Source organism: Caballeronia sp. GAFFF2 (assembly GCF_023631485.1).
GTDB lineage: Bacteria > Pseudomonadota > Gammaproteobacteria > Burkholderiales > Burkholderiaceae > Caballeronia.
On sequence record NZ_JALQDA010000032.1, the window covers coordinates 1 to 50977 of the forward strand.

The 50977-nt window shown below is 62.2% G+C and carries 43 protein-coding genes and 2 pseudogenes; 24 read left to right on the top strand and 21 right to left on the bottom strand.

Going from position 1 to position 50977, the window contains the following annotated elements; all coding sequences use genetic code 11:
• Nucleotides 1–74: 74 nt before the first annotated feature.
• The 12 genes and pseudogenes from NCT04_RS24395 to NCT04_RS24450 form a co-directional block, all read left to right on the top strand.
• Nucleotides 75–374, top strand: a pseudogene (locus tag NCT04_RS24395) (integrase core domain-containing protein); the annotation flags it as partial.
• A gap of 554 nt (nt 375–928) precedes the next feature.
• On the top strand, nt 929–1867 hold the full coding sequence (locus NCT04_RS24400; RefSeq protein WP_250468078.1) for a tyrosine-type recombinase/integrase: 939 nt from the start codon (nt 929–931) through the stop codon (nt 1865–1867).
• 167 nt (nt 1868–2034) lie between these two features.
• Entirely contained in the window at nt 2035–2436 is a 402-nt protein-coding gene (locus NCT04_RS24405) for a TMEM175 family protein (protein WP_250468079.1), read from the top strand.
• Nucleotides 2437–2489: 53 nt separating this feature from the next.
• The gene (locus tag NCT04_RS24410) at nt 2490–2729 is read left to right on the top strand and encodes a hypothetical protein (RefSeq protein ID WP_250468080.1); all 240 of its coding nucleotides are present in this window, start codon (nt 2490–2492) and stop codon (nt 2727–2729) included.
• 306 nt (nt 2730–3035) lie between these two features.
• Nucleotides 3036–4628: an ABC transporter substrate-binding protein gene (locus NCT04_RS24415; RefSeq protein WP_250468081.1), complete on the top strand. Its 1593-nt coding sequence runs from the start codon at nt 3036–3038 to the stop codon at nt 4626–4628.
• The gene (locus tag NCT04_RS24420) at nt 4625–5635 is read left to right on the top strand and encodes an ABC transporter permease (RefSeq protein ID WP_250468082.1); all 1011 of its coding nucleotides are present in this window, start codon (nt 4625–4627) and stop codon (nt 5633–5635) included. Before NCT04_RS24415 ends, NCT04_RS24420 begins: the two co-directional genes overlap by 4 nt.
• On the top strand, nt 5632–6507 hold the full coding sequence (locus tag NCT04_RS24425; RefSeq protein ID WP_250468083.1) for an ABC transporter permease: 876 nt from the start codon (nt 5632–5634) through the stop codon (nt 6505–6507). Before NCT04_RS24420 ends, NCT04_RS24425 begins: the two co-directional genes overlap by 4 nt.
• On the top strand, nt 6504–7544 hold the full coding sequence (locus tag NCT04_RS24430; protein WP_250468084.1) for an ABC transporter ATP-binding protein: 1041 nt from the start codon (nt 6504–6506) through the stop codon (nt 7542–7544). Before NCT04_RS24425 ends, NCT04_RS24430 begins: the two co-directional genes overlap by 4 nt.
• Nucleotides 7534–8526, top strand: coding sequence for an ABC transporter ATP-binding protein (locus NCT04_RS24435; RefSeq protein ID WP_250468085.1), 993 nt, complete (start codon nt 7534–7536; stop codon nt 8524–8526). Before NCT04_RS24430 ends, NCT04_RS24435 begins: the two co-directional genes overlap by 11 nt.
• Before the next feature lie 19 nt (nt 8527–8545).
• The gene (locus NCT04_RS24440) at nt 8546–10147 is read left to right on the top strand and encodes an ABC transporter substrate-binding protein (RefSeq protein WP_250468086.1); all 1602 of its coding nucleotides are present in this window, start codon (nt 8546–8548) and stop codon (nt 10145–10147) included.
• A gap of 31 nt (nt 10148–10178) precedes the next feature.
• Nucleotides 10179–11327, top strand: a complete 1149-nt coding sequence (locus NCT04_RS24445) for an LLM class flavin-dependent oxidoreductase (RefSeq protein WP_250468087.1) — start codon at nt 10179–10181, stop codon at nt 11325–11327.
• Nucleotides 11328–11346: 19 nt separating this feature from the next.
• Nucleotides 11347–12561 (top strand): acyl-CoA dehydrogenase family protein, encoded by a 1215-nt coding sequence (locus NCT04_RS24450; RefSeq protein WP_250468088.1) that lies wholly within the window; start codon nt 11347–11349, stop codon nt 12559–12561.
• A 194-nt stretch (nt 12562–12755) separates the two neighbouring features.
• On the opposite strand, the gene NCT04_RS24455 is transcribed toward NCT04_RS24450, so the two are convergent.
• From NCT04_RS24455 to NCT04_RS24475, 4 genes are all read right to left on the bottom strand, one after another.
• A complete protein-coding gene (locus tag NCT04_RS24455) occupies nt 12756–12905 on the bottom strand; it encodes a hypothetical protein (RefSeq protein WP_250468089.1) in 150 nt (49 codons plus the stop codon).
• A gap of 1135 nt (nt 12906–14040) precedes the next feature.
• Complete coding sequence (locus NCT04_RS24465) at nt 14041–14319, bottom strand: hypothetical protein (protein ID WP_250468090.1); 279 nt, start codon at nt 14317–14319, stop codon at nt 14041–14043.
• Nucleotides 14320–14689: 370 nt separating this feature from the next.
• A complete protein-coding gene (locus tag NCT04_RS24470) occupies nt 14690–15649 on the bottom strand; it encodes an SOS response-associated peptidase family protein (RefSeq protein WP_250468091.1) in 960 nt (319 codons plus the stop codon).
• Nucleotides 15650–15698: 49 nt separating this feature from the next.
• Entirely contained in the window at nt 15699–16055 is a 357-nt protein-coding gene (locus NCT04_RS24475; protein WP_250468092.1) for a hypothetical protein, read from the bottom strand.
• Between the two features lie 469 nt (nt 16056–16524).
• On the opposite strand from NCT04_RS24475, the gene imuA reads away from it, so the two are divergent.
• From imuA to NCT04_RS24490, 3 genes are read left to right on the top strand one after another with little or no spacing between them, the layout of a single operon-like run.
• Nucleotides 16525–17238 carry a translesion DNA synthesis-associated protein ImuA gene (imuA, locus tag NCT04_RS24480; RefSeq protein WP_250468093.1) on the top strand — a complete coding sequence of 238 codons (714 nt, stop codon included), beginning with the start codon at nt 16525–16527 and terminating at the stop codon, nt 17236–17238.
• A 13-nt stretch (nt 17239–17251) separates the two neighbouring features.
• A complete protein-coding gene (locus NCT04_RS24485) occupies nt 17252–18625 on the top strand; it encodes a Y-family DNA polymerase (protein ID WP_350030037.1) in 1374 nt (457 codons plus the stop codon).
• 11 nt (nt 18626–18636) lie between these two features.
• On the top strand, nt 18637–21786 hold the full coding sequence (locus NCT04_RS24490) for an error-prone DNA polymerase (RefSeq protein WP_250468094.1): 3150 nt from the start codon (nt 18637–18639) through the stop codon (nt 21784–21786).
• A 29-nt stretch (nt 21787–21815) separates the two neighbouring features.
• Here NCT04_RS24490 and NCT04_RS24495 read toward each other — a convergent pair whose 3' ends face one another.
• Nucleotides 21816–22307, bottom strand: coding sequence for a DUF2934 domain-containing protein (locus tag NCT04_RS24495; RefSeq protein ID WP_250468095.1), 492 nt, complete (start codon nt 22305–22307; stop codon nt 21816–21818).
• A 615-nt stretch (nt 22308–22922) separates the two neighbouring features.
• Between NCT04_RS24495 and NCT04_RS24500 the strand changes: the two genes are divergently transcribed.
• Together NCT04_RS24500 and NCT04_RS24505 are read left to right on the top strand one after the other, a co-directional pair.
• Entirely contained in the window at nt 22923–23402 is a 480-nt protein-coding gene (locus NCT04_RS24500) for a hypothetical protein (RefSeq protein ID WP_250468096.1), read from the top strand.
• A gap of 59 nt (nt 23403–23461) precedes the next feature.
• Complete coding sequence (locus NCT04_RS24505) at nt 23462–24532, top strand: AAA family ATPase (RefSeq protein ID WP_250468097.1); 1071 nt, start codon at nt 23462–23464, stop codon at nt 24530–24532.
• A gap of 666 nt (nt 24533–25198) precedes the next feature.
• Here the strand turns inward: NCT04_RS24505 and NCT04_RS24510 are convergent.
• Complete coding sequence (locus tag NCT04_RS24510) at nt 25199–27169, bottom strand: site-specific integrase (RefSeq protein ID WP_250468098.1); 1971 nt, start codon at nt 27167–27169, stop codon at nt 25199–25201.
• Nucleotides 27162–27668 carry a hypothetical protein gene (locus tag NCT04_RS24515; RefSeq protein ID WP_250468099.1) on the bottom strand — a complete coding sequence of 169 codons (507 nt, stop codon included), beginning with the start codon at nt 27666–27668 and terminating at the stop codon, nt 27162–27164. Before NCT04_RS24515 ends, NCT04_RS24510 begins: the two co-directional genes overlap by 8 nt.
• 399 nt (nt 27669–28067) lie before the next feature.
• Here NCT04_RS24515 and NCT04_RS24520 point away from each other — a divergent pair, with 399 nt between their 5' ends.
• On the top strand, nt 28068–28469 hold the full coding sequence (locus NCT04_RS24520) for a response regulator transcription factor (RefSeq protein ID WP_250468100.1): 402 nt from the start codon (nt 28068–28070) through the stop codon (nt 28467–28469).
• Between the two features lie 209 nt (nt 28470–28678).
• The gene (locus tag NCT04_RS24525; RefSeq protein WP_250468101.1) at nt 28679–28900 is read left to right on the top strand and encodes a hypothetical protein; all 222 of its coding nucleotides are present in this window, start codon (nt 28679–28681) and stop codon (nt 28898–28900) included.
• A 510-nt stretch (nt 28901–29410) separates the two neighbouring features.
• Here NCT04_RS24525 and NCT04_RS24530 read toward each other — a convergent pair.
• Nucleotides 29411–29605, bottom strand: coding sequence for a CsbD family protein (locus NCT04_RS24530; RefSeq protein ID WP_250468102.1), 195 nt, complete (start codon nt 29603–29605; stop codon nt 29411–29413).
• A gap of 610 nt (nt 29606–30215) precedes the next feature.
• Here NCT04_RS24530 and NCT04_RS24535 point away from each other — a divergent pair.
• Nucleotides 30216–30704: a hypothetical protein gene (locus tag NCT04_RS24535; protein WP_250468103.1), complete on the top strand. Its 489-nt coding sequence runs from the start codon at nt 30216–30218 to the stop codon at nt 30702–30704.
• Nucleotides 30705–31666: 962 nt separating this feature from the next.
• Here the strand turns inward: NCT04_RS24535 and NCT04_RS24540 are convergent.
• Nucleotides 31667–31771, bottom strand: a pseudogene (locus NCT04_RS24540) (electron transfer flavoprotein subunit alpha/FixB family protein); the annotation flags it as partial.
• 40 nt (nt 31772–31811) lie between these two features.
• Here NCT04_RS24540 and NCT04_RS24545 point away from each other — a divergent pair.
• Both NCT04_RS24545 and NCT04_RS24550 read left to right on the top strand, forming a co-directional pair.
• Nucleotides 31812–31982, top strand: coding sequence for an NAD(P)-dependent oxidoreductase (locus NCT04_RS24545; RefSeq protein WP_250468104.1), 171 nt, complete (start codon nt 31812–31814; stop codon nt 31980–31982).
• Between the two features lie 440 nt (nt 31983–32422).
• Nucleotides 32423–33340 (top strand): LysR family transcriptional regulator, encoded by a 918-nt coding sequence (locus tag NCT04_RS24550; protein ID WP_250468119.1) that lies wholly within the window; start codon nt 32423–32425, stop codon nt 33338–33340.
• A 14-nt stretch (nt 33341–33354) separates the two neighbouring features.
• Here NCT04_RS24550 and NCT04_RS24555 read toward each other — a convergent pair whose 3' ends face one another.
• From NCT04_RS24555 to NCT04_RS24600, 10 genes are all read right to left on the bottom strand, one after another.
• Nucleotides 33355–34059: a sterol desaturase family protein gene (locus NCT04_RS24555; protein ID WP_250468105.1), complete on the bottom strand. Its 705-nt coding sequence runs from the start codon at nt 34057–34059 to the stop codon at nt 33355–33357.
• Nucleotides 34060–34132: 73 nt separating this feature from the next.
• Nucleotides 34133–35518 carry an MFS transporter gene (locus tag NCT04_RS24560; protein WP_250468106.1) on the bottom strand — a complete coding sequence of 462 codons (1386 nt, stop codon included), beginning with the start codon at nt 35516–35518 and terminating at the stop codon, nt 34133–34135.
• A 97-nt stretch (nt 35519–35615) separates the two neighbouring features.
• Nucleotides 35616–37355, bottom strand: a complete 1740-nt coding sequence (locus tag NCT04_RS24565; protein WP_250468107.1) for a GMC family oxidoreductase — start codon at nt 37353–37355, stop codon at nt 35616–35618.
• Nucleotides 37356–37379: 24 nt separating this feature from the next.
• Complete coding sequence (locus tag NCT04_RS24570) at nt 37380–38186, bottom strand: enoyl-CoA hydratase/isomerase family protein (RefSeq protein ID WP_250468108.1); 807 nt, start codon at nt 38184–38186, stop codon at nt 37380–37382.
• A gap of 6 nt (nt 38187–38192) precedes the next feature.
• Nucleotides 38193–39764, bottom strand: coding sequence for an AMP-binding protein (locus NCT04_RS24575; RefSeq protein ID WP_250468109.1), 1572 nt, complete (start codon nt 39762–39764; stop codon nt 38193–38195).
• Nucleotides 39757–40293 (bottom strand): (2Fe-2S)-binding protein, encoded by a 537-nt coding sequence (locus tag NCT04_RS24580; protein WP_250468110.1) that lies wholly within the window; start codon nt 40291–40293, stop codon nt 39757–39759. Before NCT04_RS24580 ends, NCT04_RS24575 begins: the two co-directional genes overlap by 8 nt.
• Nucleotides 40290–41111 carry an FAD binding domain-containing protein gene (locus NCT04_RS24585; protein WP_250468111.1) on the bottom strand — a complete coding sequence of 274 codons (822 nt, stop codon included), beginning with the start codon at nt 41109–41111 and terminating at the stop codon, nt 40290–40292. Before NCT04_RS24585 ends, NCT04_RS24580 begins: the two co-directional genes overlap by 4 nt.
• A complete protein-coding gene (locus NCT04_RS24590) occupies nt 41108–44137 on the bottom strand; it encodes a xanthine dehydrogenase family protein molybdopterin-binding subunit (RefSeq protein ID WP_250468112.1) in 3030 nt (1009 codons plus the stop codon). Before NCT04_RS24590 ends, NCT04_RS24585 begins: the two co-directional genes overlap by 4 nt.
• Complete coding sequence (locus NCT04_RS24595) at nt 44134–44772, bottom strand: UbiX family flavin prenyltransferase (RefSeq protein WP_250468120.1); 639 nt, start codon at nt 44770–44772, stop codon at nt 44134–44136. Before NCT04_RS24595 ends, NCT04_RS24590 begins: the two co-directional genes overlap by 4 nt.
• On the bottom strand, nt 44765–46258 hold the full coding sequence (locus tag NCT04_RS24600; protein WP_250468113.1) for a UbiD family decarboxylase: 1494 nt from the start codon (nt 46256–46258) through the stop codon (nt 44765–44767). Before NCT04_RS24600 ends, NCT04_RS24595 begins: the two co-directional genes overlap by 8 nt.
• A gap of 301 nt (nt 46259–46559) precedes the next feature.
• Between NCT04_RS24600 and NCT04_RS24605 the strand changes: the two genes are divergently transcribed.
• A complete protein-coding gene (locus NCT04_RS24605) occupies nt 46560–47501 on the top strand; it encodes a LysR family transcriptional regulator (protein ID WP_250468114.1) in 942 nt (313 codons plus the stop codon).
• Nucleotides 47498–48937: an aldehyde dehydrogenase family protein gene (locus NCT04_RS24610; RefSeq protein ID WP_250468115.1), complete on the top strand. Its 1440-nt coding sequence runs from the start codon at nt 47498–47500 to the stop codon at nt 48935–48937. The genes NCT04_RS24605 and NCT04_RS24610 overlap by 4 nt, the downstream gene beginning before the upstream one ends.
• A 1296-nt stretch (nt 48938–50233) precedes the next feature.
• Here NCT04_RS24610 and NCT04_RS24615 read toward each other — a convergent pair.
• Entirely contained in the window at nt 50234–50725 is a 492-nt protein-coding gene (locus NCT04_RS24615; protein WP_250468116.1) for an NUDIX hydrolase, read from the bottom strand.
• Between the two features lie 144 nt (nt 50726–50869).
• On the bottom strand, nt 50870–50977 hold a 108-nt coding region (locus NCT04_RS24620), incomplete at its 5' end, for an IS3 family transposase (RefSeq protein WP_250468121.1).

The window sequence follows — 50977 nt, forward strand, 5'->3', positions numbered from 1 at the left end:
GACGCCTGCAGAAGCTCTGGACGAATACCTAAAATCTGTTCAACAATCCAGTGTTGCGACGACCGGTTGAATCCGCCCAATACCTCAGCATTCGGTACACCGAACGTTTGGTGGACGTGGGCGTTGAGCCATCTGTCGGAACTGTCGGCGACTCCTAAGACAATGCTCTGGCCGAAACGATCAACGGCTTGTATAAGGCCGAAGTTGTACATCGGCGTTCATGGCGCACACTCCAAGACGTCGAGCTCGCCACGCTCGAATGGGTTCACTGGTATAACCACCATCGGCTGCTCGGCCCACTCGGGTACGTATCGCCTGCGCAAGCAGGGGAAGTCTACAATCGGAATCTGGTGCGATCCGCTCGCGCGGCGTAGCGCCCAACTCGGCGGTCTCCGACAAAGTCGGGGCGGTTCAAACAGTCTCGGCAATAGCCCCTTGGCTGTTGAAAAACAGCTGCACCGGATTAATTACCAGCCCCGTGAAGGAGGGCCGATAACTTTCCTCTGCCGATCGAGCGCGCCGTGCATCCATTTCGCCGGTTTTGATGTATTTCGCCGCGACGCCAAGGAACCCGGCGACCACCTCAAGCAGCTCTGCCGCAATCGCTACTTCGTTGGGCTCTATCCGCTCGACGGCAATGTCTCCTCTTCCCTCCAGCCGCAGACACCGAGCGCTGCATTTCTAAAGCTAACGTGCAGTTGACTTGTTCAGTCGATATCGCAGCGAACTTCGATGACCTTCGGCGGGCGAGCCGGACTGCGGCAAGCTTTTCCCAAGTCCAGCTGAGCGCCGCTGGCTTAGCGAGTTGAGCCAACGGTGCTTCGACGCGGCCCGTGTTTTTGGCCGGTGCTTGGTGGCTTGGGGGGTTGGCGAAGCGTTAGCTTCGCGGTAGGGTTGCGGTTTGGCCAAATTCAGTATAACGATTTTCATGACCGACGATCTTTGGCTTACCGCACCGGAAGACGCTTATGCGCAGTGGCAGCGGGAAGGAGCTACCGGCGCCGATCGCCGCGCGTTCGCCGACCAGTCGATCGTCCAGCACCGTTCGATGTTCTCGCGCTTCAACGACTATCTGATCGCTCACCGTGCGACCGTGGCCAGCTATGGAATGGACCACCTCGACGGCTTCTTCACCGACCTTGCACAGGATTGCGCGCCCGGCACGACCACCCGCCTTCGCTATCTCAAGCTGATCGACCGGTTCACGCGGCACCTTGTCAACATCGAATTGCGTACGGACAATCCGGCCGCGCTGATGCTAATCAATGAAAGCTGGCCAGATGACGAACCGACGCCGATCTATCTTTCGCTGAAAGACGATGTGCGCCTACAGGCTGTCTGCGTCGCCACGCAAGGCGCTGCGTTCAAAGAACTGCGGAACACGGCGATCGTGGCGCTATTTCTCGCCTCGGGTTTGACGGCGGCCGAGTTGAGGCAACTGAGGGTCGATGATCTCGATGTCGCCTACGATCGCCCTACTGTCTTCGTCGACAAACACGGGCCTCGCATCGCGCGACGGGTGCCCATCGATGCTTTTGCCGCAGACGTTGTGCGCGCCTACTGTGAGGCGCGTCGAAGCATCCAGTGCGTGACGCAATGGTTGTTCATTGCCACCGCAGCAGGAAAACCGATGCAGCCGGACACGATGCTCAAATGCGTGCGTGTCGCTCTTAAGCGGGCCGGCTTGACTGCGGCCGACGAGAGCCCGCGCTTGCTCCGGAACACTTACGGCCGCCGGCACGTCGCAGCAGGCAGGACCAATGAACAGGTGAGCAACCTCATGGGCTTATCCAGCCACCGCACCGCCACTCGCCTTCGTCAAACTCTTGATCCTAATGAGATGTCGGAAGCACAGGCACAGGCTTAGAAGCCTTCCGACCGGCCTCGGCCGAAAGCGCTCATACTTAGTCGTCAATGCTCGGTCGTGTTCTCACAACTTGTCTCGATCAGCAAGTAAGCCTGCGTGTACAACATAGATTGTGCGTGCTGTGGCGCGAGCAGAGCGGCCCCGGCGTATGCGAAAGGACTCACACGATGCTACGCAAACGACCTGTCGACGCGGAAACGCATGGTGCCGAGCGCGGACTTGAGCGCTTCGAGGGATTCAGTGACGCGGTTTTCGCGATCGCACTGACCCTGCTCATTGTCGAGATCAAGGTGCCCGGATCTCCGGACGGCACGCATGGGTACAGCGACCTCGCAAGCGCCATGGCGGGACAGTGGCGCGAATTTCTTGCGCTCGTTCTTTGCTATGTCGTGATCGGGGCCTACTGGCTGCAACACCATTATTCGGGTCGCATTTATGAGAAGAGCGATCACTGGTTTGGCGTGATCAACCTCCTGTTCCTGCTGGCGATCGTCGTCATGCTTATCCCATTCGCGTCTGGTGCTTCCACCTCGGCACAGGCTTCGAGCCGGTCGCCTCAGTCACCCTAGTGGCCGGTCTTGCGCTAACCGCCTGCACCTGGATGGCGAAGTGGTTCTAAGCAATGACGGGCCGCCGGCTGATGGACGAACGGCTGGCGCCCGATTTCCTCCAGCAGATGACCCGCCGCTATGGCGTCGCGACGCTAGTCCAGATCGCTGCAGTATTCGTCGCGATCGCGGCGCCCCGGATCGGGGTGGCCATTGTACTGCTATGCGACGCCTTCTTTTTGCTGCCACCGCCCAAGCCGCGTTATAACCCCGGAGAGGAGCCGAGCGAGGCCGAGAAAACTAGCGACAACTAGCTATTGCGCGAGGTTGATCGGGAACATCAGGCGAAGACAACGAGAATGCCCGGTGCACAGTAATCGTCGCTGACATCGTTCGCATTAACGGTTAAAGAGGTTATCCGCAATCGGTTGCATTGCTCGCCACGCCCGAAACGATTCAAACAATGAATAGTGCTTAACCTAACTATGTGCGCTCTGAAAAGCTATCCACGCCTCGCGTGAAGCGGATATCACTTTTTCTACGTTGTGGGCGCCATCCCGCGCGCCCTAGCATTGCACTTTCCCCTTCCCGCCTCAACGCAGTCGCGTCTTCCATCGCCCATGCCCAGCCGCAGAGAATTTCTCATCAAAAGCAGCGCGCTCGCGAGCGCCGGTCTGGTCGATCTTCCCGTTGCCGCCCGCGCCGCCAGTCCGACCGTGCTCGTCGCCAATACGCTGCCCGAACCTGCGGGACTGGCATCCGGTTCAACGCCCGCGAATCCGACCAACGTCGTATCGAGCAACCTGTTCGATGGGCTCATCACCTACGACGAAAACTTTCATCCGGTGCCTCAGCTCGCGCGTTCCTGGACGGAGTCGGACGATCGCCGCACCATCACATTCAAGCTGCGCGACGATGTGCGCTGGCACGACGGCAAGCCGTTCACCTCGGCCGACGTGCAGTATTCGATCATGGAAGTATCGAAGAAGGTGCATCCCATCGCGCGGCCGACTTTCGCGCAGATCACCGCCGTCGATACGCCCGATGCGCACACCGCCGTGTTCCGTCTCGCGCAGCCTTCGCCGGTCATCTGGGCGTATCTCGATACGTCGTCCGCGTTCATTTTCCCCAAGCATCTTTATGCAGGCACCGATCCGCTGACCAATCCGTACAACGCTAAACCGGTCGGCACGGGCGCGTTCGTGTTCAAAGAATGGAGTCGCGGCAACTACATCCGCCTCACAAAAAATCCAGACTACTGGGACAAGAACAAGCCGCGCGTGGACGAGCTCGTGTTCCGCATCATTCCGGATGCCAGCGCGCGCAGCGTCGCGCTGCAAAGCGGCACCGTGCAGTACGCGCCGCTCACCCCGGTCTCGCTGATCGAGGCGCGCAGGCTGGAGCAGGACCCGAATCTCGTGATCGATTCGAAGGGCTGGCGTTCGAATGCGCCGATGTTCTTCATGGACTTCAACCTGCGTCAGCAGCGCTTTCAGGATGTGCGCGTGCGCCGCGCCATCGCGCATGCCATCAACACGAAGCAGCTCGCGCAGGCCGTGTTCTACGGCTTCGCCACGCCCGCGACCGGCCCGGTGCCGAGTTATCAAAAGAGCTTCTACACCGCCGACACGCCGCAATATCCGTACGATCCGGCGCATGCCGAAGCGCTGCTCGACGAAGCGGGCTTCAAACGCGGCGCGGATGGCGTGCGTCTGCGTTTCAATCATCTGAACCATACCTACGGCGAGGACTATCAGCGCGCGGGCATGTTCATCCAGCAGCAACTGAAGCGGATCGGCGTGGAAGTGACGCTCGTCAATTACGACCTGCCGACGTATCTGCGCAAGATCTTCAGCGAGCACGACTTCGACACCATGAGCGCGTTCTACGCGGCCTTCGCGGACCCGCAGATCGGCGTGATCCGCCGCTTCTGGTCGAAGAACATCATCGCGGGCGCGGCGTGGAGCAACGGCTCGGGCTATGCGTCGCCGGAGATGGACGCCGTGGTCGAGAGCATTCAGACCGAGCAGGACCTGCAGCGCCGCACGCAGGCCATTCACCAGTTGCAGGTGCTCGCGCAGCGCGACGTGCCTTCCATCACGCTGGCGGAACTCAAGTTTTTCCGCATCTACTCGAAGCGCCTGCAAAACGTGAACACGACGCCGATCGGCGTGTATGCATCGCTCGACGATGTAGGACTGAGCGCCACATGAGCAGCATTCCACGCACGAGCGCCAAGACACGCCGCCCGTGGCCGTATCCCCTGCGACGCGCGTGTCAGGCCCTGCCGCTCGTCGCGGTGATCGCCATCGCGAACTTCTTTTGGCTGCGGCTCGCACCGGGCGATCTCGCCGATGTGATCGCGGGCGAAGCGGGCGCCGCCACGCCCGAATACATGGCCGAATTGCGCCGCCAGTTTGGCACCGATCAGCCGCTCGCGATGCAGTTCGCAGCCTATGTGAAGCGCCTCGCGCATCTCGATCTCGGCTGGTCGTTCCGCTACAACGAATCAGTGCTGCATCTGATCGGACAGCGCTTGCCCGCCACCGCGTTGCTGCTGGTGAGCGCACTCGTCATCGCGCTCGTCGTGGGCTGCGCGGCGGGGACCTTCGCGGCCGTATCGCGCTGGCGCTGGGTCGATGTGCTCGTGTCCGTCATCGCGACGCTCGGCTTCGCCACGCCACTGTTCTGGCTCGGCCTCATGTTGATGGTGTTGTTCTCCGCGCATCTGCACTGGTTGCCGTCCGGCGGCATGACGACGCTCGGCGCGACCCTGCACGGCTGGGCGTTTGTTCGCGACGTCGCCGCGCACATGGCGATGCCGGTGTTCTGCCTCTCCGCTTACTACCTCGCCATCTATGCGCGGCTCATGCGCGCATCCGTGCTGGAAGTCGCCGGACTGGACTTCGTACGCACCGCGCGAGCCAAGGGCGTATCGCGCTGGCGCGCCGTGGTCTCGCATGTGGTGCCCAATGCGTTGCTTCCCATCGTCACGATGACTGCGTTGCAGTTCGGCACGCTGTTCAGCGGCTCGGTCGCCATCGAGACCGTCTTCAGTTGGCCGGGCCTCGGGCAGCTCGCGCTGGACGCGGTGTCGTCGCGCGATCTGAACCTGTTGCTCGGGATTCTGTTCGTCAGTTCGCTGCTGGTGCTCGCCGTGAATCTGTTCGCGGATCTGGCGTATGGCTGGTTCGATCCGCGTATCGAGGTGGAACGATGAGCCACGTTCTCTCTGTCTCCCACACGCGCCACGCGTGGCGCATCGCGCGCGAAGCGCCGAGTCTCTTCGCGGGCGCGTTGCTGTTTGTCGCTGTGCTCGTCATCGCGCTGAGCGCCAGGCATCTCACGGCCTACGACCCGATGGACATGGTCGGCACGCCGTTCGTCTGGCCGGGCACGGACCGCGCCTTTCCGCTGGGCACCGACATGATGGGCCGCGACATCCTGAGCGGCATTGCCTACGGCGCGCGCGTGTCGCTCGAAATCGGCATCGCGGCGGGCGTGCTCGCGGCGCTGGCGGGCGCGACGGTCGGCGCGGTCGCGGGCTTCTACGGCGGTTTCGTCGATGAAGCGCTGATGCGGCTCACCGAATTCTTCCAGACCATGCCGGCGCTGCTCTTCACCATCGTCATGGTGGTCGTGGTGCGGCCGAGCGTGCCGACCATCGTCCTGAGCGTCGCGCTGACGAGCTGGCCGCAGGTCGCGCGTCTGGTGCGCGCCGAGGCGCTGCGCGTGAGCCGCGCCGAATATGTGCAGGCCGCGCGTGTGATCGGCATGAGCCGGGCGCGCATTGTAGTGACGCATGTGTTGCCTAACGTGATGACGCCCGCCATCGTGATGATCTCGATTCTCGCGGGCAACGCGATCCTCACGGAAGCCGTGCTGTCGTTTCTGGGTCTTGGCGATCCGAACGTGGTCACGTGGGGCAGCATGATCGGCTCGGGACGCGAAGCCTTGCAGACCGCGTGGTACATGACGGCGATTCCCGGCGGCGCGGTGCTGGTGACAGTGCTCGCGCTGAACCTGCTCGGCAACGGCCTGAACGATCTTGCCAATCCACGCCGCCACGGCGCGCGCCGAGGTGGCGCATGACGACCGCACCGCTTCTTCTGGCGGACGATCTGAGCGTCGCGTTTCGATCGCGTGATGGCGCGGCGGCGCTGGCCGTCGACGGGCTTTCGCTGCACGTCGCGCCCGGCGAGACGCTCGCGCTGGTCGGCGAATCCGGCTGCGGCAAATCGACGACGGCGCTTGCGTTGATGGGGCTGTTGTCCGGCCCGGACGCGAAAGTGACGAGCCGCCGGCTGCATTTCGATGGCGCGGATCTGACCACGCTCGGCGAACGCGGCTGGCGTGCACTGCGCGGCGGCGGCATCGGGATGATTTTTCAGGACCCGCTCTCGGCGCTCAATCCGGTGCGCACGGTGGGACGGCAGATCGAGGAAGCGATCGCGCTGCATCGCGGATTGCGCGGCCGGGCGGCGCGGCGTGACGCGCTGGAATTGCTGCGGCTCGTGGGCATTCCGGAGCCCGCGCGGCGCATCGACGATTATCCGCACCGGCTCTCAGGGGGCATGCGGCAGCGTGTGCTCATCGCCATGGCGCTCGCGGGCGAGCCGCGCCTGTTGATCGCCGACGAACCGACTACCGCGCTCGACGTGACCATTCAGGCGCAGATCCTCGCGCTGCTCGCATCCTTGCAGCGGCAGACGGGCATGGCGCTGCTGCTCATCACGCACGATCTGGGCATCGTCGGGCAACTCGCGCATCGCGTCGCGGTGATGTACGCCGGGCGCAAGATCGAGGAACGCAGCGTCGATGCCCTGTTCGATGCCCCGCTGCATCCCTACACGCAGCGCTTGTTGCGGGCGCGTCCGCCTCACGGAGACGAAAGCGGCGGCGCACGCACGCGGCTTTCGGAAATCCCCGGCGCGGTGCCGGCACCCGGTCTCGCGCCCGGCGGATGCGCCTTCGCCCCGCGCTGTGCCTTCGCCGAGGCCCGTTGCCGCGACGACGTGCCGCCGTGGCAATCGAGCGGCACAAACGGAACGAGCGGCACCGATGGCGTGCGCTGCATTCGCGCTCACGATGCCGACCTCATCGAAGCGAGACACGCCCATGCTGCTTGATATCGAGGACCTGAGCGTGCGTTACCGGACCCGGCGCGGCGTTCTGACCGCGGTCGATGAAGTGTCGCTCGGCCTCTCGCGCGGCGAGACGGTCGGCCTGGTCGGCGAATCGGGCTGCGGCAAGAGTTCGCTCGGGCGTGCGCTGGTGCGCCTGATCGATGCCGACAGCGGCGCGGTGCGGCTCGACGGCACCGACATCGCCCGGCTCGATGCGAGCCGCCTGCTGCCTTGGCGCAGACGCATCCAGATGGTGTTCCAGGACCCGCTTTCCGCGCTCGATCCGCGCAAGACGGTGCGCAAGACGCTGTCGTTGCCGCTGCAACTGCACGGCATCGGCACGCGCGCCGACCGGCGCGAACGCATCGACGCGCTGCTCGCGCAGGTCGGACTCGCGCCGCAACTCGCGGACCGTCTTCCGCACGAACTCTCGGGCGGCCAGCGTCAGCGCGCGAATATCGCGCGGGCGTTGTCCATCGACCCGGACATCGTCATCTGCGATGAACCGGTCTCCGCACTCGACGTGTCCCTGCAGGCGCAAGTGCTCAACCTGCTCGGCGACCTTCAGCAAGCGCGCGGCATGACCTATCTGTTCATCAGCCACGATCTGGCGGCGGTGGGTCATCTCGCCGACCGCATTGCCGTGATGTACCTCGGGCGCATCGTCGAAGTGGTGCCGCGTGCGCGTCTCTGGAAGGACGCCGCGCATCCGTACACGCGTTTGCTGCTCGATTCGATTCCATCGCGTGCTTCTCGTTCGTCATTCGAAGCAAACGCCGTATTGGCCGAATTGCCGAGCCCGTTCGACATTCCGCGCGGCTGCCGGTTCCGCCAGCGCTGCCCGCATGCCGTGAGCGTGTGCGGCGAGATCGAGCCGCAACCCGTGACGCTGGTGAGCGGCCATACCGTCGCGTGCCATTTGCATCGGGAAGCCGCCAGCGTCGAGCACGGGGAAAGCGCGATCAAACCTGTCGTCATCGCATGAAAAAAAAGGAGCTTACGAATTGATCACGCGTCGCCAGTTCTTCCAGATGGCCGCAGCCACCGCCGCCGCGCCGATGCTGCCCGGCCTCGCCTTCGCTGCGAATGACGCCGGCGCCAAGGATCACGCAGTACTTCAGGCGAGCATCGTGCCGGAACCGGCCGGCTGGGTCGCCGGGCTGAACATTTCGAATCCGGCGGTCATCGTTTCGGTAAATCTCTTCGACGGCCTCATCACCTACGACGACGCACTGAAGCCCGTGCCGCAACTCGCGCGTTCATGGAACGAAACGCCCGACCGCAAGACCGTCACCTTCCACTTGCGCGATGACGTGAAGTGGCACGACGGCCAGCCCTTCACGTCCGCCGATGTGCAGTATTCGCTGATGGAAGTAACCAAGCGCTTTCATCCGCGCGGCGGCGCGACCTTCGCCACGCTCGATGCCGTGGACACGCCCGATGCGCACACCGCGATCTTCCGCTTCTCGTCGCCCGTGCCCGCGATGTGGGCCGCGCTCGGCGGCTTCGAAACGCAGATCCTGCCCAAGCATCTCTACGCGGGCAGCCCGCCGCTCGCCAATCCGCTGAACGCGCGGCCAGTCGGCAACGGCCCGTACAAGTTCCGTGAATGGCAGCGTGGCAACTACGTGGCGCTGGAGCGCAATCCGGACTACTGGGACAAGACCAATCCGCCGCACTTCGAGCAGATCATCTTTCGCATCATTCCGGATGCGGGCGCTCGCCTGACCGCGCTCGAATCCGGCGATCTGCGCTATGCACCGACCGACGCCGTCTCGCTGCCCGATCTCGCGCGCCTGCGCACCGACCGGCGCTTTGTCGTGTCGAGCCGCGCATTCGACGGCATCGCGCCGATCTGCTTCTTCGACTTCAACATGCGGCGCAAGCAGTTTCAGGATCTTCGCGTGCGGCAGGCGTTCGCTCACGCCATCGACCGCAATGCACTGGCGCGGGTGGTCTGGTATGGCCTCGCAAAACCTGCGCAAGGCCCGATACCGAGCTATCAGAAGGATTTTTTCAAGCCCGACCTGCCGCAATACACATTCGATCCCGCACGCGCCGAAGCGCTGCTCGATGAAGCGGGTTTCAAGCGCGGCAGCGATGGCGTGCGGCTGCGTCTGAACAATCTGCCGCTTCCGTTCGGAAATCAGTACACGTTGACGGCGCAATTCATACAGGCGCAGTTGCGCCGCGTCGGTGTGGAGCTTCAGTTGATCGCCACGGACGTGCCGACCTTCAACCGTCGCGCCTACGCCGATTACGATTTCGACACGCTGACGAACTGGTACTCCGCCTTCGCCGATCCGCAACTTGGCGTCACGCGCCGTTACTGGAGCAAGCAGATCAAGCCCGGGTCCACGTCAAGCAATGCGAGCGGGTATGCGACACCCGAGATGGATCACGCCATCGAAGGTCTCGTGAGTGAGGCCGATCCCGTAAAGCGCAAACCGTTCATCGACGCGATGCAGCTCATCGCGCAGCAGCAGGTGCCGTCGATCAATCTGCTCGAACTGCATCTGTACTCGATTCACGCCGCAAATCTCACCGGCTTCAGTTCGACGCCGATGGGCGCGTATTCGTCGCTGGCGGGCGTGCGCAACGCCTGACGCACCTTCAAACCACTGGTCACGACATCGCATGAAATCTCCCGCGGAATTTCCCGACAGCCCGCTCTCGCGCGCCATGCGCCAGCCGTTGATGCTCGGCCTCTTCCTGCCGATTCAAAGCGGCGGCTGGTCGATGTCCACCTTGCCGCGCACCACGGACTGGACCTTTGATTACAACGCGCGCCTCACCAAGAAAGCGGAAGCGCTCGGCTTCGATCTCGTGTTCGGGCTCGCGCAATGGCTCGGTCGCGACGGCCACGGCGGCGACATGCGCTACCGCAATCTGTCGCTGGACTCGTTCATCACCATTGCGTCGCTGGCGTCGATCACCGAGCGCATCCTGCTTGTGTCGACGCTGCATATCCTGTATGGCAACTGGCATCCGCTGCATCTGGCGAAGTTCGGTGCGACCCTCGATCACATCTCGCAGGGGCGCTGGGGCCTCAACATGGTGACGGGCCATTCGATCGACGAAGCGGAAATGTTCGGCCGCAGCGGGCATTTCGAGCACGACGAGCGCTATCGCATGGCAGATGAATTCGTCGAGTTGATGGGCAAGCTCTGGACGCTCGATGAGAACCTCACGTTCGACGGTGAATGGTATTCAACGAAGAATGCGTTCTCGTCGCCCAAGCCGCGTTATGGACGGCCCGTGCTCGTCAATGCGACGAGTTCGCCGGCCGGTATCGCCTATGCGGCGAAGCATTCGGACCTGATCTTCATCACGAGTTCGGCGGGCGCGCAGATCGATGCCGCGCTCGACGTGCTGCCCGCCCATACCGCGCAAATTCGCGCGGCCGCCGCGGACAATCGCCGCGAGGTTCGCACGCTGATCAATCCGACGATCGTATGCCGGCCGACCGAACACGAAGCGCGCGCCTATCACGAGGCCATTCTCTCGCACGGCGACTTCGGCGCAGTCGATGGCTTCACCGGCCGGCGCAGCGATGCAAAGGCATGGAAGAACCATCAGCGCGAACAGCGTGTGCTCGGCGGAAACATTCAGATCATCGGCTCGCCGGAACGCGTGGTGGAGGATCTCCTGCGTCTGAAAAAAGCCGGCGTCGATGGCGTGCAACTCACCTTTTTCGACTTCGAGCCGGATCTCGCCTACTTCGGTGAAGCGGTCTTGCCGTTGATGGAACAGGCGGGCCTGCGCGTGGCCGTCGATCCTGCATGACAATTAAGGAAAGCGAAACATGAATGCTGTCATTTCGACGCGCAACGCTTTGCAGAGCCTGCTCCCCGGCAGCCGCGAACTGCGCGCCCTGCTCGACGAAATCGCTGCGAGCAGCGAAGCACGCGACCATGGCGACGTCGATACGCGCGACGCTATCGAACGCATCCGCGCGGCGGGTCTCGGCCTGTTCCGCCTGCCAGTCTCGGAAGGTGGCGCAGGCGCGAGGCTCCCGCAACTCTATGAACTCGTGCTCGAACTCGGCGCGGCGGATTCGAACATTCCGCATATCCTGCGCAATCATTTCGCCTTCGTCGAAAAGGCCAGGCGCGCGGCGCATCTGCCGCACTATGCACGTTGGCTGGAGCGCGTGCGCGCAGGCGAACTTTTCGGACTCGGCGCAAGCGAGAACGGCACGCAGCATGTCGGCGATGGCGACGGCAACACGCGTCTCGTTCCATACGGCACGGGCTTCAGACTTACGGGCGCGAAGTACTACAGCACCGGGAACCTGTACTTCGATCACATCATGGTGAACGCGAAGACGCCGGAGGGACGCTTCGTCGTGGCGCGCGTCGGCGTGCGGCAACCGGGCGTGGATGTGCGCGACGACTGGGACGGCATCGGCCAGCGTCTGACGGCAAGCGGCACGACCGTCTTCACCGATGTCGAAGTCGATGCGCACGACGTGCTGGCTCTCGACGAAGACGTAAAAATCGCGCATCAGGCGACCTTCGCGCAGCTGTGGCTCACGACGATCATCGCGGGCATCGTGCGGCGCATCGCGGCGGATGGCGCGCGGCTCGTCGGCACGCGCGGGCGCAACTACTATCACGCGAGCGCGGAACGTCCCGCCGACGATCCGCTCCTGCAGCAAATCGTCGGTGAATTGCAGAGCGCGGCATTCGTCGCGGAGTCCGCCGTGCTGCGAGCCGGCGCGACACTTGACGCGGCGTTCGAAACGTCCCTTGCGGGCAAGCCGGACGACACGCTTTTCGTCGAAGCAGCGTTGCAGGCGGCCAAGTCGAAAGTCGCCATCGATGACATCGCATTGAAAGCGGCCACGCATCTGTTCGACGCAGGCGGCGCATCGGCGGCGACTCAGCGCGCACGGCTCGACCGTCACTGGCGCAACATCCGCACGATCGCATCGCACAACCCCGTGGCGTATAAGGCGCGCGCCATCGGCGATCACGCCGTCAACGGCACGGCGCTGCCACGGGCTGCGTTTTTCTGATCCATCATTGTCGAGGATTTCTGGTCATGCTTGAAGCTGATCGACCGCTTTACTCGCCACCTAGTCAACATCGAATTGCAGACCGACAATCCGGCCACGCAAATGCTCATCAACGATAGCCGCCCGAGGACGAGTCAACGCCGATTTATCTGTCGGCGGAAGGCGATGCACGGCTACAGGCGGTAAGTGTGTCATCAGACGGCGCGGCGTTCAAGAAGCTTCGAAACACGGCAATCGTGGCGCTCTTTCTTGCCTCCGGAGTGACGGCCGCCGAGTTGAGGCAACTGAGGGTCGATGATCTCGATGTCGCTAATGACCGCCCCACTGTCTTTGTCGAAAAACACGGGCCTCGCATCGCGCGTCGAGTGCCCATCGACGCTTCGCGGTCGACGTGCTTCGCGCCTATCATGACCCGCGCCAAATCATCCAGTGCGCGACGCAATGGTTGTTTATGACCACCGCAGCCGGGAAACCGATGCAGCTGGACACGATGCTCAAATGCGTCCGCGCTGCTCTTAAGCGAGCTGGATTGACGGCAGCAGACAAGAGCCCGCGCTTGCTCAGAAATACTCATGGTCGCCGACGCATCGTCGAAGGCAAGACTAACGAGCAGGTGAGTAGCCTCGTGCGCTTGTCGAGCCATCGAACTACCGCCCGCCTGCGTCAGACTGTTGACCTTGGGGCAATATGCGGCGCAGGTCTAACGAACGTTGCGGCGGCACACGACGAAGGCTGGCGGCCCTCAACAATTTGTTTCAAACCACGAGAGCTGAGCGTCATCCGCAGGCGTGCGCCGGACGTTTATAGCCTGGAGTACGAGTGATTCGCGAGTCCTCGACCTGCGACGCATATCAGTCGCCCCGCAACCACTAGCTACCGGGAAAACAGAATAAAATCGAAAGCATTGACGTTGGTTGTCGCGGCTCTTGCTGCGGCAACCGTTGGGCAAGCGCGAGCCGCTGGATGTTTGGCGGGCGCGGCTGTTGGCGGTGTTGGCGGACACTACGTGGGAAAGGGACATGCCGTGCTCGGCGCTGCAGGGGGATGTCTAGTCGGCCGTCACATGGCCGATAAGAAGGCGAAGGAGGAAGCCGCTGCTCGGGCGCAACCGCAGCCTAATGCGCAAGCTCAGCGCACGGCACAAGCTGCCAGCTCGTCGCAATAGCCGTCCTACACTCGTGCGTCCGCCTGCGCACGAGTGCGTCGTCGGTACAGCAGAGCGCAGGCCGCCGCAGGGGTGTCACGGACCGCCGCCGCAACCCGGCGTTGCGCCGATGCATATTGGTCGGGTGCAACGGCTTAAGTGCGATCTTCGGCAACCGGTAACAGCATGTCGACCCCGCGTCGAATCAACATCGAGCGCCAGCAGCCACGCGTGCACGAGACCATTCTTCAGCCAAAAGCAAAATTCTGCGGGATGATTGACGTTCGACATCCTTCGTGCGATCTATGAAGGGACGCCTACATTCCGCAGGCGCTTTAGCTGGAGAGCAATCGTGAATAAAGACCAAGTGAAAGGTGTTGGGAAAAAGGTAAGTCGCCCGGACCCTTGCGGTCATCGGGTTCACCTCTACGAGGCGGTGGTTTGAGTCCCGCGAGTACACGCTGTCGCAGGGCCTGCTCGTTCAGCAGCAAGCGAATCTTTTCGAGGGCGAACAGTTGCCCCAAACTTCCTTCAACCCACACCGTGTGCAGGCAGTCGAAGTAATCGCCGATCTGCTGCATGACCTCCCGCGCCTGTGCGATCTCGAGCAACATGCGCTCGACGTCCGCGTTGCCGCGATACTTGCGCCAGAACGTTCAGCCTTCTCTGATGCCGACAGGCTCGAAGCGAGGGAGCTTGCGAGCCATCTAGAGAAGTGCCCTGGAGCGCTCCAGGTCCACTGTGCAAGCATCGCCCGCGTGCAATTCGCAAACCACGCCTTCAGTGTGAGCGATGCTCGCGACTGCAAACTGAAAAGCAGGCAAGCGCTTCGATCGCGTTCTTTGGTGTTTCTCTAGTTTGTCCACGCGTCCTCCCAGGATGTCTATCGCGACATGTTAGTCAGGACCAGGACGATCAGCGTCTTTTTGAATAAATCGCTGCGTATTAGCGGCGTCGGCTTGGAGCTGCGCAGCGCACGCCCGCCTAAGCAGCGAGCCGATGTTCGTAGTAGGGTCGGTCGCGATCGTCGAGGATCGCATAGAGCGCGGCCAAATTAGAGGCGTCTGGATTCAACCATGCCTCGACGTTGTCGGGCTTGATTGGGACGATACAGCGGTCGTGGCCAGCGGCCTGCACTTCCGGCGGCGGTTCGTCTGTGATGGCCGCGAAGGAGAGCAGGTCCGGCTCCCCCGGTGCACTCCATTTCGACCACAGGCAAGCGACATACATCAGCTGCCCGTTGTTCGGGCGAAACTCGAGGACCACACTTTCGTCCCGCTGATGTGTCTCCAACAGCGTCCCTTCCATCTTTGCCTTGCTGACGTTCTCGTAGAAAACATCAACCAGCATAAGTCCATGCGCGTGACCGAAGCACGGCTTCCAGAATCCTTCAAGATTGTCGCGCCGTGCATTGTAGGTGCCGGGGTACTTGACGTCGTAGTTGGCCGGCTTGCCTGCGATTCGGCACTGGTAGCGCATCGGCTTGATGACGTACTCGCCGTTCTCGATCACTAGGACCGGTGCAAACGTGCCCGGGAAAATCCGTGCGTCGCGCGGCCTAAACTCGGTTCGGTTCAGGTCCTCCAGGCGTCGCAACGAGGCTTCGATCTTGTCAGTCGCGATCCGCTTGCTTTCGGTAGCGGCTTTGGTAGTTTTCGTTTGCAGCGTGCGCTCAGCATCCGCAAGACGCGTGCGCTGCCTGAAAAGCTCCTGCTCGATCTTTGAGGTCTGCTCGACATTGAACCGATCGATGAATTCTTTGATCTGGCGTTCGTCGTCGCTTTGTGGTTCGTGAAATGCGTCCTCCATCGCCTTCGGAATCTTGGCCTTGCTGCCTTCGGCGCGCTCCCAGAACAGGCGCGCAAACTCACGAATGTCCATCTGCGCGCCGAACATCTTGACGTATTTCCGGTAGTCCGCCTGAATTTGGGCCGAGTAGCACACTGTTGTCTCCCTGGGTATTGACCTTAAGTCCGATCGTAAAAAGGGGGCGCTAGCTCGCCGTGCCGGTGGCGTCACGGCACAGCCGCATCATCTTCTGCACCACTGTGCTTGCGTGATTCAGGCCCATGCCATCCGTGAACAGTGTCTGCACGTCCGCCTGGCGCACGGCAATGCCCGCTCCCTTCAGATCGCATCGCGCAATTTTGAGGGCCAATTGGCCTATGCGGATGCGCGCGAGCCAGTCCATCGTGACGAGATTGCGCTTAAGCCAGATGCGGCAGCTCTCCACCACGTGATCGACGCGCCATTCGTGCGTCAAAGCGTAAGACGCGGCTACGGTCGCCACCAGAAAGCAGAGCAAATCCGCACGTGCGCCAGTCAGTTCGTCGATGTCAGGTTTCATCATGTCGATCCTGCTTTTCCTCCGTATTTCCACCATGGTACCGATCCGCCGACCTCAGTTGCAGATGCGGACGCGCTGCGGGCTTTCAACGGCGGGCTACCGTAATAGGCTGCAGCGCGATCCCGTGCCAATGCATGAGCGGTCGCCCCCCGGAAGTAATGGCGAACACGCACGCTGCCGCCGATTCCGAGCGATTGAAATCATCAAGAGGCTTCGTTCGGAAGGCGCGCCGTTCTCCTGCGCAAAAAAGGTCGCGGCCGCTTTCTCCGCGCGAAACGCTTCGTCCATGGTCGCAGCGCCGAATGCGCGACGTAGCCTGGTCGCGACTTCGGCGTTCTCCAACAAGGAGTGTCTGGGCTAAGCATATTGGTCAGCTTTTTTCGGTTCCAGCTAAAAGGGCGCAATTCACTGCTTCATTTTTGCGCTAAGATCCTACTGTACATCCATACAGTGTTTTTGAACCTCCTTTGCCATGGCCGCTCTGCCCAAGCACATTGAAGCGATCCATCCCGCGATCTGGCGTGGGTCGCAACTCGCGCGGGCCTACGGCAAGACGATCGACACCGGCTACGCGGCCCTGTCGGCGGAATTACCCGGCGGGGGCTGGCCCATTGGCTCCTTAGTCGAGTTGCTCATCCAACAGCCAGGAATCGGTGAAATGCGCTTGCTTAATCCCGCGCTGATTGCCGCGAGCCAACGACCGGTCGCGCTGCTGCAAGCCCCGCATGTGCCGAACAGCCTCGCCTTTGCCTACTTGGGTGTGCCGCTGAACAAGCTCACAATGCTGCGCGCGCCAAAGACTGCGGATGCGCTCTGGTGCGCCGAGCGCGTACTGAACGCACGAAGTTGTGGCGCCCTGCTCTTCTGGCAGCAGCACATTCGATCTGAGGCGTTGCGGCGATTGCATCTGGCGGCACAAGCAACCGAAACGCTCCTGATTCTAGTTCGACCGCTCGCCGCCGCCCAGGATTCGTCACCCGCGACGTTACGACTGGGGGTGCGGCCCGCCGACGGCGGCATCTTTGTCGACATCATCAAGCGACGAGGACCCACCCGAACCGAGTCACTCTCCATCCACCTTCAACCGTCTCCGATCTTGCTCAGCCCCCATGGCCGTATTCGTCGCCATCTTCCTGCCCCGGCTCTCGCTGGAGGTATTCCGTCCGAGGTAGTCGCCTCCGACTGAACACGGATGTGTGGTGCTGGAACGCGACAAGGTCATTGTGCTGGACCAGGCAGCACAAGACGCGGGGGTGAGAGTGGGGATGAAACGAGGAGGTGTCACGACACTCGCGGCCGATGCGCTGATGGTTGACCGCGACCCGACGCGTGAACACGATGCACAGCGTGAAGTCGCCTTTGCCTTGCTTCGCTTCTCGCCGCAGGTCGCCATGCGGGAGGAAGAAACCCTCATTGTCGATGTCACCGCCAGTCTCCGGCTTTTCGGCGGCATTCGACAGGTGTGCCGGCAGATCAACGAGACGGTCAGGACGATCGGCGTCACCGCCCGCATGAGCGTAGCGCCGACCGGCCAGGGCGCGTGGCTGCTCGCCAAGCGCGGGCGCAGACGCGTACTCAAGATGAGTTCGCTCGAACGCCACCTTGGCGTGCTGCCTTTCGTGGTGGTGCCGGAGATTCGGTCGTTCAGCGACTGGTTCAATGGTCTCGGTTGCCGAGTGCTCGACGATATTCGACGCCTGCCGCGTGCAGGGCTTAAAAAGAGGTGTGGCGTGGACTTATTGGAGTCGCTTGACCGCGCCTATGGCCTGTCGCCTGAACTCTACGAGTGGCTTGAGTTGCCACCCGCTTTCAGCGCGCGCACCGAACTGCCCGATCGGGTCGAGCATGCCGAGGCCGTTCTCTTTTCCGCGCGCCGTCTGATCGTCCAACTGTGCGGCTGGCTGAGCGCGCAGCAACTCGCGCTCACGCAGGCCACGATCACGCTGGAACACGAGCGCGGTCGCCAGGCCATTGAGCCCACGCAGATCGACATTGCGCTTGCCGAACCCACCTGGCACGAGGAACACCTGGTCCGCCTGCTCAGAGAGCGACTTGGACGGATCGAGCTCGAAGCAGCCGTCATTGCCGTGCGGCTGACGGCATCCCGAGTCCAGCCGGCCGAGCCGCCGAGCGATTCGCTGTTTCCCGACCCGGGCGGTTCGACGGAAGATCACAACCGGCTGCTCGAATTGCTGGTGGCGCGCTTGGGGCCTGAGAATGTCCTGCGGCCTGCGCCCACCTCAGACCACCGGCCTGAACACGCCAATCAGTGGATACCGGTCCAGGACACCGCCCAAGCGTGTCCGCCCCCGGCCGAACTTCCGCGCCCCACCTGGCTACTCAACGAGCCGGTGCGGCTCATGATCAAAAACCACCGACCGTTCTACGGCTCGCCGCTCAAACTCGTTTCCGCTGGCGAGCGCATTGAAGCGGGCTGGCACGACGGCGAACTCGTGACGCGCGACTACTACGTCGCGGAAGCCACCGACAAGAGCTGTTACTGGATCTACCGCGAGCGACCGAGCGTGAAGACTGAGGAAGTCCGCTGGTTTCTTCACGGACTGTTCGGGTAAGTGGTGTTGTCGTGGATCTGTTTTCGTCGACCCTACCCGACTACGCGGAGTTATTCGCGTTCACGAACTTTTCGTTCCTGCACGGCGCATCGCACGGCGAAGAGTTGGTGTTGCGCGCGTCGCAACTGGGATACTCAGGCCTTGCGATTACTGACGAATGTTCGCTCGCCGGTGTGGTGCGCGCGCATGTGCAGGCCAAAGAAGAAAAGCTGCCCCTCGTCATCGGCTCGTATTTTCGGCTCGTGCATGCCGACAAAACTCCTGCGTTCGGCCTCATTCTCCTCGCACAGAATCGCAACGGCTACGGCAACCTGTCCGAACTGATTACGCTCGGCCGGATACGGGCGGCAAAGGGAAATTATCTGCTCACGCCGCACGATCTCTCCAGACCCGAAAAAGAACACGCTCATTTGCGTGGCATGCCAGACTGCCTGGCTATCCTCGTGCCGGATTTTCCGGCGAAGGAAGAAGCGCTCTCGGCACAAGTCGAGTGGCTCAACAATACCTTTCCGGCCCGCGCGTGGGTCGGGTTGATCTTGCACCAGCGTGCGATGGATGACATCCATCGCGGCAGCGTCGAGTACGTCGCCGACCGGCACAGCGTACCGGTTGTCGCGCTGGGTAATGTCGTGATGCATGTGCGCTCGCGCAAGCCCTTGCAGGACACGATGACCGCAATCCGTATCGGCAAGCCCGTGGCCGAATGCGGCTACGATCTCGCACCGAACGCGGAGCAGCACCTGCGTTCACGGCTACGTCTGTCGAATCTGTATCCGGCTCACGCGCTCGCTCAAACGCTCAACATCCTCGAGCGTTGCACATTCTCGCTGGATGAGTTGCGCTACGAGTATCCGGATGAACTGGTGCCGGAAGGGTTCACGCATGAAGCATATCTGCGACAGGAAACCTACATTGGCGCGCACAGGCGCTTTCCGGCCGGTATTCCGCACGAGGTTCAGCAACAAATCGAACATGAACTGCAGCTCGTTCGCGAGATGCGCTACGAGGCGTACTTTCTCACGGTCTACGACATCGTGCGATTTGCGCGTATTCAGCACATCCTGTGTCAGGGGCGTGGCTCGGCGGCCAACAGCGCCGTATGCTATTGCCTTGGCGTGACGGAAGTCGATCCGTCTCGCGGCAACATGCTCTTCGAGCGATTCATTAGTAAGGAACGCGGCGAGCCACCGGATATCGATGTCGACTTCGAGCATCAGCGACGGGAAGAAGTCATCCAATACATCTATCGGAAGTATGGGCGAGATCGGGCGGCAATCGCGGCGGCCGTTTCAACCTACCGACCGCGTGGCGCACTGCGCGAGACCGGCAAGGCGCTGGGCGTTGACCCGCAAATCGTCGACAAGGTCGCTAAGAGCCACCAGTGGTTCGATCATTCGCAGGATCTTTTGCGTCGCTTCGAGGAATCCGGCCTTGATCCAGAAAATCCGCTGATCCGGATGTGGGCGACGCTCGCGGCACAGATCCTGAACTTTCCACGGCACCTTTCTCAGCACTCGGGAGGTTTTGTCATCAGCCGCGGCAAACTCACGCGCCTTGTGCCTGTCGAGAACGCCGCGATGGCCGATCGCAGCGCAATTCAATGGGATAAGGACGATCTCGAGGCACTCGGGCTGCTCAAGATCGATGTGCTGGCGCTTGGCATGTTGTCGGCGATCCGTCGCACGCTCGACATTGTCTCCGAGCAGCGTGGTGAGCGGTTCGAAATGCAGGACATCCCGCCCGAGGATCCGGCCACATACGAGATGATCTCGCAGGCCGACACAGTCGGCGTGTTTCAAATCGAATCTCGCGCGCAGATGAGCATGCTGCCGCGCATGCAACCGCGTACGTTCTACGATCTGGTGATCGAAGTGGCGATCGTGCGCCCTGGTCCAATTCAGGGCGGCGCCGTGCACCCATATCTGCGGCGGCGTCAGAAGCTCGAGCCGGTGACCTATCCGAGTGAAGCACTGGAGACGGCACTGGGTCGAACGTTGGGTGTGCCGATCTTCCAGGAGCAGGTCATGCAAGTCGCGATCCTGGCTGCCGGCTTCACACCGGGCGAAGCCGACCAGCTACGTCGTGCGATGGCTGCGTGGAAGCGCAAAGGCGGTCTGGAGCAATACTACGATCGCATCGTCAACGGCATGAAGGAACGAGGCTACGACCTCGCCTTCGCCGAGCGCATCTTCGAGCAGATCAAAGGGTTCGGTGAGTACGGCTTTCCGGAGAGTCACGCGGCGAGTTTTGCGTTGCTCGTGTATGCGAGCAGTTGGCTCAAATGCCATGAGCCGGCGGCCTTCCTCGCCGCTATGCTCAACTCGCAACCGATGGGCTTTTATTCGCCATCGCAACTCGTACAGGACGCACGGCGCCACGGCGTCGATATAGTGCCCATCGATGTCACGATCAGCGGCTGGGATTCGGTGCTGGAGCCACGCCCAGGTCGCCGGAAGCCTGTTGTGCGCCTGGGACTATCGTTGCTTAAGGGCATGCGTGATGGGGCGGCGGAGCGCATCGAGAACGCGCGAGCGGTGAGCCCTTTCGGGAGCGTGAGCGACCTGGCGCGACGAGCCCAGCTGGATCGTCATGATCTTCAGGTACTGGCCGCCGCGAACGCGCTTCAGTCGTTAGCGGGCAATCGGCGCGAGGCACTGTGGCAATCGGTTGCAGCCGTACCCGATCGTGACATCCTCGCCGACGGCCGGATTGATGACGAGACGCCAGCGTTGGGTGCGCCATCTGAAGCTGAAGATATCGTGAGCGACTACAACGCCTCCGGCTTGACGCTCGGTCGCCACCCCCTTTCGCTACTTCGACCTATGCTGCTTGAGCAACGGCTGATGCCGGCTTCGACCTTGCGAGCCTATCGAAACGGGCGTCTGGCGCGTGGCTGCGGCCTCGTAACTGGCCGGCAAAGACCGGGGACGGCTAAGGGCGTAATGTTCGTCACCCTCGAGGACGAAACGGGGAACGTCAATGTGATCATCTGGCCGTCATTGCAGGAAAAGCAACGAAGGGAAGCGCTCGGAGCGTCCTTGCTCGCCGTGTACGGGACCTGGCAGTGCGAGGGAGAAGTTCGACACCTGGTTGCCCATCGACTGGTGGACTTGTCCCACTTGCTTGGGGGACTCACGTCCGTCAGCCGCAACTTCTGCTGACTGATGCAGGGCTTCCGAACAGGCCACCGCTATGATCTTGCATCCGATGAAGCTTTCTTGGGTTTGGAAGATCGCTTAGGTTTTGCGTCCGACTCATTTGCGATCTTCGACGCCTTCATGACCACTTCTTTTGCGGGCTTGGCTGGCGGCTCTTCGTGTTTTGTGCCTTTCTTTACTTTCGCGCCAGTGGCTGATGCGGGAGTTTCCGTCGTCCGGACTGGCTCCGCGTCCGCATGTGCACGGCCACCTTGCAAGTCGTGATCGGGCTGCGCGGCCGCCCTTCCCTTCGATGTGCTCGCACCTTTCTTCGCTTGCAAGACCCGCTTCGTATCGGCCGCATCACCGAGAACGTCCGGTAAAGTGGGGGACGAAGCGACACGACTCTCGTTCTGCAACTGAGCAATCGCTTCGTCCCAATAGAGATCATCATGTCCGTGCTGCCGACCGTCTGCCTCCCAAAGATAATAGGCACGCAGGCGGATTGCGTCTTCTCGCAACGGGTTGATCGACTTGAGTTGCATCTTCACTCCGAGACAAGGCAACGATTGACCTTAACAGGTCGTCGCATCTTGCTCAACAAACCTTTTTTAAGCCGAGAAGCGAGCTCCCCACTGAATCTCCGACAGACGTTGAGAATAACCGCTCTTACTGCAATAGCTGCTCACCGTGTGGAAACCGCTGACTTACAAATCGTGTCTCCGGCTTGGATTCGGGATGTAACAGCTATGAACATTACGGTCTATATGCTTCAGGCCAATGTCGAGGCCCTAGGAGCTCTTGTGAGCGCACTAGAGTTGAGTGATGACTAGGTCGACTAGTCGACCATGACAGTCGCTTCGCGACCCATTCCGGCCGGTCAGGTCGCGACGACATCGAAATGCGCTTTTTGGGGTCAAGCAGCCACTCAATTGGCAACCTGATGAATCTGGCGAACGGCAGCTCGTGGTGCGTAGTACGGCGGATACTTATGACCGGTCTGGCTCGTGTACGGGTCGGCGTACCTCGCGCCGAGTAGTTGCTGTACCTTTCTCATGTTCGGTTCAGTAAAACGACCAAACCCGGCCCGTTGGATCGTACAGACGCACCGGCATGCATTAATATCCGGGGTCGACTGTCCGAATAGATACGGAGCGCGCATGCCGTTCAGCTTTCAAATTCCGACGCCCAACGGGGAAATGACGATTAGCGTCGAGCCGGGTTCGTCGGTCGTCTTTGTCGGTGCTAACGGAGGGGGCAAAACTAGGCTCTCCGTGCATATTGAAAACACATTCAATCTCGATGCCCATCGCATCTCGGCACACCGCGCCCTTACTTTGAACCCTTCAGTTCCCAAAATAAGTGAGCGCGAGGCGATTCGGGGCTTGAGGACGGGACTCAACCACGAGTCAACGAGCGTTCATAACCGGGCCGGTAATCGTTGGCAAAGCAAGCAAGCTGTGAGCTTGCTCAACGATTTTGACTTTGTTGTGCAAGCGATGTTTGCAGAACAAGCGAATACATCCTTAGCAACTCACAAAAACGTGCGCGCCGGGACTAACCAGCCACCTAATTCAACTTGTTCGAGCGCCTTGCCGACATGTGGCAACGGTTATTGCCGCATCGCGTGCTTCACATAAGCGGCGACGATATACAAGTCTCGCAGCCGAATACGGATGTTCGCTACAGCGCGTCCGAGATGAGCGACGGCGAACGTGCCATTTTCTATCTAATTTGCCAAACACTGGTGGCTGCTCCCCATTCACTTCTCGTAATCGACGAGCCCGAGTTGCATGTACATCGATCGGTCTTATCGAAGCTTTGGGATGAACTTGAAGGGGCACGTCAAGACTGTGCGTTCGTGTTTATTACGCACGATCTCGAATTTGCCGCGGCGCGCATTGCTCAAAAATACGTGATTCGCGACTACGATCCAGCGCCGCGCTGGAACCTAGACGTCGTGCCCGATGACACGGGGTTTAGTGAGCAGACTGCGACACTTATCTTAGGCAGTCGGCGACCGATCCTTTTTGTCGAGGGAGACACAGGTAGTCTTGATGTCGCGATCTACCGAACCTGTTATCCCGACTGGACCGTATTGCCCAGAGGATCGTGCGAGGAAGTAATCCACTCGGTCGTCACCATGCGACGTAACCAGCATCTCACGCGCGTTCATTGTTCAGGCATCGTCGATGCGGACGACTACCAAGCTGATGATCTTGAGTATCTGCGCAATCTTGGCGTCGCAGCGCTGCCCGTATCGGAAATTGAAAATATTATCTTGCTACCGCTGGTTAGCCAAGCCATAGCGGAGAGCGACGGCTATACGGGCGAAGAACTGGTTGAGCGTTTAGATAGCTTGAAGGAAGCTGTCTTTCAAAGCTTGAATACAGCGGCGGCGGTCGACCGCGTCGTCACCAGATACTGCCGCCGCCGCATCGACCGCTTGTTGAAAAAAGTCGACTTGAGTGCGGCGGGCAATGTTGCGCAAATTACCGCGGAATTCATCGGCCAGACCGCGGCGCTCGACATCCAAGACATTGCCCAACGCGCGACGAATCGGATAAGCGAAGCGTTGCGCGATCGTGACCTCCCTACATTGCTCGCAAATTACGATAACAAGGCATTGATGTCGTTGGCTGCCACCCATTTAAAACGGACAAGGTTGGCTGACTTTGAAAGCTGGCTTGTCAGGGTGCTACGAAACAATAGCGTGCCCACTCTGACTGATGCGATACGGCAAAGTCTTCCCGTCGTTAAGCCTCAGTAACAGTTAGCGTCTCAGCCATTTTTTCGGCGTGCCTGGCAGAAAGATCCGTTTTTGGGCGAAGCGGACGTTCCAACGTCCGCGTTGAATTTCAGGCGAACGACTGTAGATGGCCGATATCCGACCCAACGCCGAGCTAGCGGTCCCATCTCGCGGCAAACATTCGGAGGCAACCGGACGCCAACCTCGAATCCCTTTAGTTTTGCGCGAATGGTTCAACCGTCATTGCGTGCTTTTTCCAGCGTTGGAAGTTGGCTGACAGAAAGAATCAGCGTGAAAACCGGCCCGTCGCGATCTTCCAAGCCTTTACGTCATCGTCGTCGATCCAGCTCGCGGCAAGTTCGCAAGCCGCGCGTACAGCCGCACCAACTACGTTGCCATCGTTGATCCTTACTTTGATGCTTTGATGGCCGTCTTCGGCTGCAACTTCCATGTTGCTCGGACGGGAGAACGAAATGCCCGTTTCCACGAGCATTTTTATCAGGTGTTATGAGAGTTCAAAGGATCGAACCGTTCGAGGTTAACGGGTACCACACGGTCCGCATCCGAGAACGCGGCGAGTCCCGCACGGAGGTTGATTTCTTGGTCATTCATCATGCATTCCTATGTTGACGTCAACGCGCCGCGACGATTCAAGGTCTACTTAGAACGTAAAGGACGCCCGGATACTCATGGCACATCCTTTCGCGCATCGACACCCGCGTAGTAGCGAGCGACTTCCTCAACCACGCGCTGTCGTTCGGCTTGGACATAGATTGTCGTGGTCTGGAGCGACGCGTGGCCGACAACATCGACAGGTAACTCATCCGCCACCGACTGCGTTCCGAAGGTATGCCGGAACGCGTGTGCATTCACGCGGCCTAGTTGGACACGCTCATCAAGACTCAACGTATCCATCGTTTCGACCAGGCACTTCATCATTCGACCGATTAGCCTGTTAAGCCCGTCCGCCGTGTAGCCTGCCTCATTAGCGGGCGATGATTTGTTCGTTGGGGGATGGGGATTACTGGTTCCCGCATGTCGATGACGTCGGCGTGACGCATCCGTCCATGGAATCACAACGGGTGCCAGTAGCGGCCCGTACGGAATTGTCGCCGGTGCCCCGTTGGTTTGAGTGCCGTCGAACATCCTGCCGCGATCTTGCCAATGCGCGCGCAGGGCAGCAAACGTCGCGGCGCTGACGGGAACGGTGCGTTCGCGCTGTCCTCCGCCAACGATCGTGAGTTCCCACACGGGCCGCATAAGCGTCCCATACGCTGAAGGTCTGAGGCATTCGCGACGCGCCGAGGCGACCTCTTCGCGCCGCAAACCCGAATCGCCCATCAATAGGATTGCCGCGCGCACGGCGCGCCATTGGCCAATTGCCCCGAATTCGCGCGACTGTGCTGCGAGCGAGTCGTCGCATCGCACATCGAGCTCGTCGCGCAAGCGTCGCCACAGTTCAATCGGTAACGCCCGGTCGATCTTCATGCCATTCACGCGACGCACCACCGGCGGATCATTCACTGCCGTCCATGGATTGCCGCCGAGGTAGCGCACATCCACCAGCCACGCAAAGGCACTGCGCAGCAACCGAATCGCGTAGCGTTGGGATTCGGGCGACAGTACTGCCGAGCCGTTGGCGGTCGCGGCAAACGGTCGCCAGCGCGGCGAGTGGCGCGCAAAACGCTCTCCCACGAACCGCGGATCGGGGCTTTTTAGGAAGTCCTTGTAGGCTTCGCAGTCGTCCACGCGCAGATCGCTCAACGCCTTACCGCGCAGCACCACCGCCCACAGTAAAAAGCGCTCGAGTTCTTTGGTGTAGGCGCGCAACGTTTTGGGCTGATCGCGATAGCGATTCAGATAGGCGCGCACCGCATCCAAATCGTGACTCGCCTGGATATAGCAGAAGGCGGTCGAGCGGTTTTCGCCATCGGCGCCGCAGAGCGCGTGCGGCACGGCCAACCGTTCGAGCGGCGCGAGTGTGAGGCGGCTCGCGGTCTGTTTCTTCTCTCGGTCCAAAGAGCGCGCCGGCGCCACCTCAATGAGTTCAGCCGCCACCAACGGAACGCCAAGCTGCTCGGCCGAATCGACATCGGTCTCGATGGTCAGTTGCAGCGCCGCCTGCTGACGCCGCAGCCAACTGACGATCGCGCGAGCGCGACCCGGACCGATGCGCGGGATCGACCGCCACCAGCTGCCGCCGCGTCGATTGCAAAAGGCGACCAGTTCGCCCAGCGTGGTAATGCCCTCGCCTTTCAAACGTCGGGCGATGCGCGGCCGCAACCACGCCCCAATGGCGTGATCCGCATGTGGAGGCAGCGCCGCCAGTTGCGCTGCCTCCGTGACCATCCGGAAGGTCACCGCCGTGAGCTTGGCGTGCCCGTGTTGACGAACGGACGCGCGCAGATGCTCGGCCAGCGCGGTCGAACCGTGTGCAAGCGCGAGCGTCACCAGCGTATCGTGCATGGTGTTGAGATGCCGCTCCATCGCGCCAGGGGTCACAGCATGCGGATCGTCGTCGGGATCGTAGTAAGTCCGGGCGATGACAGCCGGCGCGATACGCTGGACGTACGCACGCAGCGCGGTGAAGTCCTTGGCGGTATAGCCCCGCTCAAAAGTGAGCTTTTCCGGGGCGCGCGGCTTCGAAGCATCAAGCATCGCGCTCTGCCTCATCGTCGCCCTCGCCCTCGCCCGCGCTAGGCGCGCGCGGTAAATCGCGAAACATCGGCGGCACGAGCGCCGGCAGGCCAAGTCGCGTCAAGGTCGTATGGGCTTGCCGCATGAACACGTCAGGCCACGTCCCGCAGAGTATCTCGAATGCCAGGCGCGCCTTGCACAATTGCCCCGCAAGCCATAGGTCTTCAAACTGTTCGCCCCACAGCGCCCGTTGTACAAGCGTGATGCCACCGCATTCCGCAATAAAATCCAGCACCGGCAAAAACCGTTGGTCTTCCACAATCGCGTTACCGTAGCTTTGCGCCAGTGCGGTCAGCACCGCAAGCTCGATCCCGCTTGGCCGAATGGGTAGAGGCGTTGTGGCGGCCAAATCCGAAAGCGACGCACTTGCGGCACGACGCCAGAGCGTCACGCTGTTATCGAGCTGAAGGACCGCGCGGGCGATCTCTTGGTCAGAAAAGCCGCTGTTGCCTTGTGCCACGGGGCGCTACCACCTCAGGTAAACAGGAAAAGCCCAATTCTACCCCTGAACCATTATCCCGATAATATCCGATTATCAGGCTAGATAATTCGATCGTTACAATCTATTCGGCTCACTGAAAGTCACGATAACGGTAGGATCGCGCAGAACCCACAGAACACGAGGCCGATCAACCGTGTCTTGAGCGACGCGATTTTTTAATGTACGGCATGCAATGAAAAACTCCCAAGGCGGCGCCTGGATCGCACTACTTGCTCACGGCACGACGACTTGCAATGCTTCTTCGTAATCAGCCGTATAACGCCACTAGCTGTCGAAGCAGATCGTCACATTTCTGGGCCATTTGGTACAGGGCTTGCTCTAACCCCTATCGAGTCCAACCACGAAGTCGGCCTTGCTATGTCACAACTCACATCCTCACGTACTCGGCCGGTCACGGTATTACTTATTGACGACGATCCAGACATCGTGCAAATCTGGGCACTCGTGCTTTCGTTTGAAGGGATGGTAGTCACCACTGCTCAAAACGGCAGTGATGGGTTAGCGAAAGCCCTGCAAGGAGGAGCCGACGTCATTGTCTGCGACTACATGATGCCCGGCATGGACGGACTAGCAGTATGCCGTGCGTTGCGGTCCGACGAACGAACCCATGGCCTGCCGATGATTCTTTGCTCAGCCGCAAGGGGCATTCAAGCCGAAGGCTTAGCCAACGTTGTTTTAGAAAAACCCCTTTCAGTTGAAACGTTAGTCGAGCATATCCGATCGCTTCGCGCCGTCCGTCGAGTCATTACGTTTCATTGAGGTTCGACGCGCTGCAGAAAACAACGCGCGCTCGAGCATATGTGTGTGTCTAATGGCCGCCATTAATCAGGGTTATGCAAGGCCTATGCCCTAATTAGAGGGCCGATCTCTGCCGTGCTCCTCGAATTGCGCCGCAACGATCCCAGTAAGATTCATGCAAGAGGCGACTTCGCCCGTGGTCGGCTTGACTGGTTTCCAACTGGACATCGATGATGACACCCTTCACATCCAATTCTTGGCCGAGCCCCAAGAGGCGAGTTGAGAACATTTCGCTGAACTCTGCCCGTTTGGCCGCCGATCCGGTCCTAAAACGGCAGCAGGAGTTTGAGGAACGGATGCATGTCTACGACGTTCTGATCGTCATCGGGCTTGTGACGGCCGCAATGGGCTTGCCAACGGTGTTTTTTATGTTGCACTTTTTGAAAGCCTAATAGGCATTCGTTCTCAGACGGCATTCTTTCTTCTTGTCGAAAATGGACGGTGCGAGGTTGCGATCCCTCGTGCAGTCAAAACGCGGGAAGGGGTGCCGAAAAGAAGGGCCCGCCACCGAGGGCGAGCCAAACTACCGAGAGACAGCAGCCGAGGCGCTGCATCACGGCACCAACATTGCAAACTTGAGCGGCTCGTTTTCACAAGTCTCAACGGGTCGCCTTCAACCTGAACGAGACGCCGATAAACAACCGCGTCGTCGACAACTCGTCTTGCAAAGGTTGAACAGATTTCGTTGCGGGGTAGCCGCGCATGCAGTCAGGCGAAGTTCGAAGGTTCATTGCGTTCTCGCTTTTGAATTGGTCATTGCGTTGCTTGAACTGCGGGCGGAGTCCACGTTCCATTAAGCACGGCAGGCTCCGGCCAAAGATGCTCCGTGATTGTCGAGCGCCGCGAAAAAAACGCCCGCGAAATCGAGGCGGGCGTTCATCCGTCCTACATCTGAAAATCCATTACGGCTTTGACGCATCGTCGGCCGCGTCCTTCAAATCCTCTTTGGCGTCGCCTACATCTTTGCGCACTTCGCCTGCTGCTTGCTGTGCGTCGCCCTTCGCTTCCTGGGCTGGATCGTTCGTCATTTTGCCAACGCCCTCGTTGATCTTGCCCTTTACCTTCTCCCCGACTCCCTTGACCTGGTCTTCATTCATGGCATCGCTCCTTTTCGCCGGCAACATGCGGGCATCCACTCTACGCAAGGACGGTGCCTTCTCACTTTCCAAACTCACGTTTTGATGACGGTATCCGCGACGTCGGTACGAGCTCTTTAAGCAGGTGAGTCTTCTCTTCGAAGCGGCCCACCCGTCTCAATAACGCGCCCGGCGAAACCATGTATTAGATTTGAAAGCGCCAGCTGAAAAATCTGGCTAATAGATGAATGAATTTACGACTGAAGCTTTGCATCCAAATCAGATCGCGCGCGAGGTCAATGCTGAATAGACCAAAAGGTGCCTTCGACACGAACGTTACGATTACAGCACATGAAGCGGCCAGTACAGGTGATTCTGACCGCCACGGATTCCGATTCTGCGCAGACGACGGCGTCAACAGTTTCTGCGAAGGATTCGTCACGCTGCGCACCGCGCGCGTTATTGCGCTCGAGTTATCGAGTCTCACAGGTTTGTGACGCCATGATGCACGCAATTGTTGTTGAGGCCCATTAATTCCGCTAATGTGGTGCACTAATTCTGCTAATAGAATCGCGATAACCGCTGATTCGCCTGAAAAATTCGAACTCATCGAACCTGTCTCGAATGCCCAATGATGTCTAAATCAAAGTCGCGAAAACCGATCCGTAGCGTCGCAAAAGCGGCGAGGCATAAGAAGGTGCTTTATCTTCCGCTCGATCCGGATTCGGTCGCACAAATTTCCATCCAGGTCCGCATGGCGCTTGAAGTCGCTCGTGTCGGGCAAGGCGACGCAGCGACTTTGCGTTGCCTATCGCAAGCCGTGGCCTTAACGGGATTAATCGCAGCGGCCGGGCACGGCGAGATCGACGAGTGCAGCCTTGCCTCAGCCGAGGCTGCGCTTACTGGCGTCCTCGCGTCGGGAAACTTGAGCGGCTGGAGATTGGGCAGGGATGAGATGGAAGTTGCGACAGCGGTGGTCAACGAGCATGACCGCCAGCTTAGAGAGACGCGTCTTGACGTAGTTGTGCGCGCCTTTGAACAGATCGAGCGAGGGCTTGGAACAGGGATGACGCTCACCGGTCTGTTCGCGCTTCGGCGGCTAGTTCTTCATGCCCGATAACCTCGCACTAGAAAAATCATACAACCATCTAACGGCGTTGCTTGTCAGGACGGCGAACCGAGGCCTAGTCGTTGCGCATTGAACATCTGCGCATCGAGAAAAGAGCTGTTTTGCTAGCTTCCTATCGAAAATATGCAGACCTGATGCAACATCTCACACGCATGAAAGCTTTGCAGCCGACATCTTTTTAGTCGGCCTTTGAGAACGTCAAGATTGCCCGAGTAGACGTATGTCCAGGGACCATATCGACTAACTTATAGCCTGTCGGATGGCCAACCTCCGCCCTTCGACTGCTGCCGACGCTCGCCGCTCATCCACTGTGCGGCTGCATTTCGTCACTTCGCCTTCGTTCGCGATGCGGCGCATTGTGCGTCGGCCTCCCCGAAAGCGATCGAGTCAAACCGACCCATTTCTGCCGGCGGGGCCGTCGAAGATCCAAGGGCAGGTATCGGAGCGGGAACGGACAATCCGTGCCGTCACTCAAGGACACCGGCCAAAGCCGACAGTCAGGCAACCGCGTTGACGAAGCCGGTATGAACACCAGGTGTATCCCGATGTTTGAAACGCGAAAAAACGCGCGATCGATTGCGGCGAAGTCGGCGGTACATGGTTTCCATCGGCGACAGGGCACGGCAGTAAAGCGGTGCGAGTTCACGCGACGCGTCGTCGTAGAAGATTACCTCGAACCGTCTCGTCATCCCGTCTCTGAGTACGGAGTTTGGCACCACGGATTGCCTCGTCGAAGCTTTCGTCCGTGGCGACGTGACGATGATCGACGCACACCAACCAGCTACCATTGGCAAGACACCAGCGAATGCGGCGTTCCTCGACAAGGTTAGCAAACCATCGCCAGATGTCCGTATCTTCGGCGTTCGCCGCAATCGCTGCGCTTCGCCGGATCTCTTGTGAAAGAGCCAATGGTTCCTCCGCCAGTGAACGCGAGCAGCCAGTCATCAAGGGCCTCATATGCTCCCGTCGAGTTCGGGCATTACGATAAACAGGTCATCGACGAGGCTGTAATCCGCGACGCCGAAAATGGACGCTTCCGGGTCCTTGTTGATTACCGACGAAACGCGGCATCTTTTCGATCTCTCCGAATTCGAGCGAATGAAGCGCAGCGCGTCACTTGTGAACGCCGCACGCGGCGGTATCGTCGACGAGGGGGCGCTGATCGAGGCGCTCGACCGCAAGCTGATAGCCAATGCCGCGCTCGACGTCCTCGAGCAGGAACCGCCGGCGGCCGATCATCCGCTGTTGACCAGCGCCGCACCGATCTGATCGTGACTCCACATGTCGCATGGCGGACTCAGGTGGCGATACAGCGGCTTGTTACACTGCTCGCGCAAGGCATCGAACAGCATTACGTGCGTCGCTGAGAGCGAATTCGACGAGGTGCTGCTCCGCGCCGTCGCGGCTGAAAGGCCGAGAGCATCGTTGCGATTAGCAGCTGGTGCGAAGGCCGGCGATGAGCTTCTCGTTTAACATCATCAATGACCTTGTGCTGGAATCCGAGAGGACGGCCCCGGGCTCTCGCGCAGCCTACTGTAACGAGGTCGACTGGCATGCACTCGCCTGCCTGATCATCTTCCAATGACATTCACATGCGGGAAGTCAGCGGCTGCCGCGCTCATTGCCTGAGTGACTGACTCCTTTAAGGCGCGGACAGCCATGGGTGGCCGGTTGGCGGTACCATGTCCGTTTCGCCGCACGGCTGTCACATGGAACTGAGGCACATCCAGTATTTCATCGCGCTGTTCGAGGAAGGCACCGTCACGCGAGCGGCCAAGCGGCTCAACATCGCACAACCGGCGCTTAGCATGCAGATCGCGAAGCTGGAAACGGAATTGCGGCAGACGCTTTTCGAACGCGGACCGCACGGCATGGCGCCGACCGAAGCCGCGCGCCTCATGTACCGGCTCTACACGCCGATCATGCGCGACTTCGAGCATGCGCGCGAACATCTGAGCCGGCGCGATGTCGTTGTGACGGGCCGCGTGTCGCTCGGCATGGTGTCGTCGGAAGCGCAAAGCGTGCTGCCGGAATCGCTCGTGCGGTTCGACGCGCTCTTTCCGCAGGTGGAAGTATCGGTCGCGGACGGCTTCAGCGCGCAACTCATCGACGCCGTGGAGTCCGGCCGGCTCGATGCGGCCATCATCAACAAGCCGCGCGGAAGGCTCACGCTTGACGTGGAGCCTTTGCTGGTGGAGGAAATGGTTCTCGTAACGAGCGCGGCGCACGGGCCGGATTTGCCGGAGACGATCGACGTTGTCGCGCTCGCCGAGATCGAACTGGTGCTGCCGACGCGGCGCAACGGCCTGCGCGGTGCGCTCGACGCCGCGCTAATGGCGGCTGATGTGGTCACCAAGCCGAAGTTCGAGATCGATCTTCTCAGCACGATCGTGCAGTTCGTAGAGCACAGCCACATTGCGACGATCCTGCCGCGGGTCGTCGTGCAGTCGAAGGTGGACGAAAGGCTGCTTCGCGCCCGCACGATCGGCTCGCCTCCTATCGTGCGTCACATCATCCAGGTCACGCATCCGAAGCGGCCCATCGGGCCGGCGGCGCAGGCGCTCATTGCGATCATCACCGAAGAAATACGGCGCGTGACGACGGGCGCGCCGGCTGGATCCCCATAACGAAGCGATACCGTTCAGCCGCCGCGCGGGGTCGTCGGCTCGCGAACGGTGCGCGGCGCATCGCTGCGCGTGCCGAAAAGCGTGTCGCAGATCGGGAAGGTGAGATTGAAGTTCTGCGTCGCCATCTGTTCGGGATCGTGATGCGTCACATGCAGGCGGCGCACGGTATTGACGAACGGCACGCGGTCGAGAAACGGACTGTCCGTCACGTGCGAAAGCGTGTGCAGCCCTTCGTACATCAGGTAATACGCGGCCATCGTCAGCAGCGCGATATAGCCGGCGTTGCGCGAAAACACCAGGCCGATCAGCAATGCGAGCGGCGCGGCGGCAAGCACGAACGCGACCGGCGCGAACGGCGGAAACAGCAGCGCCCGCCAGTGCTTGTGTCCCTTGTACTCCAGCGTCACATGCGTGAAGAAGCGATGATGCACCGCGCAGTGACGCTTGTAGATCATGCTGAAGTATTTCGTCGGCCGATGCAGCACGTACCGGTGCGCGGCCCATTCCGCCCAGTTGCCGAACAAGAAGAGCGGCACGACCGCGAGCCATTCCGCGAACGTCGGGACGTGAAGCTGCGCGGCGCAATACAGGATCACCGCCGTCGTGAACACGAGCGTAAAACCCAAATGCATCTCTCCGCAATACCACCACGGCGTCGCGCCAACATACTCGTCGCGGAACTTGTGGGATCGCGTGCGAACGTCCTCGTCATATTTCATGATAAGTGTCTCCTGTCTTCGATATCGGACGATGCGGGCGCGATCGTCGCGCGCCCGGTGTTGACTGCGCGCTTCAGGACGGATTGCGCGCCGCGCCGTTGTCGAGCTTGCCGAGCGTCTCGGGCACGACGAACGCACCCACGAGGAAGATCACGCTGATCGCGCCGACGAAGATGGCGAGCGTCGACGGCAACTGGCTGGCGTCCTTGGCAACGAGCGAGACGAAGGTCGGCATCATCCCGCCGATGGCGAAGCCGATGTTCCATGAAAGACCCGTGCCGGTCGCGCGGATCGCAGTCGGGAACCGCTCGTTCAGGAAGATCAGGATCGGCGCGTAGCCCGCGCTGCCAAGCGCGGAAAGGAGAACCGCGTACACGCCGATCATCGTGATGCTCTGCGCCGTCGGCAGCAGCAGAAACAGCCCGGGCAGCGCGATCAGGCGGATCATGCCGATCCACACGAACGCGCTCTTGCGCCCGATGAACGTGCTCAGATGCCCCGCCGCCACCGACGCGATCACCACCGTGACGCTGCAGATCATCAGGATCGCGGCGGCCGCGCCGTTGGGCGCATGGCTTACGACCTTGAGGAAGGTCGGCAGATAGCCCGACGTGAGGTAGTAGCCGCTGCCGCCGCCGATGGTGAGCAGCAGATTCACCAGCAGCACGCCGCGATAGTCACGCGAAAACAGCGTCCCAATGGGCGAGCGCACGACTTCGACCGGCGCGGTCTTGCTCTGCGTCGCGGCTTTGGCGGCTTTGGCGGCTTTCTCGGCGGCGAGCTTCTTCCAGAGCGGCGATTCTTCGAGGCTGTTGAACACGAACAGGCCGAGCACCGAACTCACGATGCCGGTGAAGAACATGCAGCGCCAGCCCCAGACATCGAAGAGATCGCCGGGAAAGATCGACGACATCGCGAGATACATGAGCGACGCAAGCAATGCGCCGAGGCCCGCTCCGCCGCCGCCGATCAGCCCGGACACCGCGCCGCGATACTTCGGCGCGACGGACTCGGTGCCGATCGTATGCGTCGATGCCACCACGCCGCCGACGAACACGCCCTGCACCAGACGCAGCAGCAGGAACAGAATCGGCGCGACGAGACCCGCCTGCGCAACCGTCGGCAGCACGCCGAACGCCGCCGTCGAAATGCCGACGCCGACGACCGCGAAAATCATCGCGCCCTTGCGGCCGTGCCGGTCGGCATAGGAGCCGAAGAGCGCGGAGCCGAGCGGACGCATCAGCAGCGTCACCGCGAACGACGCATAGACCGCCGCGAGCGACAGCATCGCGTGCTCGGACGGGAAGAACAGACGCCCGACCACCGGCGCCACGTACAACAACACGAAGAGGTCGAACAGATCGAGCGCCCAGCCCATGCACGATGCCAGCACCGCGCCCATGATCTGCCGCTGATTCACCGGAAGCGCGGCGGCCCCGTCTTGTGCAGCTACGGACATGTGTATCTCCTAGTTTGTCACCGGGCTGTCTTTCGATCGGCACTGTGTCGCAGGCACGCTTATCTTTTGCGTGCTCTTGTCGAGGTTGAAAGAAACTTCAGTGGGCGGCGGCGAGCGGCGGGCGGCCCGACACGCTCCGGTCGACGCTCGCGCGCCGCGCCGCGACCATCGCGTCGGCGATCTTCTCGGCGATCATGATGGTCGGTATGTTCGTATTGGCCGATGGCAGCTTCGGCATCAGCGATGCATCGACCACGCGCAGGCCTCGCGTGCCATGCACGCGCCCTTCGGTGTCGGTGACGGCATCGCGGTCGTTCGCGCCGCCCATCCGGCAAGTGCCACTCGCGTGCCACACGCCGAACACGTTCGCGCTGATGAACTCGGCGAGTGCACGGTCATCGGCGAGCAGCGCGCCCATCTTCAGGCCGCGCGTAAAGAAGCGTTCGATCAGGAACCGGCGCATCGGCGCGGGTGTGTCGAGCAGCATGCCGAGCGCGGACGTCAGAAGCACGTTGCCTTCGCCGACCCGGCTCAATGCCTTCACGCGCGGCGAGAACGCCGCCGGGAAGAAATTGCGTCCATCGCGGCCGAGCCCCGACGCATCGACGATGCGCGCCAGCATTCGCACGCCCGCTGCGAGCCGCTGCAGATCGCGCTCGTCGTCGAGCAGATTGAGATCGACGCGCGGCGCGGCGGCGGCATCGGCGGAAACGAGCTGCACACGGCCGCGCGAATACGGCCGGTTGCACCACAGAAAGAACAGCCCGAGCCGGTTGCCGAGTTCATGCCATGCGGCGCGTGTCGCGCTCGACAGATAGAGGTCCGACTCGTCGCAGCCCGCGACGCCCGAACTCAGGCGTGCGGCCATCATGCTCGCGCGGCGGCGCGTGAGCGGCATGCGAAAGCGCGGCTCAAGGAAATGACAGAACGTGAGCGACGGATGATCCTGCAGATTGCGTCCGACGCCCGGCAGATCGACCGCGCACGCGATGCCGAGCGCCGCCAGTTCGCGCGCATCGCCGATACCGGCGCGCATGAGCAGCGCGGGCGATTGCAGCGCGCCCGCGCTCAAGACCACTTCGGCCGCATCGAAGCACACGCGCTCGCCGTTTTCGGCCACCGCGATCACGCCGCGCGCCGCCGCGCCTCCCATGAGAATCTGCTCGACGCGCAGCTTCGAATACACCGTGAGATTGGGGCGCTTGCGCGTGGCTTCGTCGAGATAGGCGATGGCCGTGGACACGCGCTTGTCGTCCTGATTCGAGAACGTGCCGGGAAAGAAGCCGTTGCCGAACTCGCCGTTCTGGTCCTGCAGTTCGGCCACGCCCTGCGCGCGCAAGCCCTTCGCGAACGCATGGCAGAACGCCGGCCAGTCCTTCGGCATGATGCGGCGGATCGGCACCGGGCCATGAGCGCCGTGCAGTTCGCCGCCGGGAAAGTCGAGGTCGCGTTCCAGCTTGCGAAAGTACGGCAGCACGTCGCGCCACGCCCAGCCGTCGGCGCCCGTCGCGGCCCAGTCGTCGTAGTCGCGCGGCAATCCGCGATTGGCCGACTGCACGTTGATGCTCGACCCGCCGCCCATCACGCGTCCCTGCTCGTACACGCGCGGCGCGGCGCTTGTCGTGGCCTTCGCTTTGAGGTCTGGCCAGATGTACGTGTCGCCGCAGAAAACCGGCATCGGATAGCTGTCGAGAATGGCTTCCGGCACCGCGCCCGGCGGCGTGTCCGCGCCCGCCTCGATCAGCGCGACGCGCAGCGACGGCAACGCCGACAGCCGATGCGCGAGCACGCATCCCGCCGAACCGCCGCCCACGATCACGTAATCGAAGCGTTCCATGTCATCTCCCTTTGTTCTGCGTTGTCAGAACCCGCGGAACTGCGGCTTGCGCTTGCCGTGGAACGCTTCGACGCCTTCGCGGAAATCGTCCGACGAGCGCAGGCGGCTGTAGCAATGTCCTTCCAGTTCGATGGCGATGGAAAGCGGCGCGTCTTCCGAGTCGTTCAGGAGCTTCTTCGCGGTGCGCTGGGCGAGCGGCGAGAACGCGCGCAGTTCGTCGACGAGCGCGTCCGTCGCGGCTTCCAGTCCGGCGTCCGGCACGCAGTCCACGGCGATGCCCCACTCGTACGCCTGCTTGCCGGGAATCCGGCGCGAGCGCATCACGATGTCCTTGGTCCTGCCGATGCCGACCATCGCCTGCAAGCGCGCCGAGCCGCCCGAGCCGGGAATCTGGCCGAGCTTCTGTTCGGGCAGCGCGTAGAAAGTCGTGTCCGTGACGATGCGGAAGTCGCACGCGAGCGACAGCTCGAAGCCCACGCCGAAACAGAAGCCGCGATTGGCCGCGATCACCGGCTTCGAGCAGCGCGCGGGCGCCGCGATATTCCACGCGAGCTTCGACACGTGTTCCGGCGACGCCTCCAGAAAGCCCTTGATGTCGCCGCCGCTCGAAAAGTGCTCGCCTTTCGCGCGCACGACGATCACGCGCACGCGTTCGTCGTCGTCGAGTGCTTCGAAGGCGGCGAGCAACTGGTCGCGGGCGTGCATCGAAATGACGTTGAATGGCGGGCGGTGCAGGATTATGTCGGCGCGCTCGCGCTCGGCGTCGATCTCGACCGAGAAGCCGTCGAGGTCTTGCAGCAGCGTCTGGGCGCGGTGGTTCAGGTCGGTCATGTCGGGTTACTCCTTCGTGGTTTCTGCAGGTTGCGCGGGCGTTGCCTGGCTGTCGGGCGCATATTCGCCCGCCGAGAGCTTGCGGCGCAGGATTTTTCCGACCGGCGACTTCGGAATGTCATCGACGAACACGTAGTCGCGCGGGCGCTTGAAGTTGACGAGGTTGGACTGGCGGCACCAGGCGTCGAGACCTTCGGCATCGACGTATTCGTGCCGCTTGATGAACGCGACCACACGCTGGCCCCAACGCTCGTCCTTGACGCCCGCGACCGCGACTTCATCGACGGCCGGATGCAGCGAGAGCACCGACTCGATATCGACCGGCGAAATGTTCTCGCCGCCGCTGATGATCATGTCGTCCACGCGGCCCGTCACGTAGAGATCGCCGTCGGCGTCGAAGTAGCCGGTGTCGCCGGTGAAGTACCAGCCGCCGCGCAGGGACTTCGCGTTCGCGTCGGGACGGTTCCAGTAGCCTTCGAACGCTTCGTCGCCGAGCAGGTCCGCAATGATCTGGCCTTCCTCGCCGGCGGCGGCGGTTTCGCCGGGCGAGACCGCGTCGAGCGTCACCACGCGCAGCCGCGTGTTGATGCCCGCGCGCCCCGCGCTGCCCGGCTTTCTCGTTGCGTCCTGGTCGATGCTGAACGTGTACACCTCGGACGAGCCGTAGTGATTGACGAACAGCTCCGGCTCGAATGCGGCCGACAGGCGTTTGAGCAGGCCGTCGTTCATCGGGGCGCCCGCGAAGCCGAGCTTTCTGACCGAGGATGTGTCCGTGCTCGCAAACCCGCTGTCGGCGAACAGATCGTGATAGAGCGTGGGCACGAGATACAGGCACGTCAGCCGGTGTCTTGCGATGGATTCGAGCGCGAGCTTCGCGTTCCAGCGGCGCACGCACACGAAGACGCCATCCACGAGCGCCATCGAAAGCAGCGAGCGCACGCCCATCGTGTGATAGAGCGGCATCACGCCGAGCGTGCGTTCGCCGCGCCGGTACAGGTTCTGCGCGACGTGCGCGAGCGCGCCCGCGCGTTCGTGCCGGTGACGGCGCGGCACGCCCTTCGGCTTGCCGGTGGTGCCGGACGTATAGAGGATGAGCGAGATGTCGTCGGCGGTGGCGTGAGTCGTCTCGCCGCTGCCTTCCTGCGCGCGTTCCGCAGTCAGTACGTCGAACGTCGCCGTGCCTCCGGGTGCATCGTCGAGTGCGACGCGCGGCAGGTTTTGCGCCGACGCGCTCTGCATCACGGCATCCGCGCAAACTGGTTCGTAGACGATGGCCTTCACGCCGGCATCGGTCACGCAGTATTCGACTTCCTCCAGCTTCGCGCGCCAGTTGAGTGGCACGATCACGATGCCCGCGAACTGCGCCGCCCAATGCAGCGTCGCCATTTCCCAGCGGTTCTGCAGGACGACGAGCAGCCGGTCGCCGCGTTGCAGGCCGAGCGTGCGCAGCGCATCGGCGACATTCAGAATCACGCGATGCCACGCCGCATACGTCAGTTGCAGGTCGCCGTCGACGAGCGCGAGCGCGTCCGGGCTGCGCTCGACGCTTTGCAGGAAAGTGCGGCCGAGATCAAGCATGTTCGGCCTCCTTCGCGCCTGCCGCCGCCTGACGGCGCGCGGCGACGTCGAGCACGGCCGCGACGATCGGCGTATAGCCCGTACAGCGGCAGATATGACCCGAGAGCATCTCGCGCACCTGTTCCTCGCTCGGATTCGGGACGCGTTGCAGATAGTCCGCGCACGACATCAGGATGCCCGCCGTGCAAAAGCCGCACTGCAGCGCATGATGACGCTGGAACGCCTGCTGCAGGTCGCCGAGCGTCTGCTGCGGCGCGAGACCTTCGACGGTATCGATGCGCCTTCCGTGCGCCTGCACCGCGAACATCAGGCACGAGCGCGCCGCGACGCCATCCACGTGTACGGTACATGCGCCGCAGACGCCGTGCTCGCAGCCGACGTGCGTGCCCGTCGCGCCCAGTTCGTTGCGGATAAAATCCGACAGTAGTTCGCGCGGCTCGCCATAGCCGCTGCGTTCATGGCCGTTGAGCGTCAGCATGATGCGCTGCTGCTCGCCGTGCCGCATGAGGTTGTCCGCCGTGTTGCTCACTTCGCCTCCTCGATTACGCGCCATCCCAATTGCCGGACCAGATTCCGGCGATATTTCGCGCTGATGTGCGCGTCGTCCTGCGCGTTTAGTTTCCAGCTCAGGTCGTTCAATGCGCCCCGCAAGTCGTCGCCCGTCAGACGCGGCCAGGTCTCGGCAACCGGCCGGTCCGCGACGCCGCCCACCGCGATGCGGATCGCGTCGTCCGTCACGACCGCCGCGCACGCGACCACCGCGAAATCGCCGTGCCGCGCCGAGAACTCCGCGAACGCGTAACGCTCGCCGGGCTTTTTCAGCGGAAAGCGCACGGCTTCCACCAGTTCGTCCGGCTCGCGCGCCGTCATCAGCATTCCCTGGAAGAAGTCCTGCGCCGCGAGCGTGCGGCGCTTCTTTTTCGAGCGCAGCATGACGTCGCCGCCGAGCGCGGTCAGCACGAGCGGCAGTTCCGCGCTCGGATCGGCATGCGCGATGGAACCGCACACCGTCCCGCGATTGCGAATCTGAAAATGCGAGATGTTCGGGAACGCCATCGCGAGCAGGGGCACTTCGTCGCGCAACGAGCGGCGCCATTCGACGCTGCCCTGCGTCGCCGCCGCGCTCACAACGAGATGCCCTGCGCGGTCGTCGACGCGCACCGCGTCCAGCTCGGCGGTGCGCGAGATATCGACCAGCACGCGCGGCTGCGCGAGCCGCATGTTGAGCACGGCCATCAGCGACTGCCCGCCTGCCAGCACGCGGGCGTCCTCGCCGTTTTCCGCGAGCGCGGCGAGCGCGTCCTGCGTCGTCATCGCGCGCAGATAGTCGAACGGCGCGGGCTTCATGCTCGCCTCCCGAAACGGCCGAAGAGCCGCGCGATCCACGACCTGCGCTGCACAACCGGCTTGCCCGCCGCCTGCCGGCCGAGCGATTCGAACAATTGCCTGAGCACCACCTTCGCCGCGCCTTCGAGCATGCGTCCGCCGACCGCCGCGACCTTGCCCGAAACCTGCGCTTCGTAGTCGTACGTGAGGCGCGTGCCATTGCCCTGCGGCGTCAGTTCGACGAGACCACTGCCCCGCGCGCTGCCGAGCGGGGACATGCCCGCGCCCGCGAGACGCAGCCGTCGCGGCGCGTCGATCTCGGACAAGCCGATATGCGCCTCGAAGCGTGCCTTGATCATGCCGACGCCCACCGTCACGTCCGCGCGATACTGGTTCGGCGCGGTCTCGTCCAGCGCGTGACAGCCTGGAATGACGTTGGCGAGCGCCTTCGGGTCGAGCAGCACGGCGAACACCGCTTCGGGCGTCGCGGGCAAATCGACCGTGCCCTGCGCCGTCAACGCCTTGCCGCCGCCCGCCGCTGCGGGCTTCGTGGCAGCGGCGCGATACTCGGGCCGCGAAGGTTCGGGATCGTCGATGCCGATCAGCGCCATCACCTTCTGCGGCGTGAGCGGCAGACAGATGTCGTCGACTCCGAGCGCGTCCGCCACCGCATTCGCGATGCACGCAGGCGTGCTCATGTTGTTGCCTTCGCCGAGACCTTTCGCGCCGAGCGGCGTGAACGGCGACGGCGTTTGCAGATGCACGATCACCGGATCGGGCACTTCGCAGGTCGTCGGCATCAGATAGTCGGCGAGCGTGCCGGACTGGAAGCTGCCGTCCGCGCCATAGCGGAACTCTTCCATCAGCGCCGCGCCCAGCCCTTGCGCGAACGCGCCGCGAATCTGGCCGTCGGCGAGCGCGGGATTCAGGATCGTGCCGGCGTCGTGCGCGGTCACGTAGCGGTCGATGCGCACGCGTCCCGTCGCACGGTCCACTTCGACGGCGCACATGTCGAACGCGAAGCCATACGCCGCCGACGTGTTGATCCGGTCCTGCTCATCCGGCGCGTCCATGTGCGGCGGCGACCAGAAGACGGTCTCGCGCAAGCCCGGCTTTTCGCCCTCGGGCAGAAGCGCGGGCGCCCAGTGCGGCGCGTTGCTCGCCGCGCGCGCAAACGGCAGAGCGCGGTCCTCGGCATCTTTCGGGAAGATACGTGCATGCTCGAAACAAACGTCGGCGGCGGCGCACCCGAACTGCTTCGCGAGAATGCGCGCGAGCTTGTCCCGCACGCGCGTCGCGGCCAGATGCACAGTGCCCGCCACCGCACCCGCGAAGCGGCTCGAATAGTTGCCCGCCGCGACGGACCACGCGTCCTTGTGCGTGTCGAATTCCACGTTCACGACGATGTCCTGCGGGTCGAGTCCGAGCACATCGGCGACGACTTGCGCGCACACGGTCATGTGGCCCTGGCCCGCGGGCGTCGAGGCAATCGTAACGATCACGCCGCCCAGCAGATCCACGCTCACGGTCGCACTCGCGATCGCACCGTTCTTCGGACCGGCCTTCTTCCGCGCGTCGGGCGGCATCACGGTCGTGATATAGCCCATGTTCGACACGGATGGCTCGACGATCGCCGCGAAGCCGATGCCATAAAGGCGCCCTTCCTTGCGCGCGGCGTCGCGCCGGGCGACGAGCGCTTCGTAGCCGCCTTGCGCCATCGAAAGACGCAGCGCCTCCTGATAGTTGCCCGAATCGAGCAGCGCGCCGGCGGCCGCGCGGTACGGAAACGCATCGGCGGGAACGAAGTTGCGGCGGTACACGTCGAGCACATCGAGCTTGAGTTCGATGGCGATGCGCTGAATCAGCCGCTCCAGCGCGAAATACACTTGCGGTCCGCCAAAGCCGCGCACGAGGCCGGTCGGCGTCTTGTTGGTCAACACGACGCGGTTGCGCACGGCGAGATTCGGAATGGCATAGGCGCCTGTGAGGCAGCCGTGCATCCGGTAGAAAGTTGCGGGTTCGGGCGCGCGCACGTAGCCGCCGACGTCCTCCAGCTGATCGTATGACAGCGCGGCGATGCGCCCATCGCTTTCCACTGCCGCCTCGATCGTAGAGAGGCGCGCGGTCGCGGAGGTCGCCGCGCTCAGGTGTTCGAGCCGGTCCTCGACCCATTTCACCGGCGCGCCGGCCTTGCGCGATGCGAGGCACATCAGCACGACGTACGGAAACACCGCCTGCTTCACGCCGAAGCTGCCGCCCGAATCGCGCGGCGCCTTGTGCCGCAGACGGTTCGCGGGGACGTTGAGCGCCATGGCCATGACGGCATGCAGCGAGAACGGTCCCATGAAATTCGAGGTGACGTCGTAGCCCTCGCCGCCCGACAGATATTCGGCGATCACCACGCCGCATTCGATCGGCGCACACGTATTGCGCGGATAGTGCGCGACGAGTTTCACCCGATGCGGCGCGCGTTCGAACGCGGCTTGCGGATCGCCATAGCTGAAATGCCGGTCGCTGATCACGTTGGTGCCCACGCGCTCGTGCAGCACCGGCGATTCGTCCGCCACCGCCTGCTCGATGGACGTGACCGGATCGCGCAGCGCGTAATCGACCTTGATGAGATCGAGCGCGTCTTCGGCGATGGCGCGCGACTCCGCCATCACGACCGCGACCGGCTCGCCGACATAACGCACGCGGTCCATCGCGAGCGCCCACTGCTCCATCGGCGACTTCACGCCGACGACGAACGGCCGCGACCACGGACGCAAGTCCTTGCGCGTCAGAATCGCGCGCACGCCGTGCAGCTTCGACGCAGCTTCGATGTCGATGGACACGAGATCCGCATGTGCATGCGGCGAGCGCAGAATCGCGGCCTGCAACGTGCCGGGCTTCACGGCGAGGTCGTCGCCGTAGCGGCCACGGCCGGTCAGGATCGCGGGGTCTTCGACGCGCGGCATCGGACGGCCGACGTGGCGCTCAGGCGCGGCGGCGGCGTGGTCGGCGACGCGCGCGCCGGTATCGGCGAAGCCGGTCTCGCGCTGGTTCATGGCGTCACTCCCTGGTCTCGGTCGGTCTCGGTCCCGGCGCGGCTGCCGAACTCATCGGCGAGACCGTTCCAGCGGCGCGCAATCTCGCCGTGCTCGATGCCGAACAAATCCAGGATGCGCCCGACCGTGTGATCGACCACATCGTCGATGGTCTTCGGATGCGCGTAGAACGCGGGAACCGGCGGCATCACGATCGCGCCCATTTCGGTCGCGAGCGTCATGTTGCGCAGATGCGCGAGGTTGAGCGGCGTCTCGCGCGCAACCAGCACGAGGCGGCGGCGCTCCTTGAGCATCACGTCGGCGGCGCGGGTCAGCAGGTTGTCCGCGAAGCCGTTTGCAACGCCGGCGAGCGTCTTCATCGAACAGGGCGCGATCACCATGCCGTCGCTCAGGAACGAACCGCTCGCCACCGCCGCGCCGATGTCCCGCACGTTGTGCACGATATCGGCGAGCGTGTCGAGGTCGCCGCGCGTGAGGCCGAGTTCCTGCGCCGCCGTGACCGCACCAGACGCCGAGACGATCAGATGCGTCTCGTGCGTGCCGAGCCGGCGCAGCGCGGCGAGCAGCCGCACGCCGATCGCCGCGCCGCTCGCGCCCGAGATGCCGACGACGATGCGCTTCTTTCGTTCAGCCATCATCGCGTGTGAGGTAGGCGTTCAGTGCGCTGTCGTCGCCGGCGACGAGCGCGTCGAGATCGACCGTGTCTTGTCCCGGAATGCGCACGCGCGTGAAGACGTGCGCCGGATAGACGACCGGGCGCGTGGCGTCGAGACCCATCTTCGCGCTCACGCCTTGCAGATGCGCGGGCGCGTCTTCCGGAAGGCCGACCGTTGTCGAGGGATCGAGCGGCGACCCTTGCGCGCCCGCCACCACCACGAGGTCGCGGTCGGCCTGGAAGCGCGTAGCGATCGCCCATTCGATCTCGGTGGGATCGTGCACGTTCACGTCGGGATCGACCACGACGACCTGCTTGATGTCGTAGTGCGCGCCGAACGCGCACAGAATCACGTTCTTCGCCTCGCCTTCGCGCTTCTTGTCGAACTGCACCCACAGGTGATAGCGGCACACGCCGCCCACCGACAGATGCACGTCCGTAACCGCCGGATGGCTGCGTTGCAGATGCGCGAGCAGCGTGGCTTCGCGCGGAATCGCACCGAGCAGCAGGTGCTCCATCTCGGCCGGCACGATGGTATGAAAAATCGGGTCGCGCCGATGCGTGAGCGCCGTGACTTCGATGACTTCGCGTGCTTCCTTCGCGCTGTAGTACTTCGGGAACTCGCCGAACGGGCCTTCCGGCTCGCGCACGTTCAGCAAAATGCGGCCTTCGATGACGATCTCGGCAAACGCCGGCACATGCACGCCGTTCGTCACGCATGGCACGACCGGCAGCGGTGCACCGTGCAGCGCGCCCGCGATCTCCAGTTCGTCGTGATCGATCGGCGTGATGGCCTGCGACGCGAGAATCGTCAGCGGATCGACGCCGATGGCCACGGCCACGTCGAGTGCATCGCCCGCTTCTTCGGCTGCGCGCTGGAACGCATACAGATGGCGCGGCAGCAGCAGAATCGCCATGCGGTCGGGGCCATGCACCTGGATCCGGTTGATGGAGACGTTCTGCACGCCGGTGCGCGGATTGCGGGCGATCACGAGACCCGCCGTGATGTACGGGCCGTTGTCGTGCTCGCTGTGCGTGGGAATGGGCAGGAGCGCATGCAGGTTGATGCCGTTCGTATGCACTACTTGCTGGCACGGCGCGTCATCGCGCGCGACGACCTTCGAGGCGAGCGGCGCGGCGGCGGCAGCGGAAAATCGCGCGAGCAGCCCGGCTTCTTCCACACCCATTGCTTCGGCGATCCACGCGCGCTTCGCCATGAAGCCGCTTACGACCGGGATCGCATGTCCGCCCGGACGCGTGAAAAACGCGGCTTTCGAGCCGTCGAGCCGCTTCGCAATGGCCGCCAGTTCGTGTTCGAGCGCCACCGGCTTGTCGATCGCCGCGACCCGTCCGGTCTTCGCGAGATACGCAAGCCAGTCGCGCAGCGAGAGGGAACCCGCGTCCGATTCCGGGCGAGCCCACTGCAATGAGGAAGTGCCGTGCGGTGCGGCATCGCGTGTGTTCATCGTGCCTCCAGCTGTTGCCTGCTCGTCGCCTGTCGATGCGGCCAGGACGCCGCAGCAAGGTACGGTTGAAGCGTAGCGAGATCGCTCCATAAGTTCTAATACTGTTTTTCAATGCGGCGGATCATCGGCTCTTATATCCGTGTTAGCCCCGATGACAGCGTTCTTACAGTTGCGTATCAATAGCTCCTTTACGCACGCAGCTGGCGCAGGCGTTTCGCACAGAACTGCGTTTAATGAGCGATTGCTACGTCGTGATACTGGACGCAGAAGGTATTAGCGTCGCTGATGCCGAAGGGATCGAATGGACCTCAAGCAAATCCAGTACTTCATCGCGCTCTTCGAAGACGGTTCGGTCACGCGTGCGGCCAAGCGGCTGAACATCGTGCAGCCGGCGTTGAGCATGCAGATCGCGAAGCTGGAAGACGAACTGCATCAGCAACTCTTCGAGCGCGGCGCGCACGGCATGGCGCCGACCGCGGCGGGGCGGCTCATGTATCGACTCTTTCTGCCGATCATGCGGGACCTCGCGCACGCGCGCCAACAACTCGTCCAGCGCGATGAAGTCATGACGGGGCATGTGGGCATTGGGCTGATCGCATCGGTGACGGAGAGCGTGCTCGCGGACTCGCTCGCGCGTTTTCACGCGCGCTATCCCGATGTCGAAGTCACCGTCGCCGATGGCTACAGCGCGACGTTCATCGACTGGGTGGCGGGCGGTCAGCTGGATGCCGCGATCATCAACAAGCCACGCGCACGCCTTTCGCTGGATTCGCGTGCGCTGCTCGACGAGGAGATGGTGCTCGCGACGAGCGCCGCGCACGGTCCGGACTTGCCGCACACGATCGAACTGGCACAGTTGCCCGAACTCGAACTCGTATTGCCGACCAAGCGCCACGGATTGCGCGGCGTGCTCGACAGCGCCGCGCAGCATGAAGACGTGCTGCTCGCACCACGCTTCGAGATCGACGTGCTTTCCACCATTCTCAAGCTCGTCGAGCACACGCGCTTTGCGACGATTCTTCCGCGCATCGTCGTGGAGCGTGCCGCGCGGCATGGAACCTTGCGCGCGTACCCTATCCTCGCGCCGCGCATCGTGCGCCATATCGTCTGTGTCAGCCATCCGCGCAGGCCGTTGAGCGCGGCAGCGGAGGCGCTCATTGCGATCATCGGCGACGAGCTGCATCAAGCGTCGAGCACTTCGTCATCCGAATCGAAATCATCACTCAAGGAAACATCAGCATGAACGCATTGCACTGGATCGGCGGCGAATGGACCGGCACGCCGACGCTCGACAGCATCGATCCCGCGACGGGCGACGCCCTCGGCCAGTACGCCGACGGCGGCGCGCACGAAGCCGACGCCGCTATCGCCGCCGCGCGCCACGTGTTCGACCGCACGACCTGGGCGCAGGACGCGCGTCTGCGTCAGGACGTACTGCTTGCATGGGCCGTCGCGCTCGAACAGCAGCGCGAATCGCTCGCCACGCTGCTCACGCGCGAAAACGGCAAGGCGATCGGGCAATCGCGCGGCGAGATCGCGGGCGCCATCTCCGAAGTGCGCTATTACGCCGGGCTCGCGCGGCATATCGCGGGGCACGTGCTCGAACCGGAGCCGGGCGTCATTTCGACGATGCTGCGCGAAGCCGCTGGCGTGGCCGCCATCATCGTGCCGTGGAACGCGCCGGCGGTGTTGCTCGTGCGTTCGCTCGCGCCCGCGCTCGCGGCGGGTTGCACGGCGGTCGTGAAGCCTGCCGCGCAGACCTCGCTCGTCACTGCCGCGATGCTGCGCTGCCTCGAACACACCGCGCTGCCGAAGGGCGCGGTGAATCTCGTACACGAACAAGGGCACGCCGCCAGTCAGCGGCTTGCGGATTCACACGGCGTGGACGTAGTGAGCTTCACCGGCTCGACCGCGACGGGCAAGAAGATCATGGCGGCGGCGGCGGACAGCATGAAAAAGCTGTCGCTGGAACTGGGCGGCAAGTCATGCTGCGTCGTTTTCGACGATGCCGACATTGCCGCCGTCGCGCCACGCCTTGCGCGCGCCGCGACCATCATCTCCGGCCAGCAGTGCACGGCGGCGCGGCGCGTGCTGGTGCATGCGTCGCGTGCGCAGGAAATGCGCGAGAACCTCGCGGGCGCGCTGGCGGCGCTGAAGGTCGGACCGGGTATCGATCCGGCGACGGATATCGGCGCGCTCATCGATGCCCCGACGCGCGATGCGGTCGAGCGGACCATCGAACGGGCATGCGATATGAGTGATCGCGTATTGCTGCGCGGCGGCCGCTCGGGCCATGCGTTTCTTTCGCCGACGCTCGTGGAGCACGGCGATCCGAAGGCGTTCTTTTGTCAGGACGAAATCTTCGGGCCGTTCGTCACGCTCGAAGTCTTCGAAAGCGACCAGGAAGCCCTCGCGAGGGCCAACGATAGCGTATTCGGCCTGTCAGCCAGCGTCTGGACTCACGACGGTCCGCGCGCCTTTCGCATGGCACGGGCGCTGCGTAACGGAACGGTCTGGATCAACGATCACAACAAGCTGTTTGCGGAGGCGGAAACCGGCGGATACCGGCAAAGCGGGCTTGGGCGCCTCCATGGTCACGATGCGCTCGCCGACTTCACCGAAATCAAGCACATCTGTATGCCGGCTGGCGTGGCCGAGGGCATTGCTCCGCTTCGCTGATCATGATCGCTCGGTGGGGCCCTCGAGTCCCGCTTCTACGCAGGGATGAACCAAATGTATTTTGAGGGCCAACAGCGATCGTCTGAAAACTGTACCGCGCGAGATTAGTTTGTCTTCGGCGAAAGTCGCGCGCTCCGGCGGGGTTGCCGCTTTTGCAGCGCGCTGCGTGGCTCATACGCGGTCGGTCTGGATTCTGCACGAACGATTGCGCACGCGCAGTCTCCGCATGATGTGTGTCGTTCTTGCCTGCGTCTCGCTGTTACAACGGCGGGCTGAAACACGCGAACTGCCAGGCCAGGTTTCGATCCGTGGTGCCGGCATCAGTTCGCGTCTGGTCGAAGGATGTCTATGGCAGTGCTTTCCCCCGGGCGCGAGGTTGCAGATCGCAGACACCGGACGCCTTGTTGGAGTGCGTTGCTATCCGAGGTCCGTGAGCGGGTTTGCGGATCGAGCTGTCATCATATCCGCCCGACTTTTCAGATGGCGTTGCGGCGCGAGCGACCGGCACGGGTCGACCCTAATGGGACATTGGGCAATCCTGTGAGCGGCCGTTCGATTGGCTGGAGCAAACACTTCATTCGGCATCGCGAACGTTGTCAATTAAAATCATTCGCGCCTCGCGTGCCAAATCTTGACCGTGCTAAATGAGTCGCAACATGATCACGAGGGCGTTCGCCAGTGCATGAGTGACGTAAGTACTGAGTACTGGGCGGCCAAGTCTCTGAGCTTCTATGACGAACACGGCGGCGAGCACCGTCGCGCCCAAGAAGATGCTAAGGACGGCGCGATCGGTGTACCCATGCAGGCAGGTAAATGCGATGGCTGAAGCAAGCCCACCAAGCCAAAACGGTTGACGAAGAACTCCGCTTACCAGGCGGATCGGAAGCCATTGCCCAATTAACGTCTCGACGAACGGCATGGCAACGACAGTTACAAGTAGCTGAAACGCAAACGAGTGGTTCGCGAACGGCTTTGCATGCCCAGGCGAAGGTCCCCAAGCCCAAAATCCAACAAGGATAAGCGCTATCTGTCCGATAAACATGACAGCCGCCCCGCCAATTATCAATCCCCATCTTGGTATGTCGACTAGGCGCATTTACGGGCGGACGTCCAGGCTAGATGGCAGAAGAAGCTTTGCGTTGAGTTAAGCAGAATGTGCGGTCGATGCCGGCGCTTTAAGGCGGTCATCCAATCGAGCAATCCTGTCGATTGACCGGGCATGGCCGAACTCGGCACTCGAACTAACGACGGGATCAACCGTCCCTCCTTCGACGTAATTGCCGGGCGAAGCATCGCTCAGTATGAGACTTCAAAATGCGATTCACGCTGGATCACGTGTGCAAGGGCGGCGCAATCGGCTTGAAGCAGCTGACGAAGAAATACGGGCCGCACATCTATCTCAGACAGCCCTCGCCGAGGAACCCACGTGAAGGTAAGGCGTTTGTTCCCCTCCGAGCCATAATGCGAAGCCGTTAGATCGAGCAACGGCGATCCGGGCTCTAGGCGCGCGAACATGTAGAAACCGATCTCATGGTGCAGCCGTCCGTTATAACCAAAGAAATTCTCAACTATGCAGAGCGTTTTCTCGATGTGGACCGACGCGCCAACCTCTTCTTCCATCTCGCGGATAACAGTCTGTGCGGCATGTTCTCCAGGCTCGACTCGGCCCCCGGGAAGGCACCAGAAGTCGTCACCTTCGGCTTGATGCAGCAGGACATAGTCGTCTTGAAATATTACTGCGGCCGCCCGCAGATTGAAACGATGACTTCCGGTGTCGAATGAAATCACGGTTTTAAATTGAAAGATTTGTGAGCGGCCATTTTAGGCCCAGAATTTTAGTGCGTCGGCGATTGCCTGCGATCCTCGCACGGATGTCGACGGACCAATATTAGCCGACTGCCAGTGGGGGTGCGGCTAAATTCTTGGACTCATTTATGCCGCGATTCCGAGACATTGCCGGTACTCGACCGGACTAAGAGAGCCGAGCGAGACCTTGATCCGTGTTGCGTTGTACCACCGGATATAGGAGTCGAGGACTTC

Excerpts from the sequence above, each read along its gene's own strand:
- imuA (WP_250468093.1), top strand. The coding sequence starts at position 16,525 with ATGGCCGCTCTGCCCAAGCACATTGAAGCGATCCATCCCGCGATCTGG.
- NCT04_RS24605 (WP_250468114.1), top strand. The coding sequence starts at position 46,560 with ATGGACCTCAAGCAAATCCAGTACTTCATCGCGCTCTTCGAAGACGGT.
- NCT04_RS24570 (WP_250468108.1), bottom strand. The coding sequence starts at position 38,186 with ATGACCGACCTGAACCACCGCGCCCAGACGCTGCTGCAAGACCTCGAC.
- NCT04_RS24400 (WP_250468078.1), top strand. The coding sequence starts at position 929 with ATGACCGACGATCTTTGGCTTACCGCACCGGAAGACGCTTATGCGCAG.
- NCT04_RS24500 (WP_250468096.1), top strand. The coding sequence starts at position 22,923 with ATGCCGTTCAGCTTTCAAATTCCGACGCCCAACGGGGAAATGACGATT.
- NCT04_RS24495 (WP_250468095.1), bottom strand. The coding sequence starts at position 22,307 with ATGCAACTCAAGTCGATCAACCCGTTGCGAGAAGACGCAATCCGCCTG.
- NCT04_RS24430 (WP_250468084.1), top strand. The coding sequence starts at position 6,504 with ATGACGACCGCACCGCTTCTTCTGGCGGACGATCTGAGCGTCGCGTTT.
- NCT04_RS24475 (WP_250468092.1), bottom strand. The coding sequence starts at position 16,055 with ATGATGAAACCTGACATCGACGAACTGACTGGCGCACGTGCGGATTTG.
- NCT04_RS24425 (WP_250468083.1), top strand. The coding sequence starts at position 5,632 with ATGAGCCACGTTCTCTCTGTCTCCCACACGCGCCACGCGTGGCGCATC.
- NCT04_RS24520 (WP_250468100.1), top strand. The coding sequence starts at position 28,068 with ATGTCACAACTCACATCCTCACGTACTCGGCCGGTCACGGTATTACTT.
- NCT04_RS24465 (WP_250468090.1), bottom strand. The coding sequence starts at position 14,319 with ATGTTGCTCGAGATCGCACAGGCGCGGGAGGTCATGCAGCAGATCGGC.
- NCT04_RS24560 (WP_250468106.1), bottom strand. The coding sequence starts at position 35,518 with ATGTCCGTAGCTGCACAAGACGGGGCCGCCGCGCTTCCGGTGAATCAG.
- NCT04_RS24565 (WP_250468107.1), bottom strand. The coding sequence starts at position 37,355 with ATGGAACGCTTCGATTACGTGATCGTGGGCGGCGGTTCGGCGGGATGC.
- NCT04_RS24525 (WP_250468101.1), top strand. The coding sequence starts at position 28,679 with ATGATGACACCCTTCACATCCAATTCTTGGCCGAGCCCCAAGAGGCGA.
- NCT04_RS24450 (WP_250468088.1), top strand. The coding sequence starts at position 11,347 with ATGAATGCTGTCATTTCGACGCGCAACGCTTTGCAGAGCCTGCTCCCC.
- NCT04_RS24445 (WP_250468087.1), top strand. The coding sequence starts at position 10,179 with ATGAAATCTCCCGCGGAATTTCCCGACAGCCCGCTCTCGCGCGCCATG.
- NCT04_RS24610 (WP_250468115.1), top strand. The coding sequence starts at position 47,498 with ATGAACGCATTGCACTGGATCGGCGGCGAATGGACCGGCACGCCGACG.
- NCT04_RS24575 (WP_250468109.1), bottom strand. The coding sequence starts at position 39,764 with ATGCTTGATCTCGGCCGCACTTTCCTGCAAAGCGTCGAGCGCAGCCCG.
- NCT04_RS24535 (WP_250468103.1), top strand. The coding sequence starts at position 30,216 with ATGATGTCTAAATCAAAGTCGCGAAAACCGATCCGTAGCGTCGCAAAA.
- NCT04_RS24550 (WP_250468119.1), top strand. The coding sequence starts at position 32,423 with ATGGAACTGAGGCACATCCAGTATTTCATCGCGCTGTTCGAGGAAGGC.
- NCT04_RS24595 (WP_250468120.1), bottom strand. The coding sequence starts at position 44,772 with ATGGCTGAACGAAAGAAGCGCATCGTCGTCGGCATCTCGGGCGCGAGC.
- NCT04_RS24585 (WP_250468111.1), bottom strand. The coding sequence starts at position 41,111 with ATGAAGCCCGCGCCGTTCGACTATCTGCGCGCGATGACGACGCAGGAC.
- NCT04_RS24590 (WP_250468112.1), bottom strand. The coding sequence starts at position 44,137 with ATGAACCAGCGCGAGACCGGCTTCGCCGATACCGGCGCGCGCGTCGCC.
- NCT04_RS24545 (WP_250468104.1), top strand. The coding sequence starts at position 31,812 with ATGAAGCGCAGCGCGTCACTTGTGAACGCCGCACGCGGCGGTATCGTC.
- NCT04_RS24435 (WP_250468085.1), top strand. The coding sequence starts at position 7,534 with ATGCTGCTTGATATCGAGGACCTGAGCGTGCGTTACCGGACCCGGCGC.
- NCT04_RS24420 (WP_250468082.1), top strand. The coding sequence starts at position 4,625 with ATGAGCAGCATTCCACGCACGAGCGCCAAGACACGCCGCCCGTGGCCG.
- NCT04_RS24410 (WP_250468080.1), top strand. The coding sequence starts at position 2,490 with ATGACGGGCCGCCGGCTGATGGACGAACGGCTGGCGCCCGATTTCCTC.
- NCT04_RS24530 (WP_250468102.1), bottom strand. The coding sequence starts at position 29,605 with ATGAATGAAGACCAGGTCAAGGGAGTCGGGGAGAAGGTAAAGGGCAAG.
- NCT04_RS24510 (WP_250468098.1), bottom strand. The coding sequence starts at position 27,169 with ATGCTTGATGCTTCGAAGCCGCGCGCCCCGGAAAAGCTCACTTTTGAG.
- NCT04_RS24600 (WP_250468113.1), bottom strand. The coding sequence starts at position 46,258 with ATGAACACACGCGATGCCGCACCGCACGGCACTTCCTCATTGCAGTGG.
- NCT04_RS24505 (WP_250468097.1), top strand. The coding sequence starts at position 23,462 with ATGAGCGACGGCGAACGTGCCATTTTCTATCTAATTTGCCAAACACTG.
- NCT04_RS24405 (WP_250468079.1), top strand. The coding sequence starts at position 2,035 with ATGCTACGCAAACGACCTGTCGACGCGGAAACGCATGGTGCCGAGCGC.
- NCT04_RS24555 (WP_250468105.1), bottom strand. The coding sequence starts at position 34,059 with ATGAAATATGACGAGGACGTTCGCACGCGATCCCACAAGTTCCGCGAC.
- NCT04_RS24415 (WP_250468081.1), top strand. The coding sequence starts at position 3,036 with ATGCCCAGCCGCAGAGAATTTCTCATCAAAAGCAGCGCGCTCGCGAGC.